Source organism: Amphibacillus indicireducens (assembly GCF_039539605.1).
Classification (GTDB): Bacteria; Bacillota; Bacilli; order Bacillales; family Amphibacillaceae; genus Amphibacillus; species Amphibacillus indicireducens.
Window position 1 is genome coordinate 1 of record NZ_BAABDL010000051.1, and the last position, 48,934, is coordinate 48,934.

General features: G+C 36.9%; 46 protein-coding genes and 2 riboswitches. Of the genes, 10 read left to right on the plus strand and 36 right to left on the minus strand.

Annotation, left to right across the window (positions count from 1 at the left end; genetic code table 11):
* Nucleotides 1-47: 47 nt before the first annotated feature.
* From ABD814_RS04845 to ABD814_RS04895, 11 genes are all read right to left on the minus strand, one after another.
* Nucleotides 48-1,250 carry an FAD-dependent oxidoreductase gene (locus ABD814_RS04845; protein ID WP_344910919.1) on the minus strand — a complete coding sequence of 401 codons (1,203 nt, stop codon included), beginning with the start codon at nucleotides 1,248-1,250 and terminating at the stop codon, nucleotides 48-50.
* A gap of 61 nt (nucleotides 1,251-1,311) precedes the next feature.
* Complete coding sequence (locus ABD814_RS04850; RefSeq protein WP_344910921.1) at nucleotides 1,312-1,830, minus strand: acyltransferase; 519 nt, start codon at nucleotides 1,828-1,830, stop codon at nucleotides 1,312-1,314.
* Entirely contained in the window at nucleotides 1,831-2,472 is a 642-nt protein-coding gene (gene ppaX, locus ABD814_RS04855; protein ID WP_344910923.1) for a pyrophosphatase PpaX, read from the minus strand.
* Between the two features lie 311 nt (nucleotides 2,473-2,783).
* Nucleotides 2,784-3,614, minus strand: coding sequence for a prolipoprotein diacylglyceryl transferase (gene lgt, locus ABD814_RS04860; protein ID WP_344910924.1), 831 nt, complete (start codon nucleotides 3,612-3,614; stop codon nucleotides 2,784-2,786).
* Nucleotides 3,615-3,632: 18 nt separating this feature from the next.
* Complete coding sequence (hprK, locus tag ABD814_RS04865; protein ID WP_344910926.1) at nucleotides 3,633-4,586, minus strand: HPr(Ser) kinase/phosphatase; 954 nt, start codon at nucleotides 4,584-4,586, stop codon at nucleotides 3,633-3,635.
* Nucleotides 4,587-4,719: 133 nt separating this feature from the next.
* Entirely contained in the window at nucleotides 4,720-6,459 is a 1,740-nt protein-coding gene (pabB, locus tag ABD814_RS04870) for an aminodeoxychorismate synthase component I (RefSeq protein ID WP_344910927.1), read from the minus strand.
* A 451-nt stretch (nucleotides 6,460-6,910) separates the two neighbouring features.
* Nucleotides 6,911-7,270, minus strand: a complete 360-nt coding sequence (locus ABD814_RS04875) for a phage holin family protein (RefSeq protein WP_344910928.1) — start codon at nucleotides 7,268-7,270, stop codon at nucleotides 6,911-6,913.
* Nucleotides 7,267-7,470 carry a PspC domain-containing protein gene (locus ABD814_RS04880; protein ID WP_344910930.1) on the minus strand — a complete coding sequence of 68 codons (204 nt, stop codon included), beginning with the start codon at nucleotides 7,468-7,470 and terminating at the stop codon, nucleotides 7,267-7,269. Before ABD814_RS04880 ends, ABD814_RS04875 begins: the two co-directional genes overlap by 4 nt.
* A gap of 15 nt (nucleotides 7,471-7,485) precedes the next feature.
* The gene (gene uvrA, locus ABD814_RS04885) at nucleotides 7,486-10,353 is read right to left on the minus strand and encodes an excinuclease ABC subunit UvrA (protein WP_344910932.1); all 2,868 of its coding nucleotides are present in this window, start codon (nucleotides 10,351-10,353) and stop codon (nucleotides 7,486-7,488) included.
* Nucleotides 10,354-10,358: 5 nt separating this feature from the next.
* Nucleotides 10,359-12,341 carry an excinuclease ABC subunit UvrB gene (uvrB, locus tag ABD814_RS04890; RefSeq protein ID WP_344910934.1) on the minus strand — a complete coding sequence of 661 codons (1,983 nt, stop codon included), beginning with the start codon at nucleotides 12,339-12,341 and terminating at the stop codon, nucleotides 10,359-10,361.
* A gap of 130 nt (nucleotides 12,342-12,471) precedes the next feature.
* Nucleotides 12,472-14,058, minus strand: coding sequence for a peptide chain release factor 3 (locus tag ABD814_RS04895; RefSeq protein WP_344910935.1), 1,587 nt, complete (start codon nucleotides 14,056-14,058; stop codon nucleotides 12,472-12,474).
* 150 nt (nucleotides 14,059-14,208) lie between these two features.
* Between ABD814_RS04895 and ABD814_RS04900 the strand changes: the two genes are divergently transcribed.
* On the plus strand, nucleotides 14,209-17,397 hold the full coding sequence (locus tag ABD814_RS04900) for a DEAD/DEAH box helicase (RefSeq protein WP_344910937.1): 3,189 nt from the start codon (nucleotides 14,209-14,211) through the stop codon (nucleotides 17,395-17,397).
* A gap of 52 nt (nucleotides 17,398-17,449) precedes the next feature.
* Here ABD814_RS04900 and ABD814_RS04905 read toward each other — a convergent pair whose 3' ends face one another.
* The 9 genes from ABD814_RS04905 to ABD814_RS04945 form a co-directional block, all read right to left on the minus strand.
* Complete coding sequence (locus ABD814_RS04905; protein ID WP_344910940.1) at nucleotides 17,450-18,634, minus strand: PDZ domain-containing protein; 1,185 nt, start codon at nucleotides 18,632-18,634, stop codon at nucleotides 17,450-17,452.
* 189 nt (nucleotides 18,635-18,823) lie between these two features.
* The gene (locus tag ABD814_RS04910) at nucleotides 18,824-20,299 is read right to left on the minus strand and encodes a S41 family peptidase (RefSeq protein ID WP_344910943.1); all 1,476 of its coding nucleotides are present in this window, start codon (nucleotides 20,297-20,299) and stop codon (nucleotides 18,824-18,826) included.
* A gap of 235 nt (nucleotides 20,300-20,534) precedes the next feature.
* Nucleotides 20,535-21,899: a murein hydrolase activator EnvC family protein gene (locus ABD814_RS04915; RefSeq protein WP_344910945.1), complete on the minus strand. Its 1,365-nt coding sequence runs from the start codon at nucleotides 21,897-21,899 to the stop codon at nucleotides 20,535-20,537.
* A gap of 77 nt (nucleotides 21,900-21,976) precedes the next feature.
* Nucleotides 21,977-22,873 carry a permease-like cell division protein FtsX gene (gene ftsX / locus ABD814_RS04920; protein WP_344910947.1) on the minus strand — a complete coding sequence of 299 codons (897 nt, stop codon included), beginning with the start codon at nucleotides 22,871-22,873 and terminating at the stop codon, nucleotides 21,977-21,979.
* The gene (gene ftsE / locus ABD814_RS04925) at nucleotides 22,863-23,549 is read right to left on the minus strand and encodes a cell division ATP-binding protein FtsE (RefSeq protein WP_344910948.1); all 687 of its coding nucleotides are present in this window, start codon (nucleotides 23,547-23,549) and stop codon (nucleotides 22,863-22,865) included. Before ftsE ends, ftsX begins: the two co-directional genes overlap by 11 nt.
* Before the next feature lie 259 nt (nucleotides 23,550-23,808).
* The gene (locus tag ABD814_RS04930; protein ID WP_344910951.1) at nucleotides 23,809-24,675 is read right to left on the minus strand and encodes a YitT family protein; all 867 of its coding nucleotides are present in this window, start codon (nucleotides 24,673-24,675) and stop codon (nucleotides 23,809-23,811) included.
* 28 nt (nucleotides 24,676-24,703) lie between these two features.
* A protein-coding gene (prfB, locus tag ABD814_RS04935; RefSeq protein WP_344910953.1) for a peptide chain release factor 2 occupies nucleotides 24,704-25,802 on the minus strand; the annotation gives its coding sequence in 2 pieces (ribosomal slippage) (nucleotides 24,704-25,729 and nucleotides 25,731-25,802; 1,098 coding nt in all).
* 89 nt (nucleotides 25,803-25,891) lie between these two features.
* Nucleotides 25,892-28,399 (minus strand): preprotein translocase subunit SecA, encoded by a 2,508-nt coding sequence (gene secA / locus ABD814_RS04940; protein WP_344910955.1) that lies wholly within the window; start codon nucleotides 28,397-28,399, stop codon nucleotides 25,892-25,894.
* A 249-nt stretch (nucleotides 28,400-28,648) separates the two neighbouring features.
* On the minus strand, nucleotides 28,649-30,013 hold the full coding sequence (locus tag ABD814_RS04945) for a DUF4340 domain-containing protein (protein WP_344910957.1): 1,365 nt from the start codon (nucleotides 30,011-30,013) through the stop codon (nucleotides 28,649-28,651).
* Nucleotides 30,014-30,279: 266 nt separating this feature from the next.
* Here ABD814_RS04945 and ABD814_RS04950 point away from each other — a divergent pair, with 266 nt between their 5' ends.
* A complete protein-coding gene (locus tag ABD814_RS04950) occupies nucleotides 30,280-31,461 on the plus strand; it encodes an ROK family protein (protein ID WP_344910958.1) in 1,182 nt (393 codons plus the stop codon).
* A 139-nt stretch (nucleotides 31,462-31,600) separates the two neighbouring features.
* Here the strand turns inward: ABD814_RS04950 and hpf are convergent, their stop codons facing one another.
* From hpf to ABD814_RS05000, 10 genes are all read right to left on the minus strand, one after another.
* Nucleotides 31,601-32,146, minus strand: a complete 546-nt coding sequence (hpf, locus tag ABD814_RS04955; protein WP_344910960.1) for a ribosome hibernation-promoting factor, HPF/YfiA family — start codon at nucleotides 32,144-32,146, stop codon at nucleotides 31,601-31,603.
* Nucleotides 32,147-32,296: 150 nt separating this feature from the next.
* A complete protein-coding gene (gene fliT, locus ABD814_RS04960) occupies nucleotides 32,297-32,650 on the minus strand; it encodes a flagellar protein FliT (RefSeq protein WP_344910961.1) in 354 nt (117 codons plus the stop codon).
* Entirely contained in the window at nucleotides 32,650-33,048 is a 399-nt protein-coding gene (gene fliS / locus ABD814_RS04965; RefSeq protein ID WP_344910963.1) for a flagellar export chaperone FliS, read from the minus strand. The genes fliT and fliS overlap by 1 nt, the downstream gene beginning before the upstream one ends.
* Before the next feature lie 30 nt (nucleotides 33,049-33,078).
* Nucleotides 33,079-34,602: a flagellar hook-associated protein 2 gene (locus ABD814_RS04970; RefSeq protein ID WP_344910965.1), complete on the minus strand. Its 1,524-nt coding sequence runs from the start codon at nucleotides 34,600-34,602 to the stop codon at nucleotides 33,079-33,081.
* Between the two features lie 15 nt (nucleotides 34,603-34,617).
* Nucleotides 34,618-35,019 carry a flagellar protein FlaG gene (gene flaG, locus ABD814_RS04975; protein ID WP_344910967.1) on the minus strand — a complete coding sequence of 134 codons (402 nt, stop codon included), beginning with the start codon at nucleotides 35,017-35,019 and terminating at the stop codon, nucleotides 34,618-34,620.
* A 94-nt stretch (nucleotides 35,020-35,113) separates the two neighbouring features.
* Nucleotides 35,114-36,529: a phospholipase D-like domain-containing protein gene (locus ABD814_RS04980; protein WP_344910969.1), complete on the minus strand. Its 1,416-nt coding sequence runs from the start codon at nucleotides 36,527-36,529 to the stop codon at nucleotides 35,114-35,116.
* A 23-nt stretch (nucleotides 36,530-36,552) separates the two neighbouring features.
* Nucleotides 36,553-37,254, minus strand: a complete 702-nt coding sequence (locus ABD814_RS04985) for a zinc metallopeptidase (RefSeq protein ID WP_344910971.1) — start codon at nucleotides 37,252-37,254, stop codon at nucleotides 36,553-36,555.
* Nucleotides 37,254-37,418 carry a hypothetical protein gene (locus tag ABD814_RS04990; protein ID WP_344910974.1) on the minus strand — a complete coding sequence of 55 codons (165 nt, stop codon included), beginning with the start codon at nucleotides 37,416-37,418 and terminating at the stop codon, nucleotides 37,254-37,256. The genes ABD814_RS04985 and ABD814_RS04990 overlap by 1 nt, the downstream gene beginning before the upstream one ends.
* A 92-nt stretch (nucleotides 37,419-37,510) precedes the next feature.
* Nucleotides 37,511-38,857, minus strand: coding sequence for a sensor histidine kinase (locus ABD814_RS04995; protein WP_344910976.1), 1,347 nt, complete (start codon nucleotides 38,855-38,857; stop codon nucleotides 37,511-37,513).
* A complete protein-coding gene (locus tag ABD814_RS05000) occupies nucleotides 38,858-39,529 on the minus strand; it encodes a response regulator transcription factor (protein ID WP_344910978.1) in 672 nt (223 codons plus the stop codon).
* Nucleotides 39,530-39,779: 250 nt separating this feature from the next.
* Between ABD814_RS05000 and ABD814_RS05005 the strand changes: the two genes are divergently transcribed.
* Together ABD814_RS05005 and ABD814_RS05010 are read left to right on the plus strand one after the other, a co-directional pair.
* On the plus strand, nucleotides 39,780-39,908 hold the full coding sequence (locus ABD814_RS05005; protein WP_344910980.1) for a hypothetical protein: 129 nt from the start codon (nucleotides 39,780-39,782) through the stop codon (nucleotides 39,906-39,908).
* A complete protein-coding gene (locus tag ABD814_RS05010) occupies nucleotides 39,909-40,136 on the plus strand; it encodes a DUF3887 domain-containing protein (protein ID WP_344910981.1) in 228 nt (75 codons plus the stop codon).
* 43 nt (nucleotides 40,137-40,179) lie between these two features.
* Here ABD814_RS05010 and ABD814_RS05015 read toward each other — a convergent pair whose 3' ends face one another.
* Together ABD814_RS05015 and ABD814_RS05020 are read right to left on the minus strand one after the other, a co-directional pair.
* The gene (locus ABD814_RS05015; protein ID WP_344911005.1) at nucleotides 40,180-40,467 is read right to left on the minus strand and encodes a YbaN family protein; all 288 of its coding nucleotides are present in this window, start codon (nucleotides 40,465-40,467) and stop codon (nucleotides 40,180-40,182) included.
* Nucleotides 40,359-40,580, minus strand: a complete 222-nt coding sequence (locus tag ABD814_RS05020; RefSeq protein WP_344910983.1) for a YbaN family protein — start codon at nucleotides 40,578-40,580, stop codon at nucleotides 40,359-40,361. The genes ABD814_RS05015 and ABD814_RS05020 overlap by 109 nt, the downstream gene beginning before the upstream one ends.
* Before the next feature lie 303 nt (nucleotides 40,581-40,883).
* Between ABD814_RS05020 and ABD814_RS05025 the strand changes: the two genes are divergently transcribed.
* Nucleotides 40,884-41,192: a DUF6944 family repetitive protein gene (locus tag ABD814_RS05025; RefSeq protein WP_344910985.1), complete on the plus strand. Its 309-nt coding sequence runs from the start codon at nucleotides 40,884-40,886 to the stop codon at nucleotides 41,190-41,192.
* A 99-nt stretch (nucleotides 41,193-41,291) separates the two neighbouring features.
* On the opposite strand, the gene ABD814_RS05030 is transcribed toward ABD814_RS05025, so the two are convergent.
* A complete protein-coding gene (locus tag ABD814_RS05030) occupies nucleotides 41,292-41,735 on the minus strand; it encodes an OsmC family protein (protein WP_344910987.1) in 444 nt (147 codons plus the stop codon).
* 163 nt (nucleotides 41,736-41,898) lie between these two features.
* Nucleotides 41,899-42,004: riboswitch (SAM riboswitch) on the minus strand.
* Nucleotides 42,005-42,155: 151 nt separating this feature from the next.
* On the opposite strand from ABD814_RS05030, the gene ABD814_RS05035 reads away from it, so the two are divergent.
* The 4 genes from ABD814_RS05035 (at nucleotide 42,156) to ABD814_RS05050 (ending at nucleotide 45,824) form a co-directional block, all read left to right on the plus strand.
* On the plus strand, nucleotides 42,156-42,824 hold the full coding sequence (locus ABD814_RS05035) for a hypothetical protein (RefSeq protein ID WP_344910989.1): 669 nt from the start codon (nucleotides 42,156-42,158) through the stop codon (nucleotides 42,822-42,824).
* Nucleotides 42,825-42,989: 165 nt separating this feature from the next.
* Nucleotides 42,990-43,976, plus strand: coding sequence for a diaminopimelate dehydrogenase (locus ABD814_RS05040; RefSeq protein WP_344910991.1), 987 nt, complete (start codon nucleotides 42,990-42,992; stop codon nucleotides 43,974-43,976).
* A 286-nt stretch (nucleotides 43,977-44,262) separates the two neighbouring features.
* Entirely contained in the window at nucleotides 44,263-45,201 is a 939-nt protein-coding gene (locus ABD814_RS05045) for a ring-cleaving dioxygenase (RefSeq protein WP_344910993.1), read from the plus strand.
* 11 nt (nucleotides 45,202-45,212) lie between these two features.
* A complete protein-coding gene (locus ABD814_RS05050; RefSeq protein WP_344910995.1) occupies nucleotides 45,213-45,824 on the plus strand; it encodes a flavin reductase family protein in 612 nt (203 codons plus the stop codon).
* Nucleotides 45,825-46,136: 312 nt separating this feature from the next.
* Here the strand turns inward: ABD814_RS05050 and ABD814_RS05055 are convergent, their stop codons facing one another.
* From ABD814_RS05055 to ABD814_RS05065, 3 genes are all read right to left on the minus strand, one after another.
* Nucleotides 46,137-46,349, minus strand: a complete 213-nt coding sequence (locus ABD814_RS05055) for a P-loop NTPase family protein (RefSeq protein ID WP_344910997.1) — start codon at nucleotides 46,347-46,349, stop codon at nucleotides 46,137-46,139.
* A gap of 81 nt (nucleotides 46,350-46,430) precedes the next feature.
* Nucleotides 46,431-47,306 carry a spermine/spermidine synthase domain-containing protein gene (locus tag ABD814_RS05060; RefSeq protein ID WP_344910999.1) on the minus strand — a complete coding sequence of 292 codons (876 nt, stop codon included), beginning with the start codon at nucleotides 47,304-47,306 and terminating at the stop codon, nucleotides 46,431-46,433.
* A 4-nt stretch (nucleotides 47,307-47,310) separates the two neighbouring features.
* Nucleotides 47,311-47,820, minus strand: a complete 510-nt coding sequence (locus tag ABD814_RS05065; protein ID WP_344911001.1) for a DNA topology modulation protein — start codon at nucleotides 47,818-47,820, stop codon at nucleotides 47,311-47,313.
* A 221-nt stretch (nucleotides 47,821-48,041) separates the two neighbouring features.
* On the opposite strand from ABD814_RS05065, the gene ABD814_RS05070 reads away from it, so the two are divergent.
* On the plus strand, nucleotides 48,042-48,407 hold the full coding sequence (locus ABD814_RS05070; protein WP_344911003.1) for a hypothetical protein: 366 nt from the start codon (nucleotides 48,042-48,044) through the stop codon (nucleotides 48,405-48,407).
* A 305-nt stretch (nucleotides 48,408-48,712) separates the two neighbouring features.
* Nucleotides 48,713-48,803, minus strand: a riboswitch (cyclic di-GMP riboswitch).
* Nucleotides 48,804-48,934 lie beyond the last annotated feature (131 nt).

Below are 48,934 nucleotides of genomic sequence, written 5' to 3' on the forward strand. Positions count from 1 at the left end.
CTGGCATTCACTTTTGGCAATTTAATGGGCAAATCACCTATAAAAAATCAAGTTATGAATAATGCAGGATAAAGAATATTCATTTCTTTCTTCAATTTTTTTGCAAGATGGTCGACAACTTTACCGGCGTATAACCGATACGCTTCTGTTTCAGTTCCAAATACCGAAATTAATCCTCCATCAGAAATCATCAATAAATTAGTGATCTCACTATTTGATTCATAATTTACCTCATAAGTTAAATTGATGTCAATTACATCGTCAAGATTAAAGCTGTAATCTTTAACAACTTGATTAAGTAAATCGAGATAATGATTAATATCTGTTTCTGACGGTCGATGAGACAATTTCTCTGGTCGCACTAATTTTTCCACTGATGTTAAGAGCAATTTACCCTTGTCTGGAACCAGTGTAACGTAAGATGCTCTTTGAATATCATTAAAAGTTAGAATCCGTTTAATTGGAGGTGTAGCCGTATTAAGGTAGATTAACGTTTTTTTATTGATTGTTTGAGGAAGTGTTTGTTTTTGATCGGTTAAATCAAGTTTACGGATTCGATTAAAATTTTTCCCCGTCGCGTTGATCATTCTCCGAGCGTAAATCGACACTGAATCTCCATTGATCTGATCCTCTGCTTTAACACCAATGATTTGATTATCTTGATCATAAATAAATTGAATCACTTTCAAATAATTTACACTGTCTGTTCCGAGTTGACTTGCTTGTTTAATCAATTCAATTGCCATTAATGAGCGATTGATTAAGCCACTTTCAAATAAAAATCCTCGCTCCAAATGTCTCAGATTGACGAGTGGTTCAAACTGCTGAATATCTTTAGCACGCACGACTTGAGTAGTATCATTTGTCTGTCTTTTTCTAAATGGAAATAGTAAACTTCTATTAATCGTCGTTAAATTTTTTAGATCAAGGTCACCGCGATATTTGACATACATACCTGTTGTATGTTGATATAATGCTGAAAAATTTGTTGCGATTGTTTCTTTCTCTACTTCTAAGTCTTTCCATGTTTTATAATAGTAATCACCTTGCTCAAAACTCAACATACTTTGGCGATACGAACCGCCAGAGCCAAAATCAGCCATCTCTAACAAAGCGGTAGCCATTCCTCGTGTTGTTGCATCAAGTGCAATACTCGCTCCTGTTAGACCGCCACCAATAATTAAGACATCATATGTTTTTTGTTTTAAAGCTTGTAACGTCTCTTCTCGATTTCGATTGGACAATTTCATCTCTTTGCCCCCCTATACAATCTTACAAAAAATACATCCTATATTGATACTTAGACAATTGTCAATCAAACTTTGACTGATTTTTTTGTTCGATTTCTTCTTTCGTATAAATGACACGCATCGGGTTTCCACCAACGAAACTACCAGGCTCAACATCTTTTGTGACAACCGTACCGGCAGCAACTGTTGCACGATCACCAATCGAGACACCTGGCAAAATCGTACAATTTGCTCCTATCATCACTTGATCACCGATCTTTATATCACCCAGACGGTATTCATCAATTAAATACTCATGGGTCAATAACGTCGTATTGTAACCAATTACTGAGTCGTTACCAACCGTAATTCGTTCAGGAAACATTAAATCAACCATCACCATTAAAGCAAAAGCTGTTTTGTCGCCCACTTTCATGTTTAGAAAATTTTTATACAGCCAATTTTTCATTGGTAACCATGGCGTGTAACGTGCGAGTTGGATAACTAGAAAATTTTTAACGACCTTTAAAAATGAGACTGTTTTATACATTTGCCAAAGCGCATTCGAGCCTTCAACTGAATGGCGTTCGGTTTTACGCATTTAATCCACCTCTAATATGTTCAATAAGTCTGCTAGTTCTTCTAGCATATAATCTGGTTTTAATGCTTCTAACGTTTCTCTTCCTTTAATAGCCCATGCAACACCTGCTGTTTTCGTCCCAGCATTTTGTCCCGCTTCAATGTCATGATAGTTATCCCCAATCATCAGTGCATTGTCTACCGTTTCGCCAAGCGCTTCAAGTGCTTTAAAAATGGGTTCTGGATCAGGTTTGGCATTTTCAACCTCTGTTAAGCCAATGACAACATCAAAATACGGCGCGAGTCCTGTAATCTCTAAGCCTAGGCGTGCATTTTCTGTTATTTTCGTCGTAACAATTGCTAATTTATAGCCTTTTTCGTGAAGCTTCTTAATTGTGTCGACAACAGTTGGATATGGGTGAACAAAGCCCTCGTGATTACTCATGTTATGCTCAATATATGTAGCCATCATTTCCTCAGCCTGGTTCGGATCAATTTTTTTCATTGACTCGATTAGTGGTGGTCCAATAAAAGGTAAGACAGCTTCTTTCGTATACGTTTGCCCTGTATGTTTTTTGATTGTAAACAGGAAAGATTCGATAATTAATGGGTTTGTATCTATCAATGTTCCATCTAAATCAAACAATAGTGTATCTATTTTCAATGCATTTCCCCCTAAAATTTCTAACTACCTAAAGCCTTTGTACTTGAGTACCATCATCTGAAGACACTTCACTTTCCGTCAGGATGGCGACTTCTGTAGAAACAGATCTCTTTGATAGAACGATAATCGTAGTCCCAGTACCGCTCTGAAAATTCTTATTGTGTAGATTAAAACTGCCAGGTCTTGCGCGTCCATCCGGAGTGAAGTCACGGTGCCGCCTACAACTCAATTGTTCATCTATTAATTTAATCAAGGATTATAAAATTTACTAAACAACCTGCTAATTTGGTTGAAATCAGCAGGTTGTTCGATCAGATCTTTTTACCGTTATATCGAACGTTTACTTGATCGGATTTTCGGCGATAAATAATAAAGATAATACCAACAACAACAGTTAAAATAGAGATGAATTGTGCTGTTCTAATTGTATCACCAAACATATACAAACTATCTGTTCTCATCCCTTCAATGAAAAATCGACCAACTGAATACCAGATCAGGTAATTAATAAACACCTCTCCACGCAAAGGATTGCGACGTCTTAACCATAGTAAACCAACAAAAACGAGCATGTTCCACAGAAATTCGTATAAAAAAGTTGGGTGATACAACACATCATCAATCACCATTTGATTTTCAATAAAATCAGGTAAGAAACGAATAAAGTTTTCATAAGCCGCCTGTGACACCTCGCCACCACGCGCCTCCTGATTCATAAAGTTACCCCAACGACCAATCGCTTGACCAATAATAATACTCGGTGCAGCGATATCAACGAGCTTCCAAAAAGGAACTTTCTTTCTGTAAGAAAAAATGATACCCGTGGCGATTGAACCAATCAACGCCCCGTGAATCGCGAGTCCACCTTCCCAAACGGCAAAAATGCTCCACCAAGGCTTACCGACATAACGGTGCCATTCAAAGATCACGTAATAGAGACGAGCACTTAAAATCGCAATCGGCAGCGCCCATAACAACAGATCACCAAATGTATCTTCAGGTAAGTTTAATCGTTCGCCTTCCTTATTTGCTAATAATAAGCCAACGATTACACCTGTTACAATAAAAATCGCATACCAGTAAATTGTTATTGGACCGAATTCAAAAAAAACTGGGTTTAGTGGTGCATTTAATAGCGTCAAAACAAATCCTCCTTCTAACTATTCCGACCTGATTCCATTTTCTAAATTCTCTTTTTCCTTTTCAATCATCTCTGTTAATCGATTTGAAAACTCTTCAGCCGCATTGACACCAAGACGCTTCAAGCGGAAGTTCATCGCAGCGACCTCGATAATGACCGCCAAGTTTCGCCCTGGACGGACAGGTAATGTTGTTTTCGGAATTTCAACATCGATAATTCGAATTAACTCATCATCAATTCCAATCCGATCATACTGTTTTTTCTCATTCCAAATCTCTAAATTAATCACATAATCAATTTCTTTACGTGACCGAACAGCACTTGCGCCAAAGAGTGTCATAACATTAATAATTCCTAGTCCTCTAATTTCAAGTAAATGTTCAATCAGTTCAGGTGAGCTCCCGATTAAACGGTCATAATCCTCTTGACGGATTTCAACACTATCATCAGCTACAAGACGGTGACCCCGCTTGACCAATTCAAGAGCCGTCTCACTTTTACCAACACCACTTTGTCCAGTAATCAAAACACCGACACCATGAATATCAACTAACACACCATGCATCGTCGTAAATGGCGCAAATTCTGCTTCTAAAAAATTTGTTAATCGACTGACAACACGTGTCGTTTTATATGGTGAACTCAGTAATGGAACATTTGATTTATTACATTGATCGATCAGTTCCTGTGGCGCTTCTAATCCTCGGGTAATGACGATACAAGGCGTCACATTTGTACAGAGCCGTTTTGAACGATCAATTCGCTCTTGTTCAGATAACTCATTCAAATAAGATATTTCAGTTTTACCCAAAACTTGAATTCGCGCTTTTGGATAATAACGAAAATAACCCGTTAATTCAATCCCTGGGCGTGAAATATCACTCATAACAAACCCTCGATCAAGCCCATCATGCCCTGCAATAATTTCTAAATTAAACTGTTTAACTAAATGTTTTGTTTGTACTTTTGACATCGGATTTCCCTCCATCTATCCTCATCGGCTAGAAAGCTAGTTTGTCTTTTCATTGTAGCACTTATTAGACATTTACGCACGAAACTCGCGCTAGAAAAAGACAATTAACCTTGTGTTTTTTAAAATCAACTATTTAAATAATTTTTTCCACTTTGACCCAACCCCGTACCGCATTAATAAACCAGATTTCGTCAGCCTTTTTCAAGTCTTCTTTACGCAAGATTGCTTCATTAACTATTCCTTGATCAAGTAACGTTTGTCGAAATACGCCCGGCAACAAACCTGAATCAACGGGTGGTGTCACATACTGACCAGCTATTTTTAATACTAAGTTGCCAATAGTAAACTCCGTCAACTCACCCTGCTCATTCCACATTAACGTTGAAAAATTATCCTGCTCGTCAATCGATAATTCATCGTACTGACTTCTAATCGTTGTTTTGTGATATAAAAATGGATTATCCCGACAAATCGGCATATCAGCTAAATACGCATTAACCGACGCATCGGTAGGGAACACCTCTTCAGCATTTAATTGAACTTCACCATGATGATCTAACAATAAACGAACTTTATAATCTTTTGTTGAAAAATTTTCCCCAAAGATTATCAGTTGTTCACGTATGGATTGCTCATCGAAAGGATAGTCAAAGTATTCAGCTGAGTCTGCTAATCGATTCAAATGATATGTTAAATATGGGTACTGGTGATCTGATAAACGTAACGATTCAATTAGAGAAAAAGAGCGTCTTTTTTTAGTTAGAAAAGCAGCTTTCGTTTCGATCTCTGCATACTCTTGTTCAGCTTCTGATCCTGCTGTAATTCCACCACCAACACCATATGTAGCTTGGTTTTTTGCTTGATTAATCACAACGGTCCGAATCGGCACATTAAACACAGCTTCGCGATCTGGCGTAATGTAGCCAATTGCTCCACAATACACTTCTCTTGCTGACAGTTCTAGTTCATCAATCAATTTCATCGACGCTAGCCGAGGTGTACCTGTAATGGATCCACATGGGAATAAGGCTGTGAACCAATCAATGATTCGGCTGTTTTCTTTTAATTCAGCAGTTACTGTTGACGTCATTTGATGTAAGGTCGGATACGTTTCAACTGTTAACTGTTCTGGTACTTTGACTGATCCGGGCTTGGCAATCTTACTTAAATCATCTTTTAAAACATCGACAATCATTAAGTTTTCAGCGCGTTCTTTAGCTGAATTTAATAAATTAGCTTTATTTTGCTGATCTTCAACTAATGTTCGGCCACGTTTAATTGTACCTTTCATCGGTCTTGTTGTTACTTTATCTTGACTCACTTTGAAAAAGAGTTCTGGAGAAGCCGATAAAATCTGAAAATGCCCAATATCTAAATAAGCACTATACGAAGCTTGTTGATTTTCTAGTAATTGTTGATAAAAGTGATAGGAGTCACCACTGAATTGATTGATTAATTGAGTGGTAAAGTTAATCTGTCCTGTATCACCACGATCAATTGCAGCTTTAATTGTTTCAATCCGATCAAAATACTGTTGCTTCGTCATCGTCGGTTGCCAATTTGAAATTGTATAAGCTGTCTTTGATTTTTTAAGGTTCAATTCAACAGGCTGATCAAAACTGGCAAACCACATCAGTGGCATTTCTAATTGCTTGTTTGTGCGATAGTTTGGCTCAAAAGCTTGAGCCGCTTCGTATGATAAATAGCCAGCAAGATATTTACCTCGCTTATGCTCAAGCTCAAGCTGTTCAAGCAATGGGATCACTTGATCAATTTGATCGGTTGTAAAGATGCGATTTGGATTTGTAAATTGAAGTGGCGCTTGCTCTTCCTTCTGAGTTTCAAAATCAAATCGCAATAAAATTTCTTCCATCCTGCACCTCGTTTCTGATTACTCAACTTTCGCAGTTATATTTTTAGCCTATAATTAGATTGATTAATGATGGCATTGCTTTGCATTATCGGAATTGACTTAATTACTTAACTGTGGACAAAACACGAATAATTTTGCTGTTGGACCCGTGATTTCCACTCTGGGTGGACGCGTTCCGTGGGCCCGAAGCCATCACTAAGAAAAGAAGCTGCTTTTCGGAACGAATAAACTCTCTAACTAATGATCTACTATTAAATTCCCTTTATTCACAAGTGAAGTCAACATGGACAATGAACAACTCATCCGCTTTGTCACTTTGCGGTTATCTACACATTTTAGTCTGCGAAAGTAGAGTTACTACAAATATAATTAATTTGTTTATCCTCAGTTTATTTTAACTTAAAAAGAGCTATCACAAAAGTAATCTTTTGGATAGCCCTTAATTTCTTTGTTATTTTTTTAGTAATGGATCTTTCACGAGCTTATTTAAGATTAAATTAATCACTGATAAAACAATCGCTGCTAGGATTGCCACACCAAAGCTATCAATGACAAAATCTGATCCTATTAACGCCTGAGTTAGCATCAATGTGACCGCATTGATCACAAAGGTAAATAGACCGAGAGTTAGCAGATTAATCGGTAGTGTAAAGAGCAGTAAGATCGGTTTGACGACTGCATTCAAGATCGCCAAAATTAAACTGGCGATGATTGCGACAGCAAACGACTCTAAATGAAAACCAGAAAAAACTTTAGCAACAAGTAACAGGGCAATAGCATTTAAAACTAAAGATAATAGTGCGCGCTTCATCCGTTATACACATCACTTTTCGGGATGATCACGGCAGCTGCAACATAGATTGCAGTCGGTGCAATACCAGCAGTTAATATCCAAAAAACAGCATAAATTAAACGTACAATCGTTGGATCGAGTCTAAAGTACTCTGCGATCCCACCTAGCACACCCGCCAACATGTAGTTTTGATTTGAACGATACAATTTTTTTGACATTTAACACTCTCCCGTTTATTTTATTTCAGCTTGTTCAACAAGATCAGCCATCCGTTTCCGATCGCGTTCTAAAATTGGTTTCAAGTAATGCCCTGTGTATGATTTTTCTACTTCTGCAACTTCTTCAGGTGTTCCCGTTGCAACAATCGTTCCACCTTGATCGCCACCTTCAGGGCCAAGATCAACGATATAATCTGCAGCTTTAATCACGTCTAAATTATGCTCAATTACGACAACTGTGTTGCCACTTTCAACTAATCTTTGGAGTACTTCTAACAGACGTTCAATATCTGCTGAGTGTAGCCCAGTTGTTGGTTCATCTAAAATATAGAGTGTTTTTCCATTTGATCGTCTGTGTAATTCACTTGCTAATTTAACGCGTTGGGCCTCACCACCTGATAAAGTAGTTGCAGGCTGACCTAATCGAATATAACCTAAACCAACATCATCAATCGTTTGCAATTTCCGAGTAATCTTAGGGATATTTTTGAAAAATTCTAATGCTTCTTCGATTCGCATATTTAAAATATCAGAAATGTTTTTCCCTTTATACTTTACTTCAAGCGTTTCGCGATTATAACGTTTTCCATGACAAACTTCACATGGCACATAAACATCGGGTAAAAAGTGCATTTCTATTTTAATGATACCATCACCACGACAGGCTTCACAACGCCCACCTTTAACGTTAAAGCTAAAGCGACCTTTTTTATAGCCTCTTACTTTTGCCTCATTTGTTTGGGCAAAAACATCGCGAACATCATCAAATACACCCGTATAAGTTGCCGGATTTGATCGTGGTGTTCGACCGATTGGTGATTGGTCGATATCAATGACTTTTTCTAAATGCTCAATTCCTTTAATCTCTTTGTGTTTACCTGCTCTTTTCCGTGCACGATTCAGCGTAGTAGCCAATTTTTTATGCATCACTTCATTGACTAAACTACTTTTTCCTGAACCTGAAACACCTGTAACCGTCGTAAAGACACCGACTGGAATTTTTACATTAACATCTTTTAAGTTGTTTTCAGCCGCGCCAATAATTTCAATGAATCGATCATCTGGTTTACGGCGTTCTGGCGGAAGTGGAATGAATTTTTCACCAGATAAATACTTCCCTGTTAATGATTTTGACTCTTTAATAATTTGCTTTGGTGTTCCTGTTGCAACAACTTCCCCACCATGTTCACCTGCGCGTGGCCCGATATCAATGATATAATCAGCCGCAAGCATCGTGTCCTCATCATGTTCAACGACAACTAGCGTATTGCCTAAATCACGCATCTGTTTTAATGTATGAATTAGGCGATTATTATCACGCTGGTGCAAGCCGATTGATGGTTCATCAAGCACATAAAGTACCCCTGTTAGAGCGGAGCCAATTTGCGTTGCTAGTCGGATCCGTTGCGCTTCACCACCAGACAGTGTCCCTGCCATTCGATTTAAAGTTAAATAATCTAACCCAACGTTCTCTAAAAAGACGAGTCGGTCTTCAATTTCAGCTAAAATTAACCGAGCAATTTCCATTTCCTTTTCAGTTAAGTTTGCTTTTCTGAGAAAATCAAGGCCTTCCTTGACAGAGCGTTCCGTGAATTGGCCGATGTGATTACCTTCGATCAAGACAGATCTTGCTTGTTCATTTAAACGGTGCCCATTACATGCAACACATGCTTTTTCGACCATATACTTCTCCATCTGTGTTCGTGTGTAGTCAGATGAAGTATCGTGGTATCGGCGCTCGATATTATTTAAGACACCTTCAAATTGAATGTCTGTGTTCCTCGTCATGCCATAATCATTCTGGTAACTAAAATGAATCGTTTCCTTACCACCGCCGTGTAAAATTTTATTCAACTGTGTCTTAGGTAGATCCTTAACTGGCACATCCATATCAATTCCGTAATGTTTACAAACACTTGCAAGGAGTTGCGGATAATATTGTGAACTCGTCGGTTGCCAGGCAAGGATTGCTCCTTCATTTAAAGTTAAACTCTTATCAGGAATAACTAAGTCAACATCGACTTCAAGCTTATGTCCTAGACCGTCACATTTTTCACAAGCACCATATGGGGCATTAAATGAAAATAGACGTGGTTCAAGTTCGCTAATTGAAAAACTACAAATCGGACAAGCATGATGCTCATTGAATCTTAATTCTTCTACATCAATCAAATCAACAATCGCTTGACCATCACCTAACTTTAAGGCTGTTTCGAGCGAGTCAGACAACCTTGAGCTGATACCATCTTTAATGACAATTCGGTCAATCACCACATCAATGTCATGCTTTTTATTTTTCTCTAGTTTGATTTCATCTTCAATTTCAACCAATTCGCCATTGACACGTAAGCGAATATAACCTTCTTTTTTCAAATCGTCAATGAGTTTAACATGTTCACCTTTACGACCTGATACGACTGGTGCTAAAACTTGCAACCTCGTCCGGTCTGGATATTCTAAAATCCGATCGACCATTTGTTCAATCGTTTGAGAAGTTATTTCAATTCCATGATTAGGACAAGTTGGCCTTCCGACCCTAGCAAATAGAAGTCGTAAATAATCATAAATTTCGGTTACTGTTGCCACGGTTGAACGTGGATTATTACTAGTCGTTTTTTGATCAATCGAGATCGAAGGTGATAAACCAGTGATCGAATCAACATCAGGCTTGTCCATCTGTCCTAAAAACTGACGGGCATAGGATGATAATGACTCAACATATCGTCTTTGTCCTTCTGCATAAATTGTATCAAAAGCAAGTGATGATTTACCTGAACCTGATAATCCCGTTAAAACGACAAGTTGATCTTTTGGGATCTCAACATCGATGTTTTTTAAATTATGTGTCCGAGCACCCTTAATCGAGATTTTTTTCTTTGTCAAAATTTTCACCCTTCCGCTTTCAATTCAAAAACAAGGTCTCTTAATTCGGCTGCCTTTTCAAAGTTTAAATCTCGGGCTGCCTGTTTCATTTCTTTTTCCATTTTTTCGATCACTTTTTTCAGTTCTGATTGAGTCAGTTTAGATAGATTGAGTTGCTCTTTCGGATAATCTAAAGCTTCTTCTGCAACTTTAGTCGCTCGAATCACATCACGGACTTCTTTAATGATTGTTTTTGGTGTAATATGATGCTTTTCATTATACGCTTGTTGGATTTCACGTCGGCGTTCAGTTTCATCAATTGCCTTTTTCATCGAATCTGTGATCCGATCAGCATACATAATTACCTGTCCAAATTCATTTCGAGCAGCTCGTCCCATCGTTTGAATTAACGAACGTTCCGAGCGTAAGAACCCTTCCTTGTCCGCATCAAGAATGACGACTAATGATACTTCAGGCAAGTCAAGCCCTTCTCGAAGTAAGTTAATTCCGATTAAAACATCATATTTTCCTACTCGTAGATCACGAATGATTTCAATTCGTTCAAGTGTTTTAATTTCCGAGTGTAGATAAGCAACTTTCATGCCAATTTCTTTTAAATAATCGGTTAAGTCTTCAGACATTTTCTTCGTCAATGTCGTGACAAGCGTTCGCTCATTTTTAGCGACTCGTGCGTTAATTTCTTGAATTAAATCATCAATTTGACCATCAATTGGTCGAACATCTACTTTTGGATCAAGCAATCCCGTCGGACGAATGATTTGTTCAACCATTTCCGGTGTATGTTCTAATTCATATGGACCAGGAGTCGCGGAAATATAAATCAATTGGTTTGCTTTCTGTTCAAACTCATCAAATTTTAATGGGCGGTTGTCCAATGCAGACGGTAATCGAAAACCATGATCGACAAGAACTTGTTTTCTCGCCTGGTCACCATTGTACATTCCCCGAATTTGCGGTAAAGTTACGTGCGACTCATCGACAACAATTAAAAAGTCATCTGGAAAGAAATCAAGCAAAGTATACGGTGTTGAACCTGGCTCACGTAACGTTAGGTGGCGTGAATAGTTTTCAATTCCTGAGCAAAAGCCCATTTCATCCATCATTTCTAAGTCATAGCGTGTCCGTTGTTCAAGACGCTGAGCTTCTAACAATTTATCATGATCACGAAAGTATTTAAGCTGTTGTTCAAGTTCCGCTTCAATATTTTTCATCGCAATTTTTAACTTATCTTCCCCGGTAACGAAGTGTGATGCAGGGAAAATTGCGATATGTTCTCGATCACCAATAATTTCACCTGTTAATGCATCAACTTCACGAATTCGATCAATTTCATCACCAAAAAACTCAATTCGAACACAATGTTCTTCCCTTGAGGCAGGGATGATTTCGATTGAATCGCCACGGACTCTAAATGTTCCGCGTTGAAAGTCAATGTCATTGCGGGCATATTGAATATCAACGAGATCACGCAATAATTCGTCGCGATCCTTTTCCATATCGACTCGTAAAGACAAGACTTGATTTTTATATTCTTCTGGTGAACCTAAACCATATATACAAGAGACACTAGCAACAACTAAAACATCCTCACGCTCAAATAGAGCTGAGGTTGCCGAGTGTCGTAATTTATCAATTTCATCGTTAATGCTCGCATCCTTTTCAATAAAAGTGTCGGTAGACGGAACATACGCTTCTGGTTGATAGTAGTCATAATAGCTAACAAAGTATTCAACTGCATTGTTCGGAAAAAATTCTTTAAATTCACTGTATAGTTGACCTGCAAGTGTTTTATTGTGTGCGATAACTAAAGTTGGTTTATTAATTTCATTGATAACATTCGACACGGTAAATGTTTTTCCAGTTCCAGTTGCGCCAAGTAGCGTTTGGGCTCGTTTTTTCTGATTAATACCTTTAACGAGTTCTTTGATTGCCTTTGGTTGGTCACCTTCTGGTTTGTAGTGTGATATTAGTTCAAATGTTTGTCCCATCGTTCACGCCTCCATTCTCTCTTTATTATTTTTATTATACTGCAAAACAATTCGAAAAGCGAACAAATATTCGCTGCGTATTAAATTTATTTAGAAAAAACTTGAGGAATCCCTCAAGTTCTTAGTTGTATTAATAAGACTGATTGTATTGGTTGACGTCGAATAGGTCGATTAACCTTACCTCTTTATGTTTGTCAGCAAACCAATTTAGAGCAAATTGATTTTTAAATAATACTAAGAACTGGCCTTCTCGATCTTTAACAAGCATATTACGGTCATCAAACAAATTGACATCGACGGTTTCTTCGTCAAGCCAACGTGGAATCCGCTCTCCGATTGACTCCAAGCTAACTTCTACATTATACTCATGTTTCATTCGATGTTCAAATACTTGATACTGGAGCTCGCCAACGGCACCAAGAATTAAAGACTCATATGGATGACCAGTAAATAATTGGATTGCTCCTTCCTGAACAAGCTGCTCAAGACCCTTTTTAAACTGCTTCGCCTTCATCACATTCTTTGCGGTCACTCGCTTAAATAAATCTGGTGGGAATTGTGGTAATTCATCATATTGAATTAATTCTTTACCATCCGTTAATGTATCACCAATTCGATAATAACCAGGATCATAAATCCCAATAATATCACCAGGATAAGCGACTTCAACAGTTTCCCTTGCTGAAGCAACAAATTGTTGCGTTTGATTCAGTTTAATCGTTTTTTCATTACGCGTTAGTTTAACAGTCATGCCACGCTCAAATCGCCCTGAACAGACTCTTAAAAAAGCAATTCGATCACGGTGAGCGGGATTCATGTTTGCTTGGATTTTAAATATATAACCCGAGAAAGCTTCATGCTCTGGCTGAATCAGTGCGTCAGTCGTTTTTCTTGGCTTTGGATTTGGTGCCATTTCAACAAATGTTTTGAAAAAAGTTTCGACACCAAATGGCGCTAATGCACTACCGAAAAAAACGGGCGTTTGTTCACCTTTTAGCACACGCTCCATCGAGAATGGATCACCTGCTTCATCAAGTAAAGCAAGCTCTTCTTCAGTTTCTTGATAGGTTGCTTGTTTAGTCAAGTCATGATATTGCTCGTGATCTAAAGTATCATACGGAATTAGCTCTTCTTCTTCGTTACCTTTAAATCGAACAAATTGTTCTTGGTAACGATCAAAGATACCTAAAAAGCGTTTCCCCATTCCTGCTGGCCAGTTCATTGGGTATGTTTCGATCTCTAATACTTCCTCAATTTGTTCTAATAATTCAAATGGATCGCGGCCTTCACGGTCAAGTTTATTAATAAATGTAAAAATCGGAATCCCACGCATCTTACATACTTTAAACAACTTAATCGTTTGTGCTTCGATCCCTTTCGTTGCGTCAATAATCATTATTACACTGTCAACAGCAGTCAATGTTCGATACGTATCTTCACTAAAATCCTCATGACCTGGTGTATCTAGTATATTGACGTAGTAACCTTGATAAGAAAAATTCATCACACTCGATGTTACAGAAATACCACGTTGTTTTTCAATCTCCATCCAATCAGATGTCGCAAATTTACCTGATTTCTTCCCTTTAACTGTTCCTGCTGATCGAATTTGTTGACCGAATAGCAATAATTTTTCTGTCATTGTTGTTTTACCCGCATCCGGGTGCGATATAATCGCAAATGTTTTTCGTTTATTTATTTCATCATTTAAATTCATTAGCTAACCCTCTAACCCTTTTATTTTGTCGTTATTGAAAATAGCACACTTCTATTTGTCTTGTCAATTTCTAACTAGTTCGAATTTACCAAGCTTTTAAAGGTTAAATTTGCTATAATAGAGAGATAGAATTTATTCAAGGAGCAGATTATGGCACAATTTTATTTAGACCCTAAAGACATTCTCAAAATAACCGGCCAACGTTTTTATCGACGGGGTGTCGATTTATATAAAAAAGGACGTGTCACTAAACTAACATATAATCAAGTGATTAATTCATGGCGAGCAATTGTTAAAGGTGGCAGTCATTATCAAGTCAGTATCTTTTTCTTTGAAGATGATGATTTAGAAGCTAAATGTGACTGTTCGGCTTACCAGACTCACTACACGTGTAAACATATTGCTGCTGTACTATTAGCAATTTCAAATCATAACTCAGCAATTTCATTTGTTCCCGAGCAAAGGACAGTTGAATTAACCGATCCATTTCCACTTAGAATGATTGATTTATTTGAGACAAACGAAACAGGTTTAATCACAAAAGACACTGAATTAATCGTTCATTATCAACTCGAGGAAAAGCGTCACCGTTTTCTTAAAGAAGCGTATTACGAGCTCCAGTTAAAGATTGGGGAGAGCCAACCGTTTATTGTTAAGGACTTGCCTGCATTCATGAAGGCGATTCAATTTAATGAAGTTCATAAAATTACTGAAACATTTTCATATCGACCGAAAGAGCATTTTTTCGACCCAATTGATTCAGCGTTGTTCGATTTGATTAACCAAGCAATTATTCATGAACAGCTCTATTCACCTGACTTCCCAACAGTTGATAAGCGTACAGTTAGTTTACCACCATTTTTAATTAAATCATTTTTCGATAAACTAGCGTCACGCTCGTTCGAAATTAACAAAGAGGATCAGTCTGTCTTAACTGAACTTGAGTTGCATGAGGATTTACCTAAAATTAATTTTCCGATCACGATTAATGAGGATCAAAGTTTCATAATTAATTTCCAATCGTTGTTTGATTATCAATTTTCTAGCTACTATCAATTACTACAAAAAGGAAAGTCCTTTTATTTCTTAACTGCTGAACAACAAAAGATGCTTGAACAAATTCACACAATCTTGCCTTATCGACAAAAAAATGGTTATCAAATTAGCAAAAGTAAAATGACTCATTTTATTGGTTATGTCGTACCTCAGCTTAAATCAATTGGAGAGGTCACCTTTAGCAAAGAGGCAAAAGAGCAAGTTCAACAGGTACCACTTGAAAGTAAACTTTATCTCGATCTTCAAAAAGATGCTTTAAGTGTATCGGTTGTTTTTCAATACGGCAAAGATAAATTTTTCCCAAATCAATCAATTCCAGAACAAACTAAAGTGCTAGTTAGAGACTTTCAAGCTGAACATAGGCTACTTACCGAACTACAAAAAAGTGGTTTTCGTCTGTTAAATAAGAGTTATTGGTTATTTAATGAGGAAAAGATTTATCAGTTTATTTATCAGTTATTACCTGAATTGATGGAAGAAGTAACCGTTTTTATGACTGACCAAGTTCAAGCGCTTAAAGCTGATCGTGACTATCATTTAGATACAAATATTGAAGTCAATCCGTCCTCTGGAATGCTCGATATTCACTTTAATATTGATGGCATCACAAAGCAAGATGTCCAGGAAGTACTTTATGCATTAATTGAAAAGAAAATGTATCATCGATTACAAAATGGGGCGCTGATTAAGCTAACAGATGACTCATTTCAAGCTTTTCAGACATTAGCTGATGAATTATATTTTAAGAAGAAACAATTAACAGACTCGCGCTTGCAATTATCGCCTGCTAAAGGTCTGCAGCTTGATCATGCTTTAGAAGAAGCGACGATCAATTATTCAGATACGTTCAGTCAATTATTAACGACACTAAAAGACCCAGGTCAGTTCAATGATCAAGTCCCAGATAGATTGAATGCCCAACTAAGAGATTATCAAGTTACAGGCTTTAAGTGGTTTAAATCACTTGCCCGCTACCAACTCGGTGGCGTCTTAGCTGATGAAATGGGACTCGGTAAAACAATCCAAGCAATTAGCTTTATTATAAGTGAAAAGGAGATTGACAATTCCAAACCTGCAATTGTGATTGCACCTGCTTCACTCATTTACAATTGGAAGAAGGAGTTTGAGAAATTTGCTCCCTCTTTGAATGTTAAAGTTGTTGCAGGTACACGCGATGAACGACGAACTATTTTTGCAAGTAATCAACAGCCCGACGTTTGGATCACGTCATACCCATTAATTCGTCAAGATATTAACGTTTATCGCGAGTTTCAGTTCGATGTAATGATTTTAGATGAAGCACAAGCGATTAAAAATCATCTGACTCAAACAGCTAAAGCGACACGATTAATTGAAGCGAAACAGCGATTTGCCTTAAGTGGGACACCGATCGAAAATCGCCTTGATGAATTATGGTCGATTTTCCAAACGATTTCACCAGGTTTTCTCGGTTCAAAACAAGAATTTATTCAATATCCGAATGACTATATTCGTAAAATTACGAAACCGTTTATTTTGCGTCGTTTGAAAACAGATGTGTTACCTGATTTACCAGAAAAAATTGAATTTGAGCAGTATAGTGAGTTAACAAAAGAGCAAAAAGAAGTTTATCTTGCTTATCTGGAACGAATTGAACGCCAACTTGATACAGCTGTTGAAGCTGATCAGTTCAACCAAGAAAAAATTGAAATTCTTGCTGGACTTACCCGCTTACGTCAAATTTGTTGTCACCCTAGTCTATTCTTAGAAAATTATCAAGGTGAGTCAGGCAAACTTGAATTACTGTTGACAATTATTGAACAGTTACGGGTGGAAAACCGTCGGATCTTAATTTTTTCACAGTTTTCGAGTATGTTGAAGATCATCGAGAAAGAACTAAACAAATTGAATTATCAATCCTTCTATTTAGATGGTCAAACACCAATTAAAAATCGCGTTGAAATGGCTGAAGCTTTTAACAATGGTGAACGGGAAATTTTTATTATCTCATTAAAGGCTGGAGGAACCGGTTTAAACTTAACTGGTGCTGATACCGTGATCTTGTTCGATCTTTGGTGGAACCCTGCAGTTGAAGCACAAGCAGCCGGTCGAGCACACCGAATTGGACAGACAAAAGAAGTTGAAGTGATCCGCTTGATTACAGAAGGAACAATTGAAGAAAAAATCTTTCAACTCCAAGAGAAGAAACGGAAGTTAGTTGATGAAATTATTCAACCAGGCGAAACGCTACTTTCTTCATTAAATGAAACGGAATTAAGAGAATTACTAACTTTTGAGCATTGAAAGAAAGAGTGATTATTTCCTAGGAAATAATCACTCTTTTTATGTCGAATTTTTAAACTGATTGCTTCATTCGGTCTTGATGATTCTCGACGAAAATAACACCTAGTTCGTGATGTTCACCTTGATAAAACGCACGCTGGGCAAATCTTAATTCACCACGTTCGTCGATAATATCCAGTTTACAGAAAGCGCGATTGATTTGTAAAGCTTGGTAAAATTCTGTCGGTGTTGCGACAGCTTGACCATTGACCTTTTTAATTGTATCTCCAGGGATCAGCCCAAGTTCGATCGCTGGCGTCCCAGGTAAAATTGCTAAAACCTTTAATCCATTAGGTAATGGACTGAATAATGGGAGTTGCTGTTGATCCTTGATCTTCAAACGGTAAGAAATGAATTCTCGCCCGACAATTGCAACGAGCACTGTTACAAGCGTTAGAATTTTAACGTAATAACTCATTAGCGATAAGGCAACAATTAAAAACCCTAGTAATAATGGATATTCACTATAACGTTTAGCAACTTTGGTTGGTAACCCACCAGCAATCGGAAAATCAAAGCCGATTAAAAAAGGAAAAATAATTAGACCAAACGGAAGCCCATTCCATTCGATAACTGGCCACCAATTAGAGATAAACGATAATGAACCAACCGGCCAAATAAATAATAACGGAATCAGCGCTATTTTTTTGTAACGATGTTGTCCAACAATCTTTCCTCGTGAACTATTAATTAACTCAGGAAACGTTTGATCACGACTAACTGAGCTAATCATTAATGATTCAATGATTAAAAAAATGCCCATTATAGTTGTAAAAACCACCCAATCGATTTGAGTGATTTCATTTTGAAAAATTGGTGGTAAGTATGAGTGATAATACGGTAAAAATAATAGAATGATCGCAGTAAAACCAAAAATATATGCACTTGAAAGCAAAGTAAATCGTTTCGTTAAGGTAAATAAAATTGTCATACAAACAATTCCAGCTAACATCAACGGATGGATGCCAACACCTAAAACCGTCATTCCTATTGAAAGAAGCAATCCGAACACTAGTGATTTCAGCCGCTGACCATACCATTCGTCATAAAGCGGATAAATTTTTCGACCGAATTGTTTTCGTTCACGTTTGATCCGGGAAAGTGATGCAAAGAGTGTAATTAAAATAAACCAATATAATAATGGATTGAATAGTAAACGTATAAATGCTTTACCGATTTCAAGTAACCAATTCTCCATCTTGACAACCCCCACTTGAACAGATTGATAATAATGTTTATCTTAACTCGACAGGTTTCGAATTTTTCGAACAAATTCTTCACATATTTTAACTATACCATAAACACAATTACTTAGGTTTGACTTTTGTGAATTTTGTTTAATTAAAGCGTATAACTATGTAATAAATAAACCGCTCTAATGAGCGGTTTATTGATAGAGTGCTTCAATTGCTTTATCCTTTTGTAAATCATCTTGATCGCTTCTAATTCTTTCAATTACATCTGCCACAATTCGACTGGCTGTCTCTTGATCAAGCTCGCCATTCACAGTCAGCTCTCGATCTGTTTGATAATCTCGGATCGCTTGTTCAGTCTGTTCGCTGAAGTAACCATCTTCACGATCGACTGGATAACCCAAAGCCTCCAGCATGACTTGAGCATAACCAATATTGATGTTCGTATCATCATGACTAAACGTCTCTTCTACTTGAATCGGCGCTGTATAATAATATTCTGGCTGGTCAACCTCGATCGTTGGAGCAACACCAACTTCGTGAATCGAGACACCTTCAGGTGATAACCATTTTAAAATTGTTAACTTAATCGTACTGCCATCACCCAATGGAATCGTCTGTTGGACAGTTCCTTTACCAAAACTATTCCGACCAATAACCTCAGCGTCAATCGTTTCATTTAATGCGATCGCAAGGATTTCAGATGCCGAAGCACTTCCTTCATCAATCAGCACACTCACCGGGTAATCTTTCGGTTCTTCTAGTTCTGAAAAGAAGCGTGTCTTATTATCTTCATTATCTGCAATTTGCATGTAAGGTTGGTCACTCGTAATAAATTGCTTTAAAATTTCTTCTGTTACATCAAGTAGACCACCTGGATTGCCACGTACATCAATCACTAAGCCATCGATTCCTTGATCTTCTAATGAAGCTAACTCTTCTTTAAAACGATTTGCAGTCTGTTCAGCAAATGATGTAATTTGAAGCACACCTGTTTTATGGTCACTTGTTTCAATCAATTCTGCATAAACCGTTTCAAGTGGAATCGTATCACGAACTAAAGTGAATTCAATTAGATCAGGTACACCAGGGCGCTGGATTTCAATCGTCACTTCCGAACCTTTTTCGCCTCTAATTTTGGCTACTGCTTCATATAAATTTAGCCCCTCAACACTTTCGCCATCAACAGTCAATACTTGGTCATTTGGCCTTAAACCTGCCCTTTCGGCTGGTGAATCTTTGATTGGTGCAACGATTGTCACCCGATCATCGACCATGCTTACTTCCGCACCAATTCCTTCAAATGATGATTCAAGTTGTTCATTAAATTGTTCCATTGTTTCTTTATCCATATACTCACTATAAGGATCATTTAAAGTTGCGATCATTCCGCGTACTGCGCCTTCAACCAAATCCTTATTTTCAATTGTTTCGATAAAATTAGATTGGATAATTGTATAGGCTTGAACTACCTTTGGCAATGAGATCGCATCGGTTAAATCATCCAGCATTGCCTCATATTCACCTTCCGATATAGACTGATTCCCTTGATCCGTTTGTTGCTCCTGACCCAAAATTGCCGTTAGCTCTAATACAAAGTACGTTCCCGTCCCTCCAATAATAATAGCTATTCCTAACAAAAGAGCAAACATACTTTTTTTCACATGCACATTATTCACCTCAAATTAGCAAAACCTATAACACACTATCTCGTCAAAACATCGTCTGATCAAGTTTTGCCTGTCCTTTAATTTAACAATTATATCTTTGAGAAATCTCTTGTTTATATAGTGTAACACAAACTAATAATTCAATCAGTAAAAAGAAATTTAAACCTTTAGAAAAAGCATCGCAACAATACGTGCGATGCTTTAATGTTACTTTATGAAGCCCGGTTCTAATCTATTATGGTAAAAATGGCATAGGGTCAATTCCACCGTGCCGAGACCAATGACCATTTTGAATTTCAAAATGCAAATGATCACCAGATGAAATTCCGGTATCACCCATAGTCCCAATTTGTTGTCCTTGACTAACAGCATCTCCAAGACTTACCCCTCGTGAATCTAAATGTGCGTACACAGTTGTTTTATCCATATTAGGGTGATAGATATAAATCACATGCCCATATGAAGAAGAATAAGATGATCGTGTAACATATCCAGAAGCTGCAGCAATAATGGTAGTCCCCTTAGAGTTTGCGATATCAATCCCGTAGTGGAAACCTCCCCCATTGAATTCCCTCCAGCCATACTTAGAGGTTAATCTACCTGCTGCTGGCCAAATGAATGAACCATCTCCCCCACCAGTCAATGGTGGCAGACCCGTGTTATTTGTGTTTTCTTCCTCTTTTGCTAACTGTTCTATTCTTTGTTGTTCTTCTTCCATAAGCTTTTTAATGACACGCTCTTGATCAGCTAACACTTGCCTCTGTTCCTCAATCGACATCGTATATTCTTCTAATTCAGCATATTCATCTTCTAATTCATTCGCAGTTGCAACTTGTGAATCTCTTTGTTGATTCAATTGTGCTTGCAAGTTTGATAGTTCTTGTTGCTGCGCGACTAGAGTTGCCCGTTTACTTTCAACTTCATCTTTCTCGGCATCTAATTTTGCTTTATCAGCAACAAGTTGATCTTTTTTCTCTTCAACCTCGACTTCAGTATCTTCAAGGTCAGATTTATCACGTTCTTGAGAACTCATAATCGTCCGATCAGATTCATGGATTTTCGATACTGCAGTTGCGCGATTAATAAAATCACCAAAACTTTGCGCACCAAACAATACTTGTAAATAGTTTATACTTCCACCGCTATGTTGCATTGAGCGAAGGCGATTTTTAATTAAAACATCGCGTTCTTCTATCCGTTCAATTAATTCTTCAATTTTATTAGCTAATTCTTCCAACTCTGCCTCTGTTGCTTCAATCTGATCTTCTGTTTCAGCTATCGAATTTTCTAATGCTTGTATTTCACCATTCGTTACATTGATCTCTTCTTGTTTTGAAGCGATATTTGATTCAGTAGCAAAGATTTCACCATCAAGTTGATTAATTTTTGCTTGCACTTTAGCTTGTTGCTGCTCATTTTCTTTTAGTTTCGATTGTGCATCACTTTCTTCTGAGTTAATCGTTGATCGTTCATCCTTCAACTCTTGCAATTCTTTTTCTAACTCAGCAATACTTTTTGCTGAAACAGGATTTGAGCCAGGACTAACGAGACCGAGCGCCAAGATGACTAAAAGTATGTAAGTGATAAAACGTTTCATCATTAGATTCCTCCATTTCAGCTTAGACTAAATAAGCTCAATTAATAATATGATTGTGTAAGTCTCCTAGACTAGAAGACTTACACTTTTAGAAACTTACGAACACTCATAATACTTCCCCATACACCAATGACCGCTCCTATTAAAATAACAATCCCTGATAGTTGCCAGACAAATGGATGAAACGGAAGAATAGAGATAAATTCAAATTGATTGATCATCGCTGAATTCTGATCTAAGAAATAATAACCTGTGAATAATAAAGCAATTGGAATAACACTACCTAATATACCTAGCAACAATCCTTCAATAAAGAATGGCCATCTAATGAACCAGTTTGTTGCTCCAACCAGCTTCATAATTTCAATTTCCCTACGTCTTGCAATAATCGTAATTTTAATTGTATTTGAAATTAAGAAGATCGCTGTAAACAATAAGGCAACGATTAAAATCAAGCCGATATTTCTCGCATAGCTATTAAACATAAAGATATTTTCAACGACATCTTGTCCATAATTGACTTTCTCCACACGATTCATCGCTTCGATTTCTTCAGCAATTTCTATCGTCTCTTTTGGTTCTACTGCTTTAACAATATATGCATCGTTAAGTGGGTTTTCGTCATCACCATATGTTGAAAATACATCTCCCTCTTCTCCCAAGCTCTCTATTAATTCTCTTAACTCTTGATCACGTGATGAAAACTCGACTGTTTCTACTTTGCTTAATGACTCGATCGATTCTCCAAGTTCTTCGACTTCATCATCTGTCGCAGTGACATCAATCAACACTTTAATCAAAACATCTTCTTCAATATTTTGAGCGACATGATTTAAATTCATCATCAATGCTAAAAAGACTGATACTAATAATAGTGTTGTCGTGACTGCTCCAACTGAAGCTAGTGTCATCCAACTATTTCGCCAACTACTTTTTAAACCTTCTTTAACATGGCGTTTTAATGTTCTAATTTTCATAGCCATAATCACCCCTATACTCATCACGAACAATTAGGCCGTCTTCCATAGCAATGACTCGACGTTTGACCGTGTTCACAATTTCCTTACTATGCGTTGCCATGATTATGGTCGTACCCGATGCATTAATTTCTTCTAATAGTTTCATAATTTCCCACGACGTATCTGGATCAAGATTACCTGTTGGCTCATCTGCGATCAGGATTTTAGGGTAATTAGCAATTGCGCGCGCAATCGCAACGCGTTGCTGTTCTCCACCTGATAATTCATCGGGAATAAAACGCGCTTTATTTTTTAAGCCCACTTGGTCAAGCACTTCCATTACACGCTTGCGAATTTGACGTGGCGATTGTTCAACAACTTCTAATGCAAAAGCAACATTTTCATAGATTGTCATTTTAGGTAACAGTTTAAAGTCTTGAAAAACAACCCCAATATCACGTCGCAACATAGGCACATCTTTCCATTTCATTTGAACTAAATCTTTGCTGTTTACTGTCACACTTCCACTTGATGCCTTTTCTTCACGAAAAATAAGTTTAATAAACGTTGATTTCCCAGCACCACTTTGTCCAACGAGATAAACAAATTCACCTGGCTCTATTTTAAGAGTTACACCATTTAGGGCGATCACACCATTTGGATATGTTTTCTTTACATCAAGCATCTCTATCATGAACATACTCACCTTTTTTAATAAATTGTAGTAAAATATAATTTTGTGATTGACGCCAATCAATCTATTACATTATAACATCAAAAACGACTTTTTTTTGGCTTTTTTTATTACAATTTCATTTCAAAACCTGTCAAAAAATTCATAATAACGCTCAAGTAGGTATTTATAATCATTAAAATAGAGGATTATGACCTAGTTCTATTGTCATTATTTGATTTGACTATTTAAGACTAGCTATTAGCAAAAAAAAGAAGGCTTAGCTTTTACTAAAACCTTCTCCAATTACTTCGCTTGCATTCATCACGATTATAAACGCATTTGGATCAATTTGCTTGATAATTTGTGTCGTCCGACTAAACTCATTTTGATTTACGACAGACATAATCATTTTTTTATCTGCTCGAGTATAGCCGCCCTCTGCTTTCCAAACAGTTACACCACGATCAATTTCATTTAACAGAGCGTCGCGAATTGCTTCTAAGTGATCACTCACAACCATAATTGCTTTTGAACTGTTTAAACCGACTTGAACTAAATCAATCGTCCGACTTGTGACAAACAAGCCAATCAGAGCATACAAACCCGCTTCAACTGAAAAAACAAATGTTGCCACTAAAACGATCAATCCATCAAACAGGGCTACACAGATTCCAAAAGGGAGTGGCACAAATTTGTGAACAATTTGTGCTGCCAAATCAATTCCACCTGTTGACCCTTTACCACGAAAAACAATGCCAATTCCTAATCCACATGCCATACCACCAAATATTGCTCCTAACAATGGATCAGAACTCGCTGGATTCCAATCACTTGTTAGCGAAACAAATAAAGGGACCATTGCTGTACCAACTAAAGTTTTAATGCCAAAGCTTCGACCGAGTATCCACATACCAACAAAAAATAATGGAATATTAATGGTCCATTGAACAGTTGATGGTTCAAAGCTAAACAATGCATATAGAATTGTACTAATGCCCGCTACACCACCTGATGCAATCTGATTTGGTAATAAAAATAAATTAAAACCAATCGCAACAAAAAATGAGCCAAGTACAACAAGTCCATATTCAAAAACTTGGACCGCTTTAGTAGGTAACGGCTGGCGTCGATATTTTGCAATCATCTTTAACCACCTCGTTTTCACTTTTCACCTACATTTGTTGACGTAAATATGCATCGATAAATGGATCAATCTCACCGTCAATCACACCCTGAGCATTCCCTATTTCTAAATTCGTTCGATGATCTTTAATCATTGAATACGGATGGAAAACATATGAACGAATCTGGCTTCCCCAACCAATTTCTTTTTGTTCACCACGAATTTCATTTAATGCCGCCTGTTGTCTTTCAATTTCAAGTTGGTACAGTTTTGACTTAAGCATCTTTAATGCCTGTTCACGGTTTTTTATTTGTGAACGTTCAGATTGGCAAGTCACGACAGTGTCTGTAGGTAAGTGGGTAACTCTTACGGCTGAGTCGGTCGTGTTAACATGTTGTCCACCTGCGCCACTTGCTCGATACGTGTCAATTTTAATGTCTTCAGTTTTGATTTCAATATCAATATCATCATCGACTTCGGGAGTCACTTCACAAGAAACAAATGATGTGTGGCGACGACCAGATGAGTCGAATGGTGAAATTCGGACTAAACGGTGGACGCCTTTTTCGGCTTTTAAATAGCCATATGCATTGTGTCCTTTAATCAATAACGTCACACTTTTCACACCAGCTTCTTCACCTGCAAGATAGTTCAGTGTTTCGACTTTAAAATTTCTTTGTTCTGCCCAACGTGTATACATTCGTAGCAAGATACTTGCCCAGTCTTGAGATTCTGTCCCACCAGCTCCCGGATGCAGTTCTAAAATCGCATTACTTTTATCGTGAGGCTCACTTAATAAGATCTGTAATTCGTATTGGTTAAGTGCTTCAATCAATTCGGCAAGCTCATCTTCAAGTTCCTGTCTTAATTCTTCGTCTGGTTCGTCTTTAATTAACTCGTAGCTTACTTCTAGGTTTTCAAGTGATTCGACGTGTTGATCGAAAATCTGAACCAGGTCTTTGATCGCATTTACTTGATCGATTATTTTTTGAGCTTGTTTTTGGTCATCCCAAAAGTTTGGTGCTGTCATTTCATTTTCTAATTCTGCAATTTCAGTTCTTTTTTCTTCTAGGTCAAAGAGACCCCCTAAATTCGGCAATTCGGTTTGATATTTTCGTTAGCTCTTGTTTAATTTCTGTTAATTCCATTGCTTCACCTCGTTAATTGTTTTGTTTTTTTTCGTTACAATGGACATCCAATCACTGGATGTCCATAGCATCTTATTATACTTGTTAACTTATCTTCCGTGACATTGCTTATATTTTTTTCCACTTCCACAAGGGCACGGATCATTTCGTCCGACTGTTTCGCCTTTAATGAAAGGTGTTTTTTTCTTTTGTTTTTTCGATTGATCACCTGTTACTGCTGTTGCATTTTTGGCAACCTCTTGTCGTTCGAGATTTGCACGAACTTGTGCCTTCATCACATAGCGGGCAACTTCTTCATTAATCGATTGGACCATTGCTTCGAACATTGCGAACCCTTCCATTTGATACTCGCCTAACGGATCATTTTGGCCATACGCACGTAAATGAATGCCTTGACGAAGTTGATCCATTGAATCGATGTGATCCATCCATTTTGTATCAACCGTTCTTAATAAAATAACCTTTTCAAATTCACGCATTTGTTCAGAGCCAAGATCAGCTTCTTTTTCTTGATATTTCTGAAGTACTTTTTCCATTATAAGTTGCTTAATTGCTTCTGGTTCTTTATTTTCAAGTGCAGATTTCGTTAAATAATTTGATTCGACTAAGTTTGCATGAACATACTCAATCAATGAATCAAGATCCCAAGCTTCGCTATCTTCATCTTGAGTATGTGTATCAACAACATCGTTGACAACTTCTTCGATCATACCAATCACAATATCATATAAATTTTCTGAATTAAGTACGTCATAGCGCTGCTTATAAATAACTTCACGCTGTTCTCTTAAAACATCATCATAAGATAGAACATTTTTACGAGCGTCAAAGTTATTCCCTTCCACACGCTTTTGTGAAGATTCAACTGCTTTAGAAATCATTTTACTCTCAATTGGTTGTGAATCATCCATATTAAAACGATCCATCATTGCCTTCATATTATCCGAGCCAAATCGACGCATTAAATCATCTTCCATTGATAAATAGAATTGCGTCACCCCTGGATCTCCTTGACGACCTGAACGGCCACGAAGCTGGTTATCAATCCGACGTGATTCATGTCGCTCCGTACCGATAACGGCAAGACCGCCTAATTCTTTGACGCCTTCACCTAGTTTAATGTCTGTACCACGTCCAGCCATGTTTGTTGCGATCGTGACAGCAAATTGCTCACCAGCATTTTCAATAATTTCTGCTTCACGGAAATGGTTTTTAGCGTTTAATACATTGTGCTTCACACCAGCTTTTTTAAGAAGTTGCGAAATCAACTCAGACGTTTCAACCGCAACTGTACCTACTAAAACAGGTTGACCTTTTTGGTTGCGCTCTTTAATTTCTGCAACAACCGCTTCAAATTTACCTTTCATCGTTTTATAAATTAAGTCTGGTTTATCATGACGGACAATCTCTTTATTTGTTGGGATTGCAAAAACATTCATATTATAAATGTTGCGGAATTCTTCTTCTTCCGTTTTTGCTGTACCTGTCATCCCTGATAGTTTGTTGTACATTCTAAAGTAGTTTTGGAAAGTGATTGAAGCTAAAGTCATGCTTTCATTTTGAACTGGCAAAGCTTCTTTCGCCTCAATCGCTTGGTGTAGACCATCACTATAACGACGACCTTCCATCAGACGACCTGTGAACTGGTCAACGATAACGACTTTACCTTCTTTGACAACATAATCGGTGTCACGATGCATTGAAACATGTGCTTTTAATGCTTGGTTAATATGATGTGTTAAGGTCACATGATTAAGATCAAAAAGATTCTCTACATTAAAGAAGTTTTCAGCTTTGGTAATCCCTTCTTCACTTAATTGAACGCCTTTTGTTTTTTCATCATATGTGTAGTCAACTTCTTTTTTCAATGTGCGAACAAACGTATTTGCTTGTTGATATAATGCTGCTGATTTACGAGCTGAGCCTGAAATAATTAGCGGTGTTCTCGCCTCATCAATTAAAATCGAGTCAACCTCATCAATAATGGCAAAGTTCAATGGGCGCTGAACCATTTGCTCTTTGTAAAGGACCATGTTGTCTCTTAAATAGTCAAAACCAAATTCATTGTTTGTTCCATAAGTAATATCTGCCTGATAGGCTGCCCGTTTTTCAGTTTTTGTCATACTGTTTACGTTTAAGCCAACAGTTAAACCGAGGAAATTAAATAACTCTCCCATTTCTCTCGCATCACGATCAGCTAAATATTCGTTAACTGTGATGATGTGTACACCTTCACCAGTTAGTGCATTTAAGTAAGCTGGCATTGTCGACGCAAGGGTTTTACCTTCACCTGTTTTCATCTCTGCGATATCGCCGCCATGTAGGACGATGGCTCCCATTAATTGAACATTAAAAGGACGCATGTTCAAGACCCGTTTTGATCCTTCACGGACAACAGCGTATGCTTCAACTAATAACTCGTCTAAGGTTTCCCCATCCTTGTATCGCTGCTTAAATTCTTCAGTTTTTGCTACTAACTGCTGATCAGTTAGTTTTTCATACTCGGGCTCTAATGCTTCAATTTGATCAACTGTCACTTGAAGCTCTTTTAATTTACGTTCATTACCGTCAAATAATCGTTTAAGTAATCCTCGCATCTTTTTATACGCTCCTCTATTTCCAAAATAGCTTTTTTAAAAGCTAAACACTACCCAATATAATAACACTTACAAGCTTTTATTACAACGTTTATCCATATTATGACTTGCTACTAAGGCTTCATTTGCGATTACAAAAAAAGATGAGGCCAATTAAACACCCCATCCCAATAAATAAATAATACCTGATAAGTTTTTAGTTAGTTTCCAGCAATTACACCGCTGTGACAAGATACGCCTTTAAATCAATTAATATTCTAAAACTTGTTCAATAACCGTTAGCGCTTCATCAACATGAGCTTTTTTGACTAAAAAGTCGCTTTCTTGATTGACAAAAGCCGCATAATGCTCTTCATCATAATCAACGAGTTCTAAAACGACTACTTTCTCCCCATCCTCAAGTACAATCGTTGATGTTATCGTAATCTCAGCTTCTTGATAAACAGCGCCCTCTGAAAGACCAGCAACAGGAAGTCCAGCGATCGCAGTATAAGCTTCTCGAAAACCTCTTTCAAATAAAAATTGATCGTTAACTTTAAAGTGCGTATCATCGCCATCTTTTTCGACATTAACATCAACAGTTAATCGTTCTGACTCAATTGATAATTGACTTAAATTATCGAGCGCAATTATTTTCACATAACCATCATGATAATCTGAAGCGGACTGTTCGAAAGGAGTCAATAGCTCATTAGCGATCGAAAAGACATCATTAGCATCAGCAAATCTAGCGAACGTTGTTGATTCTGTTTCTGCTTCGCCGATTAACAATGTCCGTTGATCATCGGCTGTGGTAAATTCAATTGAAAAGCTACTCGCATTCAAACCATATTGAGACAAATCTGTCACATCTTTTTCGACAATTTCATTCATCTGTAGCGTTTGCAACGCTTGATTCAACTCTTGCATTTCTGGGTATGACGTACCGTAATAATGAGTGTATGGTTCAGCAACAAACCAGCCTCCGACATTCGTTCTTGTCTCTTCTGCTGGATACGGGCTATTTTTTGTCAAATGGACCATCTCTGACTGTCTGTTAATTTTAATCGACTCAACCTGATCTGGTGACCAAGGTAAAAGTGCTGTCACTAAGTAATTATTTACCTTAAGTGGTAGGTAATCAATCAAGATATTTTCTACAAAATAAATTCCTGAATGATCTTCACTTTGTACCTCAACATAATAACCGCCACCTGTAGGATCTGGGTTACCAAGTGACACACGTTTGAAACTATCATCTGCATAATCGACTCGAATTGCAAGTCTCGGAAAATCTAAGCCAACATTTTGACGTTTGGCTTCTACTTTTTCGCCACCCATTTGGTTTAAAACAGCAAGTGCCTGCAATACCGCCTCTTGATCTGTCTCCTCGAGTCGGCCAAGTACCGTCCATCGATCCTGAGCTTTTTCCATTTTAAAACCTTCATCACCTTGAATCGTGATCGCTTGAATTTCATCATTTGAATTAAAGAAACGAACGATTTCTTCACTTGTTTCAACTGCTTTGATCGCGAGAAATACACTTATAAGAGCAACGACAGCAATTCCAACACCCCAAATCATTTTCTGCTGTTTTGCCGACAATTTTTGTTTCTTTTTAGCTGATTTCTTCATCATGAGCACCTCTAAATTCCTCTAGACTTAATCAGCTATATAAAGCCAATTAAAGTTAGATATGTATTGTTTTTAGACTGTTATATATGTAAAAAATCCCTTTCACATGAGGTTTGTCACCATCTCCTCATGTAAAATTATATCAACAGAAAATTTGTTTGTCTACCTGTTAAACTAACTCCATGGAATTGTCTAATCAATTATGTTAAAGTAAAGAAAGGCTATTTTAACTTAAAATTTTGTTTTGATAGAGAGTGAGTGTCATTATGAGTCGGACATGGAATCAATATGTTGTTAAACAAGAAAATAAAACCCTCGTCTTAACTACCGTTATGAACCATACCCCAATATCAAGAGCAAATGTTGCCAAAATAACGGGATTAAACAAAGGAACTGTCTCTTCATTAGTTAGTGAATTAATTGATGAGAAGCTAGTAGAAGAATCTGGTCCAGGAAAATCAAGTGGTGGACGCCGACCAGTGATGTTACTTTTCAATGGTAATGCTGGTTATTCAATTTCAATTGAATTAGGTGTGGGCTATATTTTAGGTGTGATCACAGATTTAAATGGACAAATCATTGAGCAAGATACGATTCAATTACAAACAACACACTTTAATACGATTTTTCCAATCATGATTAACCTGATTAAAGGATTAATGGAACAAGTACCAAAAAGTCGGTATGGTGTCATAGGCATCGGTGTAGGTGTGCCTGCGGTCGTGAGTCGAGATGGTGAAATTTTACTCGCTCCGAATTTAAACTGGAAAAATGTTGAGCTAAAAACTAAGTTAGAGAACATTTTTAATCTGCCTGTCTATATTGAGAATGAAGCGAATGCCGGAGCATACGGAGAAATGCGTTACGGTTCGAGTCAAAATTCACACCACACGATTTTTGCCAGTATCGGCATTGGGATCGGTGTCGGTATGATTCTAGACGGAAAGTTATATCACGGTTTAAATGGATTTGCTGGTGAACTCGGTCATATGACCATCGAAAAGGACGGGAAAACGTGTCGCTGTGGCAATCGAGGCTGTTGGGAGCTCTATGCTTCTGAACAAGCCGTGATTGATATGGCAATCAAGCGTGGGCTTATAGCAGCTGATCAAGGTGAGCCATTTGAGCAATTGATTCAACTTGCTAACGAAGAAAATCAAGCTGTAATTGAACTATTCGAAGAAATTGCAACATACATCGCGATTGGATTAACAAATTGCATTAACATCTTCAACCCAGAACATGTGATCATTGGTAATCGTCTAATGCGAGCAAAAGAGTGGATTTACCCGACGATTGAAAGTTACATATTAGAGCATGCGATCGGTTTCCACCAAAATAAACTTAAAATTGATTCAGCTAAATTAGGCGTATATTCTACCATTTCAGGAATGGCAGCCTTCACAATCGAAGGCTTTTTACTCGATCAAAAAAGAAACCACGCTTAATTTTTCGGTACAGTCTTGAAAAGAAAAATAGTCTCGGTAAGTATGATCATACCTACTGAGACTATTTTTTAATCTATTCAATTAGAGTTCTTTTACACATCATTTTTTATGGCTGTTAATCGCGCTTTATTCTAAGTGATTAATTGGGTTCAATTAAGCCGTATTTACCGTCATGACGACGATAAACAACGCTTGTATCTCCTGAATCGGCATTGGTAAAGACAAAGAAATCATGGCCTAACATATCCATTTGTAAGATTGCTTCTTCAGAATCCATTGGCTTCAAGTTAAAACGTTTCGTCCGAACAATTTCAATCGCATCATCATCCTCTTGTTCAACAGGACTTTTTTCCATCTCTGCAAACATATACTTAGCTGCACCCTTTTGACGTGACTTCCGATTAATTTTTGTTTTATGCTTTCTAATTTGACGTTCTAACTTGGATACTACTAAGTCAATCGCTGCATATAAATCTTCATGTTTTTCCTCAGCTCTCAGTAGTAAGTTTGTCATTGGAATCGTAACTTCAATCTTCTGCTCATCATTATAGACACTTAAATTAACATTGACATCTGATGTTGGTGGTGTCTCAAAATAGCGTTTAAGCTTAGAAACTTTCTTCTCTACATAAGCTTTAATTGCTTCAGTCACCTCAACGTTTTCACCCCTAATGTTATAATTCATAAAAGTGTCCTCCTTTCTTTATCTATAATTCTTTAATTCCCTATTTCCCTATACTTTAAACTAGAAAAAATAGGATGAAGTTTAGCTAAAGCGCTTACACATAGTATAACAAAAAACTCCCTAAGTTTCACTTAGAGAGTGGATTATTTTCTATTTTTTCTTGTCCCAATATGATCCATCATTTGTAGCAACATGACGATAGGGGTCAAGATACTTTTCTGACGACGACTTCTGTTTCTTTACATCACGAAGTTCGCTTTTTAAAGTTAAGAAAAGATGATCCAGTTTTAATTGGATTTCTTTATCTTGCTCCATAATTGTTGAGACCAAATTAGCTTCTTCTTCAGAAAATGGTGCTTTAATTTTTTTTAATAACTGATCGCGTTGATCTAAAAATCGATTAACTTCTTCTAGTAATTGATCGCGATCCTTTGCTAAAATTGGTTTTTCAAACAATTGGACAAATTTTTCAGTTATTGTTTTCAACTCAATTAATGACGACATTATGCTTGTACACCTTGCTTATATTCTCGAGTACGCGTTTGCTTAATCACTTCTCTCCACGTATCACGAAACTCCTCAACTAACGCAAATGCTTCTGTCAAAAGCTCAATATCGTTTTTAATATTTGCTTCAATTAATAACTGATTAATATAGTCGTATAACGGCATGATCTCTTTTGAAATCGGTGCATCTTGATCAAGGGTCACCATTAGTTCTGTAATGATGTTTTGTGCCTTTTGAATATTGGTGTTCTTCAACTCCATATTCTGATCTTCAATACCCTTTTTGCCATATCTAATAAATTTCAAGCAACCATTGTAGAGCATTAATGTCAGCTCTGCTGGTGATGCCGTGTTAACCGAGTTATTCTTATAAGCTTGATAAGGTTGCTGTACCATATAATTTACACTCCTTGTTTGAAATCGTCTTTACCATTGTTGATTGAACTGACTAAATAAAAAATTCGATTGTTCATTCATACGTTGGATGGCTAATTCCATAGCCGAAAATTGTTTCCAATAGCGGTCTTCTACTTGTTGCAAGCGACGCTTGAAAACCTCAATCCGGTCATCCATACCTTCTAAGCGGCGACCTAGCGCATATTGATGTGGTTGTTGTGTCGTTCTTCCAGCCTGTTGATTAATCCGTTCCGTTGTTCGATCAATCGCATCTTCAAGTCGGTTAACGATACCACGTTCTGCCCCTTCAGCATTATTTGAGAATAATTTGTAAACTGCATCAGAGTCTTCTTGAAGGGCAGCTCTTAGTTTGTTCTCATTGATTTCTAATTTTCCACCATCCATATAATTAGCCGTTGTTGAGATCCCGATTTGTGAAAAATGTGAGAACGGTCCATCATTAGAAACTCGACCAGACCAGGCTTGACGCATTTGTGATAATGCATTTGTTAAAATCGGATCACGTCTTAATAAGCCGCTACGTGCTTTTTCTTCCCACAATTCAATTTCACGATCAGACATATCTTTCATTTGTTCTGTCGTTAGTGGTGGAAAATCACGATGTTGAGCTTCGGTTAATTTGCCATTAACTTTATCAATCATATCATTATACTTATCCACAAAGGCCTTGATGTTATTAAATGCGGTTTCTGTATCGTTCGTTATATTAACATTCGTACTCGCCGTCACATCATTGAACGTAAAAGTAATGCCGTTTAATGTTGTTGAGTTTGTTTTTGAAGTGAGTTCGATCCCGTTGTAGGCGAACTTAGCATCGGTACCGCCTTGTTCTTGAGCAGTCATACCGAATACATTTGTAAAGAAACCAGAGTCTTCACTAAAATCTATTTCTGCTCCATTAGGATTAAAATCTCCTGCACTTGTTCGCTCCATGATTACACGGTCCGATTGAACGTCATAAAAGGCACGAACACCCGCTTCTTTATGGTTAGTAATCTTTGTTAAAATACTGTTTAGTGTATCGTCTGCGGTTACATCGATTGTATGGAGTGTTCCCTCACTACTATTTTGATATGTTCTAAAACTAATTTGTGTTGGAATCTCAATATTGACCCCTTCATCACCAGACTTAGCGAGCTTACTTATCTGCTCACTTAAAGGCGCAAATGGATCAATTTTTTCTCCAACTTTAGATAGTGTTCCATTTGTCGCATTAATCGCGCTCGTTGCTAAGCTCTTAACTGCAATATTATAACTTCCAATTGATGCACCTGATGCTGCAGTTGCTGTGACTGCTTGATTTGAAGAGGTCGCTGCCTTTGTATTGTATGTCCGAGTCATCTTCATATCTAACATCATTTTATCAAGTTCTAATAACATCGAGTTTACATCACGAAATGCATCTCTTTGCCACTCTATTCTAGTTTTATCCTGCTCAAGTTTATCTAATGGAATGCGTTCGGCTGCCATCAAGTCCTTGACAATGCCGTCAATGTCCATTCCAGTAGCTAGACCTCCAATTCTCATGCCCATTTATGATCACTCCTTTTAAATTTTCTCATCAACTATTAATCCCATAAATTCCGCCATCGCTGCATACATATCCAACATTTGTTCTGGAGGGATTTCTCTGACTAATTCTTCTGTTTGTGCGTCAACAACCTTTACATAGTAGCGATCAAGCTTATCATGTAACACAAAGCGAATCGATGTATTGATCGGTTCTAAAAAATCATTCAGCCCTTCAATCATTCCTTCAATGTCTACCCGTTCTACAAGATGATTCCCATGAGTTCTCGCTTGGGTATACAATGTCTTTTGTTGAATTACACCATTAACATCTTTCTCCACGGTCTGAGCCGTTTTCTTCTGTGAATGATCTGTTGTTTGTGATTGTTTATTGATTTGTGAAGTATAATTTGGTCCAGAGATCACTTTACTGACATCCATTCTAATGCCATCTCCTCTACAGATTACTTTCTTCTTATATCGGCATATTGTTGGAAGTCTTTAAATATATATGATTATTAATTGCAATCAATTTTCAAAGTAAGAAATCTAGCATTCTAGTCAATGGTCTTAAAATAAAAACAACAACTTGTTTGACTATCGATACGTTTTCCAACAGTTCATCAGTTCCTTCAGCGTGATCAACTAGAATACTACTAGATAAATACTTTTGTTCAATCGTTTCAAGTATTTCATTTGCCAGTGATGGGCTATCCAGAATAACCATTGATTCAGTATTTAATTCCATACTGCGAGAATCAAAATTGAACGAGCCGACCGCTGCAATTTGTTCGTCAATCACAATTGATTTCATATGGAGGGATTGATCTGGATCTTGGTATTCATAAAGATCAAGTGTAGAGTTTGCTAGTTGGTTTCGATAATTTCGATAACCACTATGTGCAATCACATTTGGCGATGATGCCATCCCATTTGTTAATAAGATAAACCGACTAAATTCAAAATCTCGTCGCGCGATGTCTTTTTGCATTTGCCTGCTTGGTATGATATAAGGGCTTTGTATCACGACATCAGATTTAGCATTTGAAACTAGATCAAGCATTTCCCACCATACAATTGGATCTTTAGTGAAACGCTCAACCGGATTATGGACAAAATAACCCTGATTAATCTCGTGTGACCGTGCTAGCCAATCGACTTTTTCTGTATAAAAATTTGGATACGTGTCTACATTGTCTTGATACGTTTCCCTAAGGCGCTCTCTTGCTTTTTTAGCCTTTAGTTTTTTAGATGATGATAATTCCTGATTCGTTTGTAACACGGAATAGTCGTGATCCCATAAATCGTTAAAGTATGTTTGCATTTGCCCGATGATCTGGGGTTCATCTAAATGTTCACTGATCAATAATAAATCAAAATCATTTGAAGCCCCCACGTAACCTTCATTTGCAAAGTATTTATCACCGATATTACGACCACCAATTAAAGCAATCGATTGATCTACAATCATTAGCTTATCATGTAGACGATTGTGCCATGTCCAAGGTCGCAATGGATCAAATGATTCATAAAAAGCTAAATCAATATTAGGATGTTGATTAAACAATAAAACTACATCTCTATTACCAAGCCTCATATTATGGGCAATTCCATCAATAACAAAGCGAACCTTTACGCCACGATCTGCTGCTTTTAAAATGTGAGCGTAAAATAAATCGACTGAGTCACCACCTTGCATTGAATAATAAGAAATATCTAAAGTATCCTCCGCTTGATCCATCAAATCAAACCGAACTTTTAGCGCCTCCGTTCTTTCTGCGATCAATACGACCCTCTCTGTTGATTCTATCATCTTAGAAGTTGGATATGCTGCCTCCAATACACTAGCTTGAGGCGGAAGGGCAAACATGACAACGGAGGTAATAGCAATGTACATAAAATAACCTAACAAAATATATTTTGTTAGGCTTTTTAACTTTTGTCTTTTCATAATTACTCATTCTCTCTAAAATTTTACCTGCGACGGCCACCAAAAATCATAATCAATCTAAATAATTGCAATACAGCAATTAAAGTGCTTGCTACATAAGTTAAAGCAGCTGCATTCAAGACTTTGCTAATCCCAGCTTCTTCATTTCTCATAATCATACCCATTGAGACTAATTCATTCTTCGCACGGGTACTTGCATTAAATTCAACAGGTAATGTTACAAGCTGAAACAATACAGCTGCAGCAAACAAACCAATACCAATGCCAATTAGCGATTCAAACCCCGAAAAGATAAAGCCTGCAATTAAAAAGATTGGTGCCATTCTTGAGCCTAAATTAGCAACCGGAACTAATGCCGTTCTAAACCTTAACATTAGATAACCTTGATCGTGTTGAATCGCATGGCCAACCTCGTGAGCTGCTACAGCTAATGAAGCAATCGATGAACCACTATAGATCGGATCAGATAAACGAACTGTTTTTGTTCGTGGATCGTAGTGATCAGACAATGTTCCACGCCCAGAGCGTTCAATTTTTACATCATATAAACCATTATTGTCTAAGATCCGTCGTGCAACTTGTAAACCAGTAATCTGTGCACCCGACTGGACTCTAGAAAATCGCTCAAAATTATTTTGCACATTTGCTTGCGCCCACATCGCTATTCCAAACGCAACCATAATTAATAAATACATTGCATCAATGCCCATTATAGGATAAAACATTAAGCATCCCTTCCTTTACAGATCTTTATTTTTTTAACAACCTGCGCATCAATACCTTGTTCAGATAACGTATCGGCAAGTTGACTCATAATTGATGGTTTTTTAAACTTAAAAGAAATCGATTGTCCCTGATTTAATTGAATAGTTGACTGATAATTACTCAAATGTAGTCACCTCAGTTTATATGTTTGTCTCTATTATAGCCATCGATTATGAACTGAATGTGAACTATAAGCATTTTTTCAAAAAAAATTGGTTAATTTAATGGTAACCGGATAAAGAATGTCGTGCCAATCCCTTTTTGACTGACAACTTCAATCGTTCCATTATGAATGGTGATGATTTTCTTCGCAATCGATAAACCTAATCCATTGCCAGTCCGATACTCTGAACGTGATTGATCAACTTTATAAAAGCGATCAAAAATGTATGGAATTTCATCATGATCGATTCCAATTCCTGTATCATTAATTCGAATCACTAAACCGTCTTCATCTTTATAAAATGAAATATAAAGCGCTCCATTTTCACGGTTATATTTGATCGCATTAACAATTAAATTAAGCCAAACTTGCTCCATTAAATCTTGATCAGCATGAATATATGCTTGACTTAAATCAAGTTCCACATCGATGTTTTTATCGCGCCATAATGGTTCAGTTGACAAAATGACACGTCTGATTTGTTCGTCTAAGCGATAATTTTCAAGTTTAATTAAATCCTTTTCAGCATCTAATGAAGCCAGTTTTAATAAATTATTTGAAAGTCGTGATAATCGATCAACTTCTTGATAAATGATGTCTAAATATTCTTGTTGGTTTTCTTCAGGTACGAGACCATCTTTTAATGCACGAGCGTAACCTTTAATTGATGTCAGTGGTGACTGCATTTCATGCGAGACATTGCTAACAAATTGCTTCCTGACCTCATCCATATTGCCTAAAGCTTTGGCAAGATCATTAAAACTGCGCATCAATCGACCGAGTTCATCTTGACGGTCAGTTGATAATCGGATCGAGAAATCACCCGTTGCCAGCTCTTCACTCGCTTTAGTAATCGAACGAATACTATCAACAAAATAGCGCGAAATAAGTAAAATGAATAAACTACCAATTAATAAAACTAACAATAATGATTGTACCGTTAATCGTTTTGTATCAGTCAATGTACTAGTGATATCAATTTTTAAAAATAAAGCATCCGCCACCGTAGTACTAGGCAGTCTTGTACCAATATATCTGACTGCTTCTCTCCGCTTAGGTGTAAATGAAATCACTTCATTTGGCTCTAACGTTTCCAGACGCTCAATCATTTCAGTCGTGATAAAATCAGTATCAACACCTTCGATAACAGATTGTCCATCTAGATTGATTAACACAGGTTGAATCCCATACTCAGAAAAAAGTTCAAGTAATTCAGCTATATTTTCATGATCGACTAGCTCTAATAAACCTTCAAAATAACTTGAATTTCGTACCATTTCCCGATCAAAAATAACCTCTTCTTGAATAAATAAAGACGTAATTAAATAAGAAGTGATAATACTTAGAATAACACCAGCAACAAATGTGATCGAAAATTTCCAATATAGACTTTTACGCACTTAATTCACATCCTCAAGCCGATAGCCGAGCCCTCTTACTGTCGTTATCGTCAATTCATCAAAGCGGCTTAATTTTTCCCGTAATCGTTTAATATGAACATCTACAGTCCGCTCATCGCCTTCATAATCAAAACCCCAAATTTTCTCAACTAACTGCGCTCGGGTAAAAATACGACCAGGTTCAAATGATAATTCTAGTAAAAGTTCACATTCCTTACGTTTTAGTTCAACAGTCATTTCTTCATTAGCAACGGTCAGACGATCAAGATCGATTTCAATTGTTCCAAGCCTATTTCGTCTCTCAACATTAATATTATAACGTTTAAGCAATGCCTTCACCCGAAGCACCAATTCGATTGGATCAAATGGTTTAACTAAGTAGTCATCTGTCCCAGCTTCAAAACCCGTTACTTTATCCTGAGAAGCCCCTTTAGCTGTCACCATCAAAATAGGAATCTCATAATAACTCCTTATTTCTTTCGTTAATTCAATCCCATCCAATTTCGGCATCATCACATCAACAATTGCCAAATCAATCGGTTCTTGTTCAAGTTTCTCAATTGCTTCAAGACCGTTCCGAGCTTCAATCACATCAAAATATTCCTTTTTTAAGTACAAAGAAATCAATTGACGAATATGGTCATCATCATCAACAACTAATATTACCGCCATTATTTTCACACCTTTTTTATCAAAAACTCTCCTACGAACTGATCGATAGGACAGCTAGTCATTTGCTCTTTAAGCTTATCACGTCTGATTTTAAAGTGCTATTAATTTCATGTAACAGACTCATTCAGCCGTAATTTATTGTTCAAACTTCTTTAATTATCATTAAGATGTTATGATTAAAATCATTGAAATGAATCGAAAGGTAGATAAGCAATTGAAATATAGATTTAAACTAATGAGTCTCATCTTCTTGTCACTAACTTTTTTGATCGGGTGTGACATCGGTGAAGAAATTATGGAACAAACAGATCAAGCGATTGAAATTGCTTCTTCTTTTGTTGATCACCTTAATCAGGGGGAGTTTACTGAAGCCACTTAATTGTTTGACCGAAAAATTAAGGAAGAACTTCCAGCAGAAGCACTATCTGAAACTTGGGAACAAATAACTGATCAATTTGGCACGTATATTGGCAATGAGTATAAAGAAATAAAAAGCTTAGCTCAATATCAAGTCATCGTCTTAGACGCTACATTTACTGAAAATAATGTCACATTTGAAATTAGCTTTGATCAAAATAATCAGATTGCAGGCTTCTCAATTCATTAGAAAATTATAACCCCAATCACTCACACTAGAGCGGTTGGGGTTATTAAATGTGTTCAGTTTTTTTTGGTAGTCGAATCGTTTTCATTTTAATAAAAAAGTAATAGTGCTTATATAAAGCAAGTCCAACCATCATCACTCTTACCCACAGTAAATCGACGATAAAAAAGGAATAGATAATACATGCATCTGCAATCAAGTTAATCCGAATCTTTTCCTTTAAAGTTAGCCCTTTTTTTTCACGAAAGGCAACAACGAATCTTTCATATGCTTTTGTCCTTTTAAACCAATCTTCAACCCGTTTAGAACTTTTCGCAAAACAGTAAGATGAGATAAAAAAAAGGGCAAGCCCGGAAGAACTGGTAAGACTAGAGCAGCTATCCCAATTCCAAACGAGATAAAACCGGGAATAATAAAGAAAATACTCCTTAGCCGTCTAATTTCCATCACCTTCCCTCTCTTTTCATTCAAATAAGCATAGCAGAGAATTTTAATCTGTTCAAATGACAAAGCTTATTATTTTTTCTTGTCGCATCCTCTAAAACACCCATTCAACTCAGTTTACGCCTATTTTTTCAGAATATAACTTAATTTGAAACGAAAAAGGAAAACCAAGAATACAATACAACGATAATATAAGTTGGATTACTTGAGGTGACATAAATGGAGCATAACCAAACAGAACTTGATGATGAGCAAAAAAAAGGATGATCAAATTCAGGAACTTAACCAAAAAATTGCAGTCTCACTATGGGTTCAATTTATTGTCAATTTGCAGAAGCTATCTATTTATCACAATTAGAAAAGCTCCAACCAGATTCAAGTGGAGAATTGAAAAATTTAGTTGGACAATGGGTCATGACAGTCGGTCAAGCACTTGAAGCAATCGGACAAACGACACAAAGCTTAACAAACGAAGAAAAACAACAAATCGATGCACAAATACAGGGCATTCAAGGTGATGCACTACAAGCGCTTGGTTCTGCTTTACAATTTGTTGGCGGCAAAGAGATGCTGATTGATTACTTAAAAGAGAACATAGATGGCGATATCAGTTAAATATTTTCATTTCAAACTTTATTATAGCAATCAAAAACACGACTCTATTTAAGAATCGTGTTTTTCAGTTACTTCATTAATGATCATTGAAAAATCTACTTACTTCTCAACAACAACTTTTGCTGTAACTAAGTCAACTGCATTAGCAATTGTATCTCCAACAGGACAATGCGCTTCGATATGTCGCTTATATGCTTCGAGTTTTTCTTGATCAGAATCTGATTCAATATGAAACGTTGATCGAATCGTTTGAAAACCTGGGCGAACATCTGACTTCCCGAAGAAGCCATCAAGATCAATGTCTCCCTCTAATTCAACCCAAAAGTTTTTTAACTCAACGTCAAATTTCTCAGCATAAGTTCTTGCGACTATCGCCTGACAGCCACCTAATGCAGACAAGAGTAATTCAACTGGATTCATGCCTTTATCTGTTCCACCTAAATTTTCCGGTTCATCTATTATCACCTTGTGTTGACGTGCTTCAGCCAACACCTCAACTTGTTCCTTCAAAAATGTTTTAGCCTTAATTGTCGTTACTGCCATCTTGATCGCTCCCTTTGAATGATTTTTTTATTTAAAAACTCTCCTTCGGTTAATTTGCCTGAAGATGAATTTTTTATCCACGAATGATGATTGAATAACAAAAAACCCTTTTCCGATTGGAGAAGGGTTTCAAAAAGTGAGTGTAAGTCTACCTTTGTTCACCTTCCCATATTTAGAATCGATTGGATTCTTCTGAAATTGGCACCTTACATACTCATGCGGTTGCCGAGAGCTCATCGGGTCAGTCCCTCCCCCTCTCTAGATAAGAAGTTGTTATTCATATTAAGTTAATAGGCTTAATTATAGTTAAGGCACATTGCTAAAGTCAAGTAATTTTTTAAATTTTCAAATAAATTAACTTTAAACTAATGTATTGGGTTCATTTCATCTGGACATGCTAACAAAAAAGGGCGTGATTAGATGAATAGAACCATTTATAGTTTACTGACAATCAGTTACATCGTACTATTCATATGGGGCATTCGCCTGTTCCGTAAACAAAAACAAGTTGACTCTTCAATTGTTTTATTGTTCGTGATTTTCGGATTAATTTATGACAACTTAGTTCTTAGTGTTGGTCGTTTTATTGGTGAAGGTCAATTATTAGAAAATTTATCTTATCTTCGTTTTTGGCTTCATACTTTATTTACACCATTACTAATTATTTTTGTTTGGCAAATTAGTAAGAACTTACGTTTAAAATGGGCAAATAGCGAAATCTCAAAGGTCACAATTTTTCTACTCACACTTGGATTGATCATCTATCAATGGTATCAATCAATTAGACAACTTAAACTCGAAGTAAACTGGGAACGAGATGTCCTACTCTATGAAAATATCGTTGAACAAAAGATACCATTTATGGTACTAATCACAACAGCTATTGTCGGTTGGGTTGGAATCTTGTTGTGGAAACATCAAAAGTTTTATTGGCTTTTTGTTGGAACAGCGATTATGATTTTCGGAAGCATTTTAACAATTTGGTTGAAAAATGTACCGATCATGAATCTATTTGAATTACTTTTTATTGTTAGTTTATTATTGACAAAAAAATTTCAACTTAGAAGAACAGCTTCACCCTTCACCTAAAAATTAGTTACTAAATTTCCCCCTTTGATAGGGGGATTTTTGTTAATATCACTAACTTTAAACTAGATTTATGCGATCCATTTTACATATCTGTTTTGGTTGCTTTATAATAATGACAAGGAAGAACACGGTTAGACAATTTTTTTCTAGAAAAGGGGCACTCTAATGAAAAATAAAATAAAAATCGGCATTGTTGGCTTTGGTAATCTTGGCAAAGGGGCCGTTGAAGCGATCAATGCGACAGATGATCTTGAGTTAGTTGCCGTATTTACACGGCGAAATCCAGAAGATTTACAAATTAATCAGCCAAATGTGAAAGCATTACATGTTGATGATGCTGCTGATTATCAGGATCAAATCGATGTGATGCTACTCTGTGGTGGCTCAGCAACTGATTTACCAGAACAAACACCAAAATTTGCTCAACTCTTTAACACAGTTGATAGTTATGATAACCATGGTGAAATTCCGGAATTTTATCAAGCAGTTGATCAAGTTGCTCGTAAAAGTAAAACAACGGCAATTATTTCAGTTGGCTGGGATCCAGGATTATTTTCGACAAACCGAGTGATCGCTGATGCGATTTTACCGAATGGAGAAAATTATACTTTTTGGGGTAAAGGCTTAAGTCAAGGCCACTCTGATGCTGTTCGTCGAGTTAACGGTGTTAAAAACGGTGTTCAATATACGATTCCATCTGAAGATGCGATTGAAAAAGTGAGAAGTGGAAGCAATCCGTCGCTAGAAACAGCTGAAAAGCACAACCGAATTTGCTACGTTGTTGCGGAGGAAGGCGCAGATCAAGCAACAATTGAACATGACATTAAAATGATGCCTAACTACTTTGCAGATTACAACACTGAAGTCCATTTTATTACTGAAGAAGAACTTGCCCGCGATCACTCGAAAGCACCCCACGGTGGCTTTGTGATTCGCGGTGGCCAAACAGGGGCAAACAATAAACAAATTTATGAGTTTTCGTTAAAACTTGATAGCAATCCAGAATTTACAGCAAGTGTTCTAGTTGCCTATGCGCGGGCAGCTTACCGCTTAAATCAAGATCAACAATATGGGGCAAAAACGGTCTTTGATGTCGCACCAAGCTATCTTTCACCACGCTCTTCTCATGATTTAAGACGTAATTTTTTATAAAATAAATGCTGAGGCACTTCAATTATTTTTGAAGTGCCTCTTTTTTGTTTGACAGCAGAAATATTTTGTTATATAATTATCTTGAATTCGAGATAATATTATAAATAATAAAGTAATTTATCTAGATAATAATTATTGAACTTACTAAATTAACTCCATCGACGAATCAAAGTAAATCGTTATCATGATTATGGAAAGTGTAAAGCAAGATTATTGTTAGCCGGTCGATGTATTTATAGCTTGATTCAGATATGCTTAATAAAAAATTTTAATCGGAGTGTGGAAAATGAGTAAAAAAACAGCTGGGATCCACCATATTACTGCAATTGTTGGCCATCCACAGGAGAATACAGATTTTTATGCAGGTATTTTAGGATTAAGATTGGTCAAAAAAACGGTCAACTTCGATGACCCAGGAACGTACCATTTATATTTCGGCAATCAAGGCGGTGAACCTGGAACAATTATCACTTTCTTCCCTTGGATCGGCGCCTATCAAGGCGAAATTGGTGGCGGACAGGTTGGGTTTACAACATATGCAATTCCTGAAGGGACGTTTGATTTTTGGCAAAAACGATTGGAAAAATTCAATATTCCAACAAGAATCACAACCCGATTTGGCGAAACTTTTTTACAATTTAAAGATCCACACGGGCTCCAATTAGAACTTGTTGAGCGTGCGGCTGGAAAGTTAAACGATCGAACGTTTGGCGATATTACACCAGAAGTCGCAATTAAAGGCTTTGGTGGTGCGGTTCTTTATTCAACTGATTTTGAACAAACAAATGCAACACTAGTTGACACGATGGGACTTGAAAAGGTTGCTGAAGAAGGTAACTTGATTCGTTTTAAATCAAGTAGTGATCTAGGAAATATCATCGATATTAGACAAACAAATATGGCAAGAGGACGCATGGGTGTTGGAACTGTTCATCACATTGCCTGGCGTGCCAATGACGACATTGACTTAAGAGATTGGCAAAATGAAGTTGATAAAAAAGGGCATCACGTAACAGAGGTAAAGGATCGAAACTACTTTAACGCGATCTACTTCAGAGAACCTGGCGAAATTCTTTATGAAATTGCAACAGATCCACCAGGATTCGCCCATGATGAATCATATGAGACGATGGGAGAAGCAATAAAACTACCTGCTCAATATGAAAATAGACGCGAAGAATTGACTGGACCACTTGTACCAATTGAAGTGAGAGTATTAGACTAGGAGGCATGACTTTGTTATCTTTTGATCCAAACCAAATTTCTGAACGACAAAACTATAAATTTTTAATTGGCACAATCATTCCAAGACCAATCGCATTTGTCACAAGCACTGGTACTGATGAGATCATTAACGGCGCACCATTTAGCTATTTTAATGTCGTTTCATCTAATCCACCAATGATTTCGATTGCTGTCCAACGTAAAGCCGGACAAATGAAAGATACTGCTAGAAATATAATCAAAAATAAAGAATTTGTTGTTCATATTGTTGATCAAGCAAATGTTGAACAAATTAATGAAACAGCTGCCAATCTTGCACCGACGGAAAGTGAATTGATCCGAGCAAAGTTAACAACCGTACCAAGCGAAAAGATTTCTGTTCCTGGAGTCAAGGAAGCAAAAGTACGCTTTGAATGTGTCTTAGAAAAAGCTGTTGAGCTTGGTGAAGCCGGTAATGTTGGTGTCGATCTGTTAATTGGTAAAATCGTTCACTATCATATTGATGAAACCATTTACCAAGAGGATCAACGGATTGATCCCGACCAATTAGCAACAGTAAGCCGATTGGCAGGTAACAACTACGCCAAAATCGGTGAAATCTTTGAAATTGTTCGACCTGATTAAAAGCAAAAGAGGCTGGGACAAAAAGTATCGTAATTTTAACATAACCCGAACGATTCAAAATCGATTCGGGTTATTTACATGTGAAATAAAATATCCCACCGCTACGTCAAAATCCTTCGCTTCCCGCGGGCGTGGCTTCAGCTAACGCTTTTCCCGCAGGTGTCTCAGTATTTTGACTACGCTGATGTTACTCTTACATTTTAATGTTCGGTTTTGATTAACCTTATTTTGTTATGTCCAATCTCTTTTTTGGTTATTTCTATGATTCATCCTCGTACGAACATAATGTTGAGATATCGAGCATAGCCCAAGTCAATCCTCAATCAAGCGTTTATTGTTAATTTCATATCTCCGATCAGCGACGCGCTCAATCAATCTTTGATCATGCGTGACAAAAAGAATTGTCCCCTGATATGAAATCATCACACGTTCCAAAGCCTCAATCGCTTTTAGATCTAAAAAGTTAGTCGGTTCATCTAATAAGGGGATGTTATACCTACCAAGAAAAAGCTGACATAACCACAACCTGATCGCTTCGCCAGCTTTAATCTTGTCTGTTCACCACCACTTAAATGACTGGATTGATCCTTTTTATCCTCAGCAGTTCTACAAGTAACATAAAATTGATTTTTCAATCCAGTAAGAAAAAATTGACTCTGGACTATGCTTCTCGTATTGCTTCATTTTCAAATAGAGATCGATCCCGTCAGATACATCGTGCCACAAATCGGTAAAAATATAATCATAGTTTTGCTTAGCTAATTGCGTTTCAGCATATTCAAATACATCTGCTTTAATGATATTAATTTTCTCTCGATGTGTAAATTGCGGTAAAATATAAGTTTTGAACAAATCAATCACATCTTGATTACTTTCAACAATCGTAACCCGTTCAACATTGTCCTTTTCAGAAACCATAAACGGATAATAACCAAGTCCTAATCCAAATGTGAGTACCTTTCCAAATGCACGGTCCACTGGCTCTTTCATCGTTTCAATTTCATTTGGTGTAATCGTCATCCAAATCCGATCGTTCTCTAAAATGGCTGGAAATTCAAACTCTGTTGAGAAGAAACCAACTTGAGGAATTTGTCGTCCATTCGCTTGTTGAACAATATCATTGAAAACAAAACCCTCGTATGCCTGATATTTTTCATATTTCAACTCACTTTGACCAATTTTCAGCGATGGTATTTTGATCTTTTGATAATAGGGATTATTCTGATAATCATTCACCTCAAGCCGATGAATCATCTGATTAAAATAATGATGGAATAATCGTTTATCTGCACGATCATCGACAATATCCAAACCAAATGCCGATGCCAAAATTGTTCTAAACGCATATTCCTCTGACACACCTACCTCCACTAACGCATCAATATCTGCTTTTTTAATAAAATCTGGTGCTTGATTTAAGTAGTTACTCATGTAAGCAAAGACTTGATGGTTATCTCGCTTTATTGCTTGATCATCTTCCACGCTCTCATCCCTCATTCTGTTTCTTAAATTTTCTAACTTCCTTTAACGAAGACAATATGATAACGTTCTTCTCAACCGAAAGCTCTTCTAACATTTTAATTAATGCTGGTCTTCTTTTTTGGGGAAAGTCCCAAATCCATTTGAAAAATTTAAAGTCAAATCTTTCTTCACAACCTTCTCCCATATCTGGTCTCGTCTGATTTCGATAGTGGATTACTCTTTTAAACGCCCGATAAAGACAAATCACTCGATGAATATCTAAAAAAATAATTGTATCAGCAGCTGTTAAACGGAGATCAAAGGTACTCCCATAATTTCCATCGATAATCCAACTATCCTGCTTCACCAAACGACTTTGTATCTCTCGTTGTGTTTCTCTCGATACTAAAACCCAATTTGGTTGCCAGAATAATGCATCTAAATGATAGACGTCAATAGCTAGCTTTTCACTTAATTGTCGAGCCAAAGTTGATTTTCCAGCACCACCAGAACCAATGATCGCAATTTTCCTCATAAGACCCCCACTAAAGTGTTTCTAGACTCTCTATTATACTACTAGAAAAAATTATTTTTCAAAGGTTTTTAACCCTCAAAGATAGAATTACCTTTGTTTTTTGATCATAATCAATGAATTGTCACATTCGTTTTCTAAAAATAGATATTTTAATATGCGCTTAACGAACTTCCCAAATCACTAAAGATCATTTATACTAAGATCGTCAGGAGGTGATATTTATGGAAGAATCGACAGTACTCAATCAAATTCTAGACACATTAAATATTTTCGAACAAAAAGTTGAGCAACAATTTAAAACGATAGATAATAGATTCAATCAAATCAATCAAAGACTTGATGCAATCGAATCTAGACTTGATGCGGTAGAACTCAGACTTGATGAGATGGACAAGCGTTTTGATGCAATGGACGAAAAAATCGATCAAGGTTTTGCAAATATCAATACCCGACTCGGTCGCCAAGAGATAAAAAATGACAGCATGCGTGTTGAATTAATCGAAACACAAGAAACCACAAACTTCTTATTAAAAAAAGTGACACAGCATGAAAAAAGATTCCTCGAACTTGCTACTTCATCAAGTTAAAATGCCTTAGAATCACTGGTCTAAGGTTATTTTCTTTTATACTGCAACAATTATCCTTCAAGTTCTCCACAACAAAATGTCTTTACTAGATCTGAACTGACCTAGTAAAGACAACTATTCTAACCACATAAATTTCTAGTTAAGGTACTTGAGCAACATCGTAAGCATCATTCCTATTATACTGGCACCTGACACAGTGACCACTATAGACGCTAATTTTATGCCTCCCCTGCAAACGGCATTTAATTATTTTTTTGAAAAACTCTATCATACCCGTATCCCCTAATAAATGAGATCAGAGGTGCTTTGGTAACTCGGCTGCCATAGCGAATCGATCAATCGCCTTAGACCCTAGTTTTGCGTCCTTAGCTTTCACTAAGTTTGCCTTTTCATATCGCCTACTTAACTAATAATCCGGTATAAAAGACCTAGTGTCAATAGTTTCGACAAAAGTTTAGCTATGAAGAGTAAATTTATTTAAATGCATATTACTTGCTCAAACTGTGAGTTAAATTTTACCATCTGGT

Bases quoted from the DNA above. Each gene is read 5' to 3' on its own strand.
- ABD814_RS04845 (WP_344910919.1), bottom strand. From the start codon at position 1,250: ATGAAATTGTCCAATCGAAATCGAGAAGAGACGTTACAAGCTTTAAAA.
- ABD814_RS04850 (WP_344910921.1), bottom strand. From the start codon at position 1,830: ATGCGTAAAACCGAACGCCATTCAGTTGAAGGCTCGAATGCGCTTTGG.
- hprK (WP_344910926.1), bottom strand. From the start codon at position 4,586: ATGTCAAAAGTACAAACAAAACATTTAGTTAAACAGTTTAATTTAGAA.
- pabB (WP_344910927.1), bottom strand. From the start codon at position 6,459: ATGGAAGAAATTTTATTGCGATTTGATTTTGAAACTCAGAAGGAAGAG.
- ABD814_RS04875 (WP_344910928.1), bottom strand. From the start codon at position 7,270: ATGAAGCGCGCACTATTATCTTTAGTTTTAAATGCTATTGCCCTGTTA.
- ABD814_RS04880 (WP_344910930.1), bottom strand. From the start codon at position 7,470: ATGTCAAAAAAATTGTATCGTTCAAATCAAAACTACATGTTGGCGGGT.
- uvrB (WP_344910934.1), bottom strand. From the start codon at position 12,341: ATGGGACAAACATTTGAACTAATATCACACTACAAACCAGAAGGTGAC.
- ABD814_RS04895 (WP_344910935.1), bottom strand. From the start codon at position 14,058: ATGAATTTAAATGATGAAATAAATAAACGAAAAACATTTGCGATTATA.
- ABD814_RS04900 (WP_344910937.1), top strand. From the start codon at position 14,209: ATGGCACAATTTTATTTAGACCCTAAAGACATTCTCAAAATAACCGGC.
- ABD814_RS04905 (WP_344910940.1), bottom strand. From the start codon at position 18,634: ATGGAGAATTGGTTACTTGAAATCGGTAAAGCATTTATACGTTTACTA.
- ABD814_RS04915 (WP_344910945.1), bottom strand. From the start codon at position 21,899: ATGATGAAACGTTTTATCACTTACATACTTTTAGTCATCTTGGCGCTC.
- ftsX (WP_344910947.1), bottom strand. From the start codon at position 22,873: ATGAAAATTAGAACATTAAAACGCCATGTTAAAGAAGGTTTAAAAAGT.
- ftsE (WP_344910948.1), bottom strand. From the start codon at position 23,549: ATGATAGAGATGCTTGATGTAAAGAAAACATATCCAAATGGTGTGATC.
- ABD814_RS04930 (WP_344910951.1), bottom strand. From the start codon at position 24,675: ATGATTGCAAAATATCGACGCCAGCCGTTACCTACTAAAGCGGTCCAA.
- secA (WP_344910955.1), bottom strand. From the start codon at position 28,399: ATGCGAGGATTACTTAAACGATTATTTGACGGTAATGAACGTAAATTA.
- ABD814_RS04945 (WP_344910957.1), bottom strand. From the start codon at position 30,013: ATGAAGAAATCAGCTAAAAAGAAACAAAAATTGTCGGCAAAACAGCAG.
- ABD814_RS04950 (WP_344910958.1), top strand. From the start codon at position 30,280: ATGAGTCGGACATGGAATCAATATGTTGTTAAACAAGAAAATAAAACC.
- hpf (WP_344910960.1), bottom strand. From the start codon at position 32,146: ATGAATTATAACATTAGGGGTGAAAACGTTGAGGTGACTGAAGCAATT.
- fliT (WP_344910961.1), bottom strand. From the start codon at position 32,650: ATGTCGTCATTAATTGAGTTGAAAACAATAACTGAAAAATTTGTCCAA.
- fliS (WP_344910963.1), bottom strand. From the start codon at position 33,048: ATGGTACAGCAACCTTATCAAGCTTATAAGAATAACTCGGTTAACACG.
- ABD814_RS04970 (WP_344910965.1), bottom strand. From the start codon at position 34,602: ATGGGCATGAGAATTGGAGGTCTAGCTACTGGAATGGACATTGACGGC.
- flaG (WP_344910967.1), bottom strand. From the start codon at position 35,019: ATGGATGTCAGTAAAGTGATCTCTGGACCAAATTATACTTCACAAATC.
- ABD814_RS04980 (WP_344910969.1), bottom strand. From the start codon at position 36,529: ATGAAAAGACAAAAGTTAAAAAGCCTAACAAAATATATTTTGTTAGGT.
- ABD814_RS04985 (WP_344910971.1), bottom strand. From the start codon at position 37,254: ATGTTTTATCCTATAATGGGCATTGATGCAATGTATTTATTAATTATG.
- ABD814_RS05000 (WP_344910978.1), bottom strand. From the start codon at position 39,529: ATGGCGGTAATATTAGTTGTTGATGATGATGACCATATTCGTCAATTG.
- ABD814_RS05020 (WP_344910983.1), bottom strand. From the start codon at position 40,580: ATGGAAATTAGACGGCTAAGGAGTATTTTCTTTATTATTCCCGGTTTT.
- ABD814_RS05025 (WP_344910985.1), top strand. From the start codon at position 40,884: ATGGGTTCAATTTATTGTCAATTTGCAGAAGCTATCTATTTATCACAA.
- ABD814_RS05030 (WP_344910987.1), bottom strand. From the start codon at position 41,735: ATGGCAGTAACGACAATTAAGGCTAAAACATTTTTGAAGGAACAAGTT.
- ABD814_RS05035 (WP_344910989.1), top strand. From the start codon at position 42,156: ATGAATAGAACCATTTATAGTTTACTGACAATCAGTTACATCGTACTA.
- ABD814_RS05040 (WP_344910991.1), top strand. From the start codon at position 42,990: ATGAAAAATAAAATAAAAATCGGCATTGTTGGCTTTGGTAATCTTGGC.
- ABD814_RS05045 (WP_344910993.1), top strand. From the start codon at position 44,263: ATGAGTAAAAAAACAGCTGGGATCCACCATATTACTGCAATTGTTGGC.
- ABD814_RS05065 (WP_344911001.1), bottom strand. From the start codon at position 47,820: ATGAGGAAAATTGCGATCATTGGTTCTGGTGGTGCTGGAAAATCAACT.
- ABD814_RS05070 (WP_344911003.1), top strand. From the start codon at position 48,042: ATGGAAGAATCGACAGTACTCAATCAAATTCTAGACACATTAAATATT.